Raw genomic sequence first — 54460 nt, 5'->3', positions numbered from 1 at the left:
TACTTGTTGTTTTTTATATGCGTGAATAAAGTTAAAGTAGTATGGAATAGCAATGATAAATCCACCAACAATATTCCCGATAGTAGCAATGAATAAATTCCATCCAATACCACCAAACGTAATATCAGCACCTAAAACTTTTCCCATTCCTAAAACAAACATATTAGCAATACAGTGTTCTACACCCATTAAAGCAAAGACTGCAACAACGATAACATTTAATAAAACTTTTCCTGTTACATCTTTGGCTGCATAAGATACATATACACCACCGGCAATTAAGATATTACATAAAATTGCACGGAAGAAAACTTCTGATGTTGAAAGTGTATGAATTTTTACTTCAGCAATATGCATAATATTTTCTGCAACCGTTGGACTAACACCATTTGTAAATAAACGAGCCCCGTATAGTAATCCAATAGCACATAAAATACCTAATAGGTTACCGACCCAAACTAGTACTAAATTCTTAATATAAGCACTTACTTTAACTTCTTTTTTAAAGCATGCTTTAGCAATTAATGTATTTCCAGTAAATAAATCTGCTCCCGTTAATAAAATTAAAATTAAAGCAATTGGGAATAAGAATGAACCGACAACTTTACCTACATAAGGGTCTGACATTTGACCATAAACTAGTAAATAAACTGTATATCCTAAGCCGATAAATAATCCAGCTAGCATACCAGAAATTAAAACAACACTATTTTTTCTAGATACTTTGTATTTACTTACTTCAACGACTTCATTCGCAATTTCTTTTGCTGATAACATACGTGGTTGTTGCATATTGTGCCCTCCATAATATTTTTTGTTTTTAAAAGATATCAGATATAAAGTATTACTTTCCTATTTTACAAATTTAACTTCTCTTCGACAAGAAAAAAAATCTATTTTCTTTACTAATCACTCATTTTATTTACGTTTTCATATAATTTCTTACATAAAAATTTAGTTGATATATGAGGATGAATATTTATTATATATTAACTAGTATTTTAATTTGTAAAAGAGTTATACACAGAAGGAATTTATTATATAAAAAAAGAGAAACACTTTTTTGTGCTTCTCTTTTAAAAAATATGATTTTATTTAAATTAACTTATCTAAAATAAAATTATTTTTTCGCTTGTGGTTTTTTGAAAATTAAGTATTGAACAATCGTCATGATTTGTCCAGTTAAGAAGTATAATCCAAATGCAAATGGTGTTCCAATTGTGATTGAGAACATTGCAAATGGGAAGTAGTAAGTCATAACTTTCATCATCATATTGCTTGTTTGGTTTTGTTGAGCGCTAGAGGCCATGTTCTTATTCATCATACGTTGAGAAAGAATCGTTAATCCAGCTACAATGAATGCCAAAATATAGTTAGGCATTGTTCCAGTTGCTCCTAAGTTAATTCCGAAGAATTCCGCTGCAGCCGCATCTTTAATTAATGGATGACGAGAAATTGCTTGGTAGAATGCTAAGAAGACTGGCATTTGTAAGAATGGTAAAATACATCCCATCATTGGGTTATAGTTGTATTTTTTGTAAAGATCCATCATCTCAGTTTGCATTTTTGCTTGAGAAGCTTGATCTTTTTTGTTTTCATATTTCTTTTGAATTTTTTGCATCTCCGGTTGGATTTCTTGCATCACAGCCATTGATTTATTTGATTTTGAATATAATGGCATTAAGATTAAACGAATAATTGCAGTCGCCAGGATAATCGCAAATCCTAGGTTTTGGCTTAATATGTTATATAAAAATGTAATGAATGTTGCTAATGGTAATACGAAGACCTTGTCCCATAAACCAGATGCTGTTTCAGATGTAATTGGAACTTGCGAAATACTACATCCTGATAATAATCCAACAGCTAAAACCAATGTTAATGTTAGACCTAATTTCTTTTTCAAGTGAATACCTTCTTTCCCCTAGTAGTGTTTATTGATATATTGTTAAGTCAATTAATTATCAAAACCAAGTCAAAACCAACAATATTCTAAACTTTCCATAATTATATTAAATACTTACAATAATGAGTATTATAAGTGAATTTAAGGGCTAATTCAATAAAAATTGTGTAAAAAAACTTTTAAAAATGAAGGGTTATCATTATAAAAAATTCTTTTAATGAAAAAAACACATAAATTAGAAGCAATTTTATTTAGATATAAAATTATAATTATTAGAATTTTTAACGATTATTTTTTTTTCATTATTATTTTGATTATAAATGATTACTCATATTCTTTATTTTAAAAAAATATCTTAAAAATTTTCTAATTTAGGGATAAGAATGAGATAGATTGCTTTTGATGAGAGTTGAGGATAGTTTTATGAAGGAATCCTAGATAGATGGTAGCTTAATGTTAGAAAAATCAAATGATAAGCGATACCATGAATTTTTTAAATCAGAGGTTATGGATTCTCATAGCAATTAGAATGAATGGAGATAGAAGGACAAATTATTTATTTGATAAATTCTAGTTGTAGGTAAAAGTGGTAATTTAAAAAGCTTAGAAAAATGAAATGGATTTTAGCGTTCATGATGGTTTGGTATTCATAAATCTTAACTGAAGATATAGTCGATTTTACTTTTAAAGTGTTTAATAGAAAAAATGACGGTCATATCTTTATGAGTTGGAAAATATTTTTTATTAAATTGAAACAAGAGATATTATTCGACGAGGTTAGCTATTCTTTAATGCTATAGTATTTAAAAAGATTGATTCGAAGAGAGAATTTTTTAATCGGATATTTATCCAAATTGTTGCAAAGTTTTAGAAAGAGGGGAATTTTTTGAAAAAGAAGTTAAGTTTAGTTGTATCTTTAATCTTAGCGATAGGATTGATGACGGGGTGTTCTATTTCAACTAAATCTATTACTCCTGAGACGGCATCCGGTCTATGGGATAAGGTCTTTGTATTACCATTAGCAACATTCATTACATTTTTATATAACTTATTAAATCAAAATTTGGGACTTGCGATTATTTTAGCTACCGCTATTGTTCGGTTAGTTTTAATGCCATTATATTTGAAGTCAAATAAGACTTCAGCTATTATGCAAGAGATTCAGCCAGAGATGCAACGGATTCAAAAGAAATATGAAAATAAAACAGATCAAGCATCTCAAGTAAAAATGCAAACTGAGATGATGGATCTTTATAAAAAATATAATTTTAATCCGATGATGGGATGTATTTTGCCATTTTTACAAATGCCAGTCTTTTTAGCATTCTACCAGGCAATTTCTCGTCATCCATTAATTAAAGATGCAGCTGCATCTGAATTTTTAGGGGTTAATTTAGGTGCCACAGTACAACTGGCTAACTGGATTTTGGCCCTTATTGTAGCGGGGCTTTCAATTTATTCTCAGCGCTTGATGAATAAGAGTATGATGACTAATTCGTCTGCGCAACAAAATAAAACGAGTAATATGATGATGAAAGTAATGACTTATTATATGACATTTGCCATGTTTTCGATTACAATAGCGACTCCATTTGCGTTTGGACTCTATTTTTTAACAGGGTCCGTGATGCAAATTATTCAATTCTTTATTGTAAAAAGATCAACTTCTAACCAATAAACAATACATATAAACTGAGTGTTTAAGTGACTTAAGCTAGTTGAAGTCACTTTTTGTTTTTTTACCTCTGTAAAATTTAACATGATTCTTCGAGTAACGACATATTATTTACTAAGGATGATTAGTTTTAGTCGAGGAGAGGGTGAATTTAGATGGGAAATATCACGAATATTGAGCTACATCGTCTTTATGAAGCAGCTATTGCGTTTAGAGATTTAAAGCCGTGGACGTGGATGTATGCATCTCAGGTATTTATTATTCATGACGATGAAAGGGATATTGATGGATTTTGTAGTATTATGGGAATGATGGGCGAACATTTCTCATTATCTGTGTATTTAGGTCCAAGTGGTTATCAATCATATCGATATTTGTATGATAAAGCAAGTTTAGCTTATATGGATCATGTCTTTATGAAAAGTGAAGTGAAACGTAATTGTTTAACAGTTAGTTTCGAAAATTCGGAAAACATGACAGATGTCGATGATGAACAAGCAATATTACTTGGATATGATTTTAAGGGAAAAAATCAGTTTCCACGCTTCAGATATCATCATCCAGGCGTTTACTCTTGGTATTTAACTGATGGATGGCAATGCCGTTTTTTAACGAAGGCGATAGAACAAGCTATAGTGGTGTCTAAGCTTTGTTTTCAAAAGGTGTTAAAGGTTCCTGAAATTTATGATGCAAAGTATTATATGCGTTATCATACAGATGAAGGTTGGAAATCTAAGTTTGTGGATGCGAGTCTATACCGCAAAAGTGTCTCAACTAAAAAAACAATTTTTCAAAATGATTTACTCGCCTATCGCTTAAAAAAATTGCCTCAGTTACTCGTCACATTAGAAGCCATTCAATTTTACTTACCAACTCCGGTTGTATCAGAAAACTCAAAGCAACCTTTCTATATGTTGGTGACAGCCTTTGTGGATTCTGAAGAAGGCCAATTGTTTTTCCTAGATATTCAGGAAACGGCAGCCCTTTATTTAACGGATACGATTAATGAGTTTGGAAAACAATTACTTGAACTTAAACTCAGACCATGCGAAATTGTCGCTGAAGATGAAGATACTTATGCATTACTTGAAGATTTTTGTCACCAAATTGATGTTAAGCTAACATTAAATCCACACGTTTTAAGAGCTCACGAATTTGCAGAATATATTTTTGAAGAGTTACAAACATCAGCAAATGAACCTAAAGCGATTGAAAGTGAAGAAATGACAGATGAAGAAAAATTAGTTAGTTTTGTAGAACAAATTACAGATACATTACAGACGCAACAAGCTTTAGATGACCTATCGCCTTCACAGCAACAACACTATAAAGTGATAACTCAGACGTTTGTTTTAGCTATGTATACTATTAAGGATCAAATTCCAAATGAATGGACATCCGATGCAGTAAAAGATATTTGTTTACATGTTCTTCCCGAACAATTAGATCTTAATTTATTACTGGATGCAGCTGCTGTTTTAAATCATTTTATCAGTGTTTTAGGAGAAGATGAAATCATTCCAAAATATCGTTCTTTGTTATTAGTTATTAACAATTGTTTATAATAATAAAACGACAGGTACTGTCGTTTTATTATTTTTCCAAAAATTACTGTTTGAGAAGGTTAAAGCATGTTACAATCATCGTAGTTTATCATTTGATTAGTAGGGAGCGAAAATAATGAACGTGAATGAGAAAATTAATTTATTAAGAAATATGATGAAAAATCATGGATTATCCGCGTATGTGATTCCGAGTTCTGATGCACATCTAAGTGAATATGTGGCGACACATTGGCAAGGTCGTGCGTATATGTCGGGATTTACAGGTTCTGCGGGGACACTTGTGATTACATTAGATGAGAGTGGACTTTTCACAGATGGACGTTACTTCATTCAAGCTGAAAATGAGTTAAAAGGAAGTGAGGTTAAGCTGTTTAAGATGGCACAACCGGGCGTTCCAACTATTAATGAGTATTTAGTTAGTGTGTTGAATGAAGGAGATACAGTAGGATTTGATGGGAAAGTATTATCTGTTGCGACTGTTAAAGAGATGAAAAAGGCGTTTGAAGCTAAACATCTTAAACTTAAAGTCGATGAAGATTTACTTGATTCTGTTTGGGAAAATCGTCCGGCAATTCCATCAACAGATGTATTTGTTCATGAAACTCAGTATACAGGATATAGTTGTCATGAAAAGTTGAGCATTGTACGCGAGGAAATGAAAAAAATATCGGCCAATGGTTATGTTTTAACAGCACTTGGAAGTATTGCTTGGTTATTTAATGTTCGAGGTGATGATATTTTATTCAATCCGCTTGTCGTTTCTTATGGCTTAGTACTTGAAAATGAAGCTTACTTATTTGTAGATAATCATCGTTTAAGTGAAGATGTTAAAACGTATCTAACTGAAAATGGTGTGACATTGAAAGATTACGCTCAAATTGATGAGGTGTTAAATCAATTAAGTGGTTCTATTTTATGTCCTGTTGATTCAATGAACTATTATTTATACGATATTTTAACGAAGAAACAAGAGGTAACAGTGATTGATGGACATGATATCGTTAATGAATTGAAAGCTGTTAAAAATAAAGTTGAGATTGAAAATACACATAATGCTCAAGTAAAAGATAGCGTAGCGTTAGTTGGTGCGGTTTGCGAGATTTATGAAAAGCTAGACTCAGAAGCGGGATTAACTGAATTCGATGTGCGTGAAATTTTAGAAGTTCATAGAAGCCGTCAACCATTAAATTATGGTTCAAGTTTTGGGGCTATTGTTGCTTACGGTGCAAATGCAGCTATGATGCATTATAATCCAACGAAAGAGAATTGTACGAAACTTGATAAAAAAGGATTCCTGCTTATTGATTCAGGAGGGCAATATCTTGATGGAACGACGGATATTACAAGAACTTTTGTGCTTGGTGAGTTGACTGATGAAGAAAAATTACATTACACACTTGTTTTAAAAGGACATATTAATCTGTGTAAAGCAGTCTTCCAAAAAGGATGTACAGGTGGAAATCTTGATATTTTAGCTCGTCAACCAATTTGGGAGTATGGATTAGACTATCGTTGTGGAACAGGTCATGGGGTTTCTTATTTCGGTGGGGTTCATGAAGGTCCACAAGGGTTTAGATTAACGCAAACTGTTCCATTAAAACCGGGAATGATGATTACGAATGAACCAGGAATTTATGAGGAGGGTCGTCACGGAATTCGTATTGAAAATACGTTATTAGTTGTAGAACGTAATGCAACAGAATATGGTGAGTTTTATGAATTTGAAACTATTTCATACTTCCCGATTGATACGAGAGCGGTTGATGTAACATTAATGACAGAATCAGAATTAGCATGGTTAAATCAGTATCATCAAAAAGTGTTAGACGTTTTATCACCTAATTTAGAAGGACGCGAATTAGAGTGGTTAGTCGAACAAACAAAACCTTTAACAAAATAAATGAGGAAAAGACTAATTTCTCGGGAAATTAGTCTTTTTTTTAACTATAGTAGAAGGAGTAGATGGTTTTTATCGTTTTAGAGTGGGGCGTATTATTTAATAATTTATAATAAAAACAAAATTATCATTAAAATATTACCTATAATTATATAGTAGATGGATTAGTAAAAATTAGATAGTGAATAGTTGAGAATACTAAAAGATGAAATGTTATAATGAAAGACTAAAAGACAACTAAGAAAGTGCCGGTGAGTATGATGGAACAAGTTTTTGATCGTATCGTTGAATTTTTAGAAAGTGAGTTAGGCGTGGATTCGAGTGGACATAGTATTGATCATGCCCTTCGTGTTTCTAGAATCGCTAAACATATTTCTAAAAGAGAAGGAGGAAATGAACGTGTTATTTTAATTTCGGCATTAGTTCATGATGTGATTGATGCGAAATTATTTGAAGATGTTGTTGCTCAAAAAGCTAAGTTATTTTTGTTTTTACAAATGATTGGATGTACACAGTCTGAGTTAGAGCAAATTTTTTATATAATTGAAAATATTTCTTATAAAGGGGGGAATGGAGAAGCTGTTAAAACTTTAGAGGCCCAAATTGTTCAAGATGCTGATCGTTTAGATGCAATTGGAGCAATTGGGATCGGTCGTACGTTTATGTATGGTGGAGCAAAAGGTTCTAAAATGTTCGATGAAGATATTGAACCCGTAGATTTTTTAGATGAGGCTGCGTATCGTGCACATCAAGGAACAGTAATTAATCACTTTTATGAAAAATTATTTAAATTAAAGGATTTAATGAATACAGAGACGGCAAAAGAAATTGCCAACCATCGTCATCAAGTAATGGAGTCATTTGTTAAAGAATTTTTAAGTGAATGGTTTTTTGTATAAAAACGTTTTTCTGTCGAAACATGTATTTGTCGTTCAGGAATTGTTGACATTTTAAAAGAATTCTCCTATAATAACCAAGAAAGCTTTAATTCGGTCCCGTGAGGCTGAGAAGAACACGTTAATAGATAATAGATATTTTATATCTTCCTTTAATGGAACTCGTGTATCCTCTTTTGGCCTACCTATAAGCTAAAAGGGGATTTTTTTGTATAATAAAAGGCTTCATCGAGCATCTGCTCGTTGAAGGTGGATTGAAGATTAAGCCAATTCTTATACAGAAAAAATAAAGCTAAAAAAGAAAAGAAGGGTGATTATTATGGAAAAGAAGTTAGTTTTAGATGTCCATGAAAAACCAAAAGCATTACACTGGATTGCATTAAGTATTCAACACGTTTTAGCCATGTTTGGATCAACAGTTTTGGTCCCAATTTTAACAGGATTACCAGTAAGTTTAGCTTTAATTTCATCAGGAATTGGAACTTTATTTTATATTTTTGTAACAAAAGGAAAATCACCAGTCTATTTAGGATCATCATTTGCGTATATTGCTCCAATTACAGCAGCTTTAGCATTAAGTGCAACAGGAGTAGCAGACGGAGCTAATTATGGGGCCGTGATGGGCGGATTAATGATGGTTGGGTTAGTTTATATGTTTATTGCGGTCATCATTAAATTTGTCGGAACTGATTGGTTAAATAAAATTTTACCACCAGTTGTTATCGGACCAACAATTATGGTTATCGGATTAAGTTTAGCAGGAACTGCGGTAAATATGGCATCAGAACATATCGTAGTTGCATTAATCACATTGCTAACAGCCGTTATCGTGTCAACTTATACAAAAGGATTATTACAACTACTCCCAATCTTTAGTGGAATTGTAGCAGGATATATTTCAGCGGTGTGCTTTAACTTAGTTGATTTCACACCAGTTGCACAGGCGAACCTATTCGAACTTCCAAGCTTTGCTTTTTTACATTCAAAGCCAGTCTTTAGCTTAGAAGTAGCAGCGATTATGATTCCGGTTGCAATTGTAACCATTACAGAGCATATCGGAGATCACTTAGTTCTTGGCACAATCGTTGGACGAGACTTAACAAAAAATCCTGGATTACATCGAACATTAATTGGGGATGGGGTTGCAACATTTATGGCTGGATTCATTGGCGGACCAGCAAATACAACATACGGTGAAAATACTGGAGTTATTGGTTTAACAAAAGTAGCTTCTGTTTGGGTTATCGGTGGGGCAGCAATTGTCGCTTTCACGCTAGGATTCATCGGAAAATTTACAGCATTAGTTCAAACAGTACCAAGCGCGGTTATGGGTGGAGTTAGTATCTTACTATTTGGAGTTATTGCTTCATCAGGTGCACGTGTCTTAATCAATAATCAAATCGACTTTGGAAAACAACGTAACTTGATTATCGGTGCGGTTATTTTAATCACAGGAATCGGTGGATTAACAATTAACATTGGACAAATCACTTTATCAGGAATGGCATTGGCTGCGATTATCGGTGTTATCTTACACTTAATCTTACCTGAAAAAGAAGCTTCTTACGGGCCAAGTTCTAGAACAACTGAATGTGAATTAGAAGTAGCAGAAGAATCTGTATCTTCTACTGTTGTGAAGGCAAAACCAACTGTGACTAATTAGTCTTTTATAAAAGAGTCAGCTTTTGTGCTGATTTTTTTATAACCAAATTTCAAGAAAAATATAGAAAATAAGGAAAAATATTGTAGAAAAAGGTGATAAGAATGACTCAAGTGAAGCATTTAACACGATTATCTGATTTAACGATTGAAGAAATTATGACTATTTTAGAAACAGCAAATCAATATGCTGAAGGTGGGAATGTACCACAATTAACAGGCAAAGTAGTAGCAAATTTATTCTTTGAACCAAGTACAAGAACTCAGTATTCATTTGCGATGGCTGAACATAAAGTGGGGCTCCACACATTAGATTTTACGGCAGAAACTTCGAGCGTTCAAAAAGGAGAAACGCTTTATGACACAGTTAAAACATTTGAAGCCATCGGAGTAGATGGAGTTGTTATCCGTCACCCACAAAATAACTACTTTGATGAACTGATTCCAAATCTCAACATTCCAATATTCAATGGTGGAGATGGAAGTGGTAATCATCCGACGCAGTCATTACTTGATTTACTCACTATCCTTCAAGAGTATGGGGAATTTGAAGGATTAAAGATTGCAATTGTTGGAGATATTGCTCACTCACGCGTTGCACATACAAATATTGAAGTGATGAATCGATTAGGAATGGAAGTTCATGTGGTAGCACCGGAACAATTCCAGGAGGTTGGGTACCATTGGGAAACATTAGATGAAGTGATTGAGGAAATGGATATTATCATGCTACTTCGAGTTCAACACGAACGTCACGATAATGGGATGAGCTTAACAAAAGAAGAGTATCATCAGCAATATGGATTAACAGTAGAACGTGAAAAACGTATGAAAGATGGAGCGATTATTATGCATCCGGCACCATTTAACCGTGGAGTAGAGATTGCAAATGAAGTCGTCGAATGTGAACGAAGTCGAATCTTTAAACAGATGGAAAACGGAGTTTATGTTCGTATGTCAGTTTTAACTCATTTATTAGGATAAAAGTCATCGAGCGAATATGATTACAAATTTTGAGTAGGAAGTGATTGGAATGATACTTTTAAAAAATGGAAAACGTGTTAATGAACACGGTGAGTTCGAATCAGTTGAAATTTTAATCAACAAAGGGATGATAAAAAAAATAGCTGATCATATTGAGGAAACATCAGCAACCGTATATGACTTAAAAGGAAAATTAGTTGCACCTGGATTAATTGATGTACATGTTCATCTAAGAGAACCGGGATATGAAAGAAAAGAGACAATTGAAACAGGGACGGAAGCGGCAGCCCGTGGCGGATACACCACAATAGCAGCGATGGCTAATACCATCCCAGTCCCAGATACACTTGAAAATGTTTCATATATTGAAAATTTAATTAAACAAAGTGCAAAGGTACGTGTTTTACCTTACGGAGCGATTACGATTGGGGAGCGCGGTGAGGAAATCGTCGACGTTGAGGGATTATCAAATACAAGTATTTTAGGATTCTCAGATGATGGGAGAGGAATTCAAGAAGCTGGTGTAATGTATCAAGCTATGCAACGTGCGAAGGCAGTTAATAAACCAATCGTTGCTCACTGTGAGGATGATAGTTTATTATTTGGCGGTTATTTACACGAGGGAGAATATGCTAAGGCAAATGGACATCGTGGAATTTTATCAGTTAGTGAATCAGCACAAATTGCACGAGATATTATGTTAGCACAGGCGACAGGAGTTCATTATCATATCTGTCATATCAGTACAAAGGAAAGTGTTGAGTTAGTTCGTTTTGCAAAATCACAAGGTATTAATGTAACAGCTGAAGTTTCACCACATCACTTAATTTTATGTGATATGGATATTCAAAACGATGATCCAAACTTTAAAATGAATCCGCCACTACGCAGTGATGAAGATCGTGCGGCATGTATTGCAGGACTTCTCGATGGAACGATTGATGTCATTGCAACAGACCACGCACCACACCATGAAGATGAAAAAGCGTGGGGGCTTGAAACAGCGCCGTTTGGAATTGTTGGACTTGAAACAGCATTCCCGCTACTTTACACTCACTTCGTTAAGACGAATAAAATGAGTTTAAAACAATTACTTGACTGTATGAGTACTAAACCGGCTCAAATCTTTGACTTACCATATGGAACGTTGAATATAGGTGTAAGTGCAGATATTACAGTCATTGATTTAGATAAAGAGAGGGAGATTGATCCGAAAACATTTAAATCAAAAGGAAAAAATACACCATTTACTGGTTATAAAACAATGGGATGGCCAGTCATGACTTTAGTAGAAGGAAAAATTGTTTATATTGAGTCTGAGATGAACTAACAGGAGGGTTAAAAATGTATAATCGTAAGCTTGTATTAGAAGATGGAACAGTATTTTTAGGAACGGCATTTGGATGCACAGATTCAGTGATTGGAGAAGTCGTATTCAATACTGGAATGACAGGATATCAAGAAATTTTATCTGATCCATCATATTTTGGTCAGATGGTTACGATGACATATCCTCTTATTGGAAACTACGGAATTAATGATCATGACTTCGAATCATTCTCACCATCAGCATCTGCAATTATTGTAAAAGAATATTGTGAAGTGCCGTCTAACTGGCGTAAAACAAAAACATTAAGTCAATTTTTAGAAGCAAAGAAAGTTCCAGGACTTTGCAATGTTGATACGCGAGCATTAACTATCAAAATCCGAGAGCATGGGGCTATTCGCGGAATGATTGCTGACATTAACTTAAGTGATGAAGAAATTTTGGCCAAGTTAAAAGCAACACCTGTTTTAAATCGTCATGTTGAGCATGTTTCAACCAAAATGGTTTATACAGCACCAGGATCAGGGCACCGAGTTGTCTTAGTAGACTTCGGAGTAAAAAAAGGAATTGTGCGTGAATTAACAGCTAGAGGATGCGAAGTGGTTGTGGTTCCATTCGATACAACAGCTGAAGCAATTGAATTGTTAAATCCAGATGGAGTCGTATTAAGTAATGGTCCTGGAGACCCAAAAGATGTCGTTGAGGCCTTACCAATGATTCGCAAAATTCAAACGAAATACCCATTATTCGGAATCTGCTTAGGTCATCAATTATTTGCCTTAGCAAATGGAGCAGATACGAAGAAAATGAAGTTTGGACACCGTGGATGTAATCACCCAGTAAAAGATTTACTGACAAATAAAGTGCATATCACATCACAAAACCACGGATATGAGGTAGACCGTGATTCAGTTGAAGGGACAGATTTAGAGGTAACTCATGTTGCTTTAAATGATAATACTGTTGAAGGATTATCACATAAAACATATAAAGCATTCACAGTACAATACCATCCTGAAGCATCTCCAGGACCAGATGATGCAAGTTACTTATTTGATCGATTCATTTCAAATTTAAAATAATCCCTTTTTTGGATTAAGGATGAGAAGAATAATTTATTAGGAGGAATACACTATGCCAAAACGTACGGATATTAATCGCATTTTAGTTATTGGGTCAGGGCCAATTATTATCGGACAAGCAGCTGAGTTTGACTATGCGGGGACACAAGCTTGCCAATCTTTAAAAGAAGAAGGATATGAAGTGATTTTAGTTAACTCAAATCCTGCGACAATTATGACGGATACAGAAGTTGCCGATAAAGTTTATATGGAGCCTTTAACAAAAGAATTCCTAAGTAAAATTATTCGTAAAGAACGCCCAGATGCAGTGCTTCCATCGCTTGGAGGACAAACAGGGTTAAATTTAGTTGTTGAATTAGCTGAAGATGGAATTTTAAGAGAATGTAACGTTGAAATTTTAGGAACAGATTTATCAGCGATTAAAAAAGCAGAAGACCGCGATTTATTTCGTGAGTTAATGTTTGAATTAAAACAGCCGATTCCAGAATCAGAAATTGTTAATACAGTCGAAGAAGCCGTAGCTTTTGCTAATACAATCGGATATCCAATTATTGTTCGTCCTGCTTTTACACTTGGAGGAACAGGTGGGGGAATCGTTGCCGATGAAGCTGCACTACGTGTTACAGTTGAAAATGGATTAAATTTATCTCCAGTAACGCAATGTTTAATTGAAAAATCAATTGCAGGATATAAAGAGATTGAATATGAAGTTATGCGTGATGCAAATGATAATGCAATTGTGGTTTGTAATATGGAAAATTTTGATCCAGTTGGAATCCATACGGGAGATTCAATTGTCGTGGCGCCTTCTCAAACATTAGCAGATCGCGAATATCACATGTTACGCGAAGTGTCATTAACGATTATTCGCGCCTTAGGAATTGAAGGAGGATGTAATGTTCAGTTAGCTTTAGATCCTCATAGCTTCAATTATTATGTTATTGAGGTAAATCCACGTGTTTCTCGTTCCTCAGCACTAGCGTCAAAGGCAACAGGATATCCAATCGCTAAGATTGCAGCCAAAATTGCAGTGGGATTAACACTAGATGAAATTATCAATCCAGTAACTGGTGTTTCTTATGCTTGCTTTGAGCCTGCACTTGACTATGTGGTTGCAAAAATTCCACGTTGGCCATTCGATAAATTTAACTCAGCGAATCGTCGTTTAGGAACTCAGATGAAAGCGACTGGAGAGGTTATGGCGATTGGTCGTAACTTTGAAGAGGCATTATTAAAGGCAGTTCGTTCACTGGAGACAAAAGTGTATCATGTCGAATTGAAATCTTTAAAAGAAGAATCTGACGAAATTTTATGGAAACGTACGAAGGAAGCGGATGATGAGCGATTATTTGTCATCAGTGAATTAATTCGCCGTGGGGCGTCGATTAATGAGATTCATGAAGTGACGAAAATAGATTTATTCTTCTTAACAAAATTAAAAGGGATTATTGATTTTGAATCAGTGATTAAAGAAAATCCATGGAATTTAGATATCTTAGGACAAGCTAAACGTATGGGATTTGCTGATATTACGATTGCAAAGTACTGGGGAAGTACAGAGCTTGAAGTTTATAACTTCCGTAAAGAAAAATCAATAATGCCAGTTTATAAAATGGTTGATACATGTAGTGCGGAATTTGAATCAAAAACACCTTACTACTATGGAACTTATGAAACATTCAATGAGTCTAAGCGCACAGATAAACCAAGTGTTGTCGTGTTAGGATCAGGACCAATTCGTATCGGACAAGGGGTAGAGTTCGATTACGCAACTGTTCACTGTGTTATGGCTATTCAACAAGCAGGTTACGAAGCGATTATTATTAATAACAATCCGGAGACAGTATCTACGGACTTCTCAATTTCAGATAAATTATACTTTGAACCCTTAACAATCGAAGATGTCATGCATGTGATTGATTTAGAACAACCAGAGGGAGTTATCGTTCAGTTCGGTGGGCAAACAGCGATTAACTTAGCTTCTAAATTACAAGAGCGTGGCATTAAAATTTTAGGAACATCTTTAGAAAATATCGATCGTGCAGAAGATCGCGATCAATTTGAAAAATTATTACGCGAATTAGAAGTGCCACAACCATTAGGTTCAACTTGTCAATCAGTTGAAGGTGCTTTAGAAATTGCAAACCGAATCGGGTATCCAGTTTTATTACGTCCTTCATATGTACTCGGTGGACGTGCGATGGAAATTATTGATAACGATGCAGAAATCGAGCGTTACATGAAAGAAGCTTTAAAAGAGAATGGAGAAAATCCAATCTTAATCGATCGTTATTTAACTGGGAAAGAGGTAGAAGTTGATGCTATTTCAGATGGTGAGAATGTGTATATTCCAGGTATTATGGAACACATTGAACGTGCAGGGGTTCACTCAGGAGACTCGATGGCAGTTTATCCACCACAAACATTATCAGATAAAGTTATGGAATTATTAGTCGATTATACAACGCGTATTGCACGCGGATTAAAAATTGTTGGATTGTTAAATATCCAGTTCGTTGTGACAAAAGAAGAAGAAGTTTATGTTCTTGAAGTAAACCCACGTTCTTCTCGTACGGTGCCATTTTTAAGTAAAATTACAAATGTACCAATGGCAAATATTGCGACAAAAGCAATCCTTGGAAAATCATTAGTAGAACAAGGGTATGAGACAGGATATCATCCACATTCTGAAGGTGTTTATGTAAAAGCTCCAGTGTTCTCATTCTCGAAATTACGTAAAGTAGATATCTCTTTAGGCCCAGAGATGAAGTCAACAGGAGAAGCAATCGGAAAAGATAAAACATTAGAGAAAGCTTTATACAAAGCATTAGTTGCAGCGGGAATGAAAATGCCAATGCATGGACGTATTCTATTCACAATCGGTAACAGAGATAAAGAAGAAGCCGTTGAATTAGCTCGTAATTTTACAGAAATCGGATACGAATTAATCTCCACAGCAGGAACTTGTAAAATGTTACATGAACACGGAATCTATGCGACACCAATCGGTAAGATTGGAGAAGAGGGACGCACTGTTTTAGATGTGATTCGTGGGCAAAAAGTTCAATTCGTTATCAATACATTCTCAACAAGTAAAAAAGATAAAATTACAGATGGATTCTTAATTCGTCGTGAAGCGGTAGAAAACAACATTCCATGTTTAACATCACTTGATACTGCTAAAGCCGTATACAAAGTATTAGAATCAATGAGCTTCGCCATTGATGCATCTAAATAGCTCTAATCGAACGTCAGGGAGATTTAGACTATGTTGTCCAGCACTATTTGTCCCCATGAAAGAGAAATAGGAGTCGGGCTAAATAGCTCTAATTGAACTTTAGATAAACTTCATTGTTTATAAAACCGACATCACAAGATGTCGGTTTCAATAAGCAAGATTTCAATAAATCTGTTATATATAGAAAACGATAAATCTTTCATATTTCAGTCAGTCTTGGATGCACGTATTTGAGACGGATATTAAGACATTCTATAGAAGCGTTAAAAGTTTTTACGCTGTGAAAAACTTAACGCTTCTTATATATAAGGAGAGAAACTAAACCATGCGTAAAGTACAGAAGATGACGATTGTCAGTCAAAAAATGATTGCAAAAAATGTTTTTGAATTAGTATTAAGTGGTGACTTAGTTGAGTGCATGTTACAAGCTGGGCAGTTTGTTAATATTAAAATTAATGAGGTGGCTTATCCACTTTTAAGACGTCCAATCTCAATTTGTCATATTGATTATGAATTAAATCAGTTTACTGTCATCTACCGTGCTGAGGGTGAAGGAACAAAACTGTTATCTTTAAAAACTGCAGGTGAATTAGTTGATATTTTAGGTCCTCTTGGGACAGGATTTGAAATTGATGAAGTTCAAACTTCTGAGACAGTTGTGTTAGTCGGAGGTGGAATTGGGGTTCCGCCAATGTATGAAATGGCTAAGCGTCTAAATGCTAAAGGCGTTAAAGTAATCAGTGTGCTTGGATTTGCATCAAGTGCCGATGTTTTTTATGAAGAAGAATTTAAGAAGTTTGCAGAAGTATATATCGCAACAATGGACGGAAGCCATGGATTTAAAGGAAATGTTGTGGAGTTAATGAAGTCTGAAAATTTAGAATTTGATTGGATTTTTGGATGTGGACCAAAGGTGATGTTAAAAGCAATCGAAACAGAATACGGTCAAACGAAAAAAGGATATTTATCATTTGAAGAGCGTATGGCTTGTGGAATTGGAGCTTGCTACGCTTGTGTTTGCCAGTTAAATAACGGAAAAATGGCACGTGTCTGTAAAGAAGGACCAGTCTTTAAACTTGGGGAGGTAGCACTATAATGAATCGTTTAGCAGTTAATTTACCTGGATTAGAATTAAAAAATCCTGTTATTCCGGCATCTGGATGTTTTGGTTTTGGACGTGAGTTTGCAGAGTATTATGATTTGTCTCGTCTTGGATCAATTATGATTAAAGCAGCTACTGATGAAGCGCGTGTCGGGAATCCAACTCCACGAGTTGCTGAAACACCAGGTGGAATGTTAAATGCCATCGGATTACAAAATCCAGGTGTTGATGTAATTATTGAATGTGAATTACCATTTTTAGAGCAATATGATTTACCAATTATCGCAAACGTAGCAGGAAAAACGTTAGAAGAGTACGTAACAGTTGCTAAAAAAATCTGTCAGGCTCCAAATGTGGCAGCACTTGAAATTAATATTTCTTGTCCAAATGTTAAAGAGGGTGGGATTGCCTTTGGAACTGATGCTAAAGTCGCAGCAGAATTAACAAAAGCAATTAAAGAAGTTTCAACGGTACCAGTTTACATTAAATTATCTCCAAATGTAACAAATGTTGTTGAAATTGCAAAAGCAGTTGAAGCAGCAGGAGCTGATGGAATTACGATGATTAATACACTTCTTGGAATGCGATTCGATATGAAAACAGGAAAACCAATACTAGCAAATGGAACAGGTGGATTATCAGGACCAGCTATTAAACCAGTAGCTCTTCGTATGATTCACGATGTTTACAAAAATGTTAATATCCCAATCATCGGAATGGGTGGAATTGAAACAGCAGAAGATGTATTAGAATTCTTCTATGCAGGAGCAAGCGCAGTCGCTGTTGGAACAGCAAACTTCATTAACCCATATGTATGTGTGGATATTATTGAGCAATTACCAGCCGTACTTGATAAATACGGATTCGAAAAATTAAGTGACGCAACGGGATATGCTCATAAATAAGATCCTACTAATTTGCAATACGTCTTTTTAGTTTGCTAGGGTTAATTAAATATAGATAAAAGGAATAGCTCGTTTAGTGGGAAACGAACTATTCCTTTTTTGTTATAAGATGCCGAATTTAAATTAAGAGAATCGGTGCAGTGTATAATAAAGTTAAATGTGGGGGAGGGGATTACTATGCGTAAATATAGGTTGAGTTTATTATTAATCATATGTTTTATGATGATGGGATGTAGTCAGCAACCAGTTGAACAAGAAGTTATTGAAGAAACTGTGGATAATGAAAATCAGTTAGAGGTATTAGCCGAATTTATACCTGAGTTAAAGTTGGAAACTCTTAATTTACAAAATTTAGAACCTTATGAGGTGAGATATACTCCTTATGAAAGTGATTGTGGTATTTATACGGGAGTAAATAACATTGATTTACGTATTGAGGAGTATTATAACGAAAATACCAGGACGTATTCTTATGTATTAACGGTAGAGGAAAAGGAATTAGAAGAAGATTCGGAGTTTGTACCATACAAAATAATTAAGATTCAAGTTGGAACACTGCCAGATGAGGAAAAAGGAATTTATACGTTGAGTACAACAAGTCCACTTTATATAAATCTAGAGTATAGAGAAGCATTCGAAATGAATTTTTATGGACAAAATTATTTTTTGTTTAGTTCAAGTAATCGATTATTTGATGAAGAGTTTCGAGTGGAATTACTCATGGTTAATCAGGAGCCGCTTGATGATTATGAACCTTACTCACAGACGTTTCGCTTAATCAATACATCTAGTAGAGGGAATAATAGTTATACGATATTAACGGATTAGGAAATAACTTATTAAATTGAAGACTTCGAATGAAGTCTTTTTATTTTTAATCTAGTCTAAGCTAAGTCTGGTCTTCATCTTTTTTATGTTAAAATTTATTTAAAAATGAAGAATGTGGATTAGTTGTTTCGGATATATGGGTGACACGTGTTAAGGGAGGTATTTTTAGGTGGAGATTGAGCAAGTCATTGAGGAAGTGCTAAACAATTATAATGCTTATGAGAAAATCATTGATGTTTATTATACAGATATTTATCAGTATGTTTTGAAACAGATTGGGGATGTGGAAGTAACGAAGGAGCTTTGTCAGGATATCTTTTTTGAGACTTATCGCTCTTTGAAACGTTATGATAAGAAAAAGGCGAGTTTTAGAACATGGCTATACAAAATTGCGAATTATCGTTGCATTGATTATCTACGAAGTCGAGCCTATAAATATCAAGCTGATTCTTTCGATGAAGCGATCAAGACTATAGCTGATAACTCAAACGATGTGTTAACAACATTAATTCAGCAAGAAAAGACGCAGACAGTGAACGAACTGATGCGTCGTTGTTTAAAACCCAAGCATGAACGCATTATGAGATATTACTTTTATGCTGATTTATCAGTTGGGGAAATTTCTATTCTTGAAAAAATGCCAACTAAAACGATTTATACGATTATTAATAGAAGTTTAGAAAAGTTAAAACAAGAATTAGGAGGGGATTTTAATGAAAGATAAACTCATAGAAGAACAAAAGAAAATCATTATGAATCGGATTCAGAATTATGAGAATAAAAAACGTAAAAATTTTAAACCGATGATTTTAGTAGCCGCTATTTTATTAATTTTTATGATGCCACTGTTTTCAACTTCATCAAGCTCTTTTGGAATTACGCAAATTAATGCAAATGAATATACGCTAAATATTTTTGGGGATAAAGTTCATTTTAAATTTTATGCTTTGATGGAAAATCCAAATAAAATATTGATTAATGATGAGATGTCTTACTATGAAGGATTTCAAAAGTATTTTGATCTAACTTCAAAATTTAAATTAGAGCCGATTGAAATTGAAGGATACCTATTTTTGAAGATGATGAAAGGCAATGAAGTCATCAGTTATTTATATGTGGATAACTATGATGAGCATACTAGGTCTGTGCAAATGATAGATCGAAAGTTTTCTAATTTTGAAAGTGAGATACGTGAAATCATAGAAAATGTGAAGGTTTATCCATATGAGATAACGATTGAATCTGATGGTTGGTGCAGGGTCGAGGCAAATCAGGATGCATGGGAATTGAGTGAAAAAGAATTAGAGGATTATTTGTGGTTTAAAGAGATGCAATTACGTGTGTGGTCATCAGAGCCCATTGATGAGTATGAGGTTGTTATTTATTTAGATGAAGCGGGCAAGATGATAAACACGGGACATGTGATTGGACGATATAGTGAAGAGTTAGGTGTAGATTTTGCTGTTAATCCAACAGGTACGTTATCAGGTCATGACGAGGTAAATGGGCTGAAGATTGCATCGTATAAATATTTATTTGAAGAAATGGACGGAATACCTTGGGTAGCGGCGATGAAAATTGATTTTGGGCATTTAAATCCTGATGATTATGAGGTGAGATTGAACATTAATGATGAGATTGTTTCGTTGCAATGGTCTCTAAAAGATGAGGGAATCCTTTATTTAGCTTCTGAATTTATGCCATTAAATCAAAGGACAGAAAATATAGGGGGACAAAATGAATCAACTGTTCCGGTTGAAATGTATGTTGAATTATTAATTGTGGATAAATTAACAGGCGAAGTTTTAGTTAATTATAGTGACTATAATAGTATGGGTCCAACGATATATGAAGAACCTTAAAAGGGTCATCTCTATGCGAGATGACTTTTTTATTTGATCGGTGTATAGTTGATTTGTGATTCTTCATCGGTACGTATAATTTTGAAAATAACAGGACGAATCCCATCGTTGCACGAACAGATTGCGACTCCTTTTTTATCAATCCAATCTCCATAGTAGAAGGTTTCACTTTCATGGGATAAGGCAAAGACGTATTGATACATGGCTTTCCATGCCTCATCGCATAATCCTTCTGGTTTAGCATAGTCACCATAAAAGATATCCCCAACTTTATGCATTGGACATTTTCCCAGATCTTTGCATCCATATTCTTTTGCTAAATCTTCGTGAAATGTTGTTTTTAAAACTTCAATCTTACACTTTTTCAATCTTAGCACTCCTCACTTAGTTATCTTTGTGTTGCTACTAATATAATCCATGTTTTATACTTGAACAAGAATGCACTTTAAAGTAAGGTACTAACTGTTAGGAAAGTGGGGGAGAAATGATAATGAGTATGAGCGAGTTTAAAGATAAAGATTTAACAGATATTAAAGCGACACCATTTGGATATACACTTTCGATTATTGGTGGAAAGTGGAAGATGATTATTATGTTTTGGCTAGTTGAATATGAGATTTTACGCTATGGACAGTTGAAACGATTGGTTGGTCAAATTAGTGATAAGGTACTAAATACTCAGTTAAAAGAATTAGAACGAGACGGAATTATTACTCGAAAAGAATATCCACAGATTCCTCCAAGAGTTGAATATTCGTTGACACCACGTGGCTTATCATTAATGCCGATTTTAGAAGAAATATGTCACTGGGGAGAATCAAACCGAAAACAATAAATTACTTATTTTTCGATAGTTGACAAAAAACACCTTATCTTCTATAATGATTGAGATAGCTTTAATTCGGTCCCGTGAGGCTGAGAAGAACACGTTTAAAATAAAAAAATATTCCGATTATTTAATGGAATTCGTGTATCCTCTTTTAGCATACTTACAGGCTGAAAGGGGATTTTTTTATACAGACGCGGGTTAAAGCATAAAGTTAATTGGGAGGTATTTTATGAATAAAGCAGTTATCATCGCATTAGATTTTAAAAATTTTGAAGAAACAAAAGCATTCATCGATCAATTTGAAGAGTCTTTATACGTTAAAGTAGGGATGGAGCTGTTTTATGCTGAAGGTCCTCAAATCATTAAATACTTAAAAGAAAAAAATCATAAAATTTTCTTAGATTTAAAATTACATGACATTCCAAACACTGTGAAAAGCGCCATGAAAAACTTAGCGCGTCTAGGTGTGGATATGGTTAACGTTCATGCAGCAGGTACAATTCCGATGATGAAAGCTGCAATGGAAGGATTAATTGAAGGAACACCTGAAGGAATGAATCGTCCTTTATGTATTGCTGTTACCCAATTAACTTCAACAACTGAAGAAATTATGCAAGAACAAATTTTAATTAATGAAACTTTACCTAATACAGTTTTAAAATATGCAACAAATACAAAAGAAGCAGGGCTAGACGGGATTGTATGTTCGGCTTTAGAAACAAAGGAAATCCATGAAAAATTAGGATTAGACTTTGTAACATGTACGCCAGGAATTCGCCAAGCTAGTGACTCTGTAGATGATCAAAAACGCGTTGTAACGCCAGAAAAAGCACGTGAATTAGGATCAGACTATATTGTAGTCGGACGCTCAATTACCAAAGCAGAAAATCCAGTTGAAACATATCGCTTAATTAATAAACAATTTTTAGGATTATAAAATAAAAATATAAAATGATAACGATGAGGAGAGATTTCTTTATGAAACGTACAATTGCTAAACACTTATTAGATATTCATGCTGTATTATTACGCCCAGAAAATCCATTTACTTGGACTTCAGGAATCAAATCACCAATTTATTGTGACAATCGTTTAACATTATCTTACCCAGCTGTTCGTCGTGATATTGAAGCAGGATTATGCGAAATTATTAAAAATGAATATCCAGAATGTGAAATGTTAATGGGAACAGCGACAGCTGGGATTCCTCATGCCGCAATTATGGCTGGTATTTTAGACTTACCAATGGGATATGTTCGTTCATCAGCTAAAAAACACGGACGTGGAAACCAAGTTGAAGGATTAGTTAAAGAAGGGATGAAAGTAGTTGTTGTTGAAGATTTAATTTCAACAGGAAAATCTTCAATTGAAGCAGTAGAAGTATTACGCGAATTAGGATGCGATGTTTTAGGAATCGTTTCTATCTTCTCTTATGAGTTAGAATCAGGACTTAAAAATTTAGAGGCTGCATCTTGTAAAAATGTTTCTTTATGTAATTATCAAACGTTAGTTGAGGTAGCTGCTGAAGTTGGAGAAATTAGTGAAGATTCTATCGCTAAATTATCAGCATGGCGTCAAAACCCAGCAGATGAAAGTTGGTTAACAAAATAATTTTAAACATCGAGGATGCAAATGCATCCTTTTCTTGTATCTAATGATGCTTTAGATTATGATTAATACATTATAAGCAATCAACAGGAGGAAAGAATGATGAATGTTAAACGTTATTTTATCACAGGGGCATCAAGTGGAATTGGAGAAGATGTGACCAAAAAATTGATTGAATCGAATTATGAGGTCATAGGATGTGGATTAGAAGAAGAGACAGATTTTAAGCATCCTAATTTCTATTATTTCCAAGCTGATGTTACTGATTGGCAGTCGTTGACCTTAAAGTTAAAAGAAGTGATGACAGAGAATCAATTTGAAAAAATTGACGGAATTGTGACGAGTGCAGGTGTTTGTGGAGTTGCTGAAGATATTTATGGGACAACAGAAGAGCGTTTTGCTGAATTGTTCAATGTTAATGTGATGGGAACCTATAATTCAATTCGTGCAGCATTACCTTACTTACAAAATGGTGCAATTGTAACGTTGTCTTCAAGTCTTGGTACGAAACCTGTTAAAAATTGTATTGGATATTCTCCTGCTAAAGCGGCAATCTGTCAGTTAACTCAAAATTTAGCACTTGAATTAGCACCTAATATTCGTGTAAATACTGTGGCACCTTCTTATATTGATACTCCAATGACGAGAAGAGAACCAGAAAAAGATGCAATGCGTCAGGCACTAGTAGCCAATTATCCGCTGCAACGTATTGGATACATTGAAGACGTTACGCCAGCTATTTTATATTTATTAAGTGATCAAGCTTCATTTATTACAGGAGAGATTCTTCGCGTTAGTGGTGGTGGACACTTACGATAATCAAAATATTCGTTAAATTTTGATAAATTTCTCTCATTAAAATCCATTTTTATCCATATTAAAAGTTGACAAAAGAACTAATAGGAGGCATGATAAATATGTAGAAGTGTGTTCTGACATAGGCTACAACATAGTGAATAATCTTTCTGATTTAGAAAAGGGTGAAGTTATGGGAGAACGTGTTATTATTGCATCACAATCAGAGAAGTTAGTTTCAAGTATTAGATCACAAATTGTAAGCAATGGCTATGAAGTTGTGGGAGTTAGTACAGATGGGTATGAATTAATTCGTCGTGCTAAAGCTTTATCGCCAGAAGTTGTCATCATTGATGAAGACTTAGGAGGAGTGAGCATTGTATCACTTGTAGAAACACTCATTTTTGAGCGTCAAGCTGTTTTATTATTGGGGAAATCGTATCAGAAATTTTATTATCGTCAGGATCCTTATTTTGAATTTTGTGAGAAGCCAGTACAACCCATTGTTTTAGTAACGATGTTACGTGTATTGACGAAGTATGGTCAGACTGTCAGACAGTTAGAATCTAAAGTAAATCAATTAGAAGAAGCACAAAAAACGGAAAAAGCTATTCGGTTAGCGAAACGAGCTCTTCAACAAAATGAAAATATGACAGAGGACGAAGCACATCGTTATATTCAAAAGAGGAGTATGGAGCTTAGGATTAGTAAACTAGAACTTTCTGAAAGAATTTTAAAAAGTTATCAGAAAAAGAGTTGATTTTTCAAAGGGCATCTCATATAATGGAAATATAGACAAGGGCGTCTTTAAGTAGCAAATAAATAAACTAATAAATGGTGAACAATGGGGTTCATTAAGTGAAACACTTATATAGTGTTAGCTTAGTGACCCTTTTTTTGTTAGTTTAACTCATTTTACGAAGTAAAATGTAGTTAAACTATACACCTTGAGGTGTCTTCACTAGTGCTTTTAATGAGATGCGAATAAATCTTATAAAGATGACACTTTTAGGCATTCAACGGAGAATGGAAAATGTTCAGTATTTAATCAATCATTAGATAGTAAACAGAGAGTATTAAGAATTTATGAGGAGGAATTGTGTTATGGCAACTTTCACTAAAGAAGAAATTTTACGTCTTGCACATGAAGAAGGGGTAAACTTTATTCGTTTAATGTTTACAGATTTATTTGGGGTATTAAAAAATGTTGAGATTCCATTATCTCAATTAGAAAAAGCATTAAACAATCAAATGATGTTTGACGGATCATCAATTGAAGGATTCACTCGTATCCAAGAATCTGATATGTACTTATATCCAGATTATAGCACTTGGTTAGTATTCCCTTGGAATCCAGGTGAAGCTAAAATTGCTCGTTTAATCTGTGATGTTCACAACGTAGATGGAGAACCATTTGCTGGAGATCCACGTTCAAACTTACGTCGTGTCATTAAAGAAATGAACGATTTAGGATTTACTCGTTTTAACTTAGGACCAGAAGCTGAGTTCTTCTTATTCAAATTAGATGAAAATGGAATGCCAACTCGTGAATTAAATGATCACGGAGGATATTTCGATTTTGCGCCACTTGACTTAGCTGAAAACTGCCGTCGTGATATCGTAATTGAACTTGAAAAATTAGGATTCGAAATTGAAGCATCTCACCATGAGGTAGCTCCAGGACAACACGAAATCGACTTCAAATATGATGACGTATTAGCGGCATGTGACAAAATCCAAACATTCAAATTAGTAGTTAAATCAATTGCTCGTAAACATGGATTATATGCAACATTCATGCCAAAACCAATCGCTGGAATCAACGGTTCAGGAATGCACTGTAACGTATCATTGTTCAATGAAGATGGAACAAATGCATTCTATGATCCAAGTGGAGACTTACAATTAAGTGAAACAGCATATCACTTCTTAGCTGGTATCTTAACACATGTTCGTAACTTTACGGCTGTTTCAAATCCAACAGTTAACTCATATAAACGTTTAACTCCTGGATATGAAGCACCAGTATACGTAGCTTGGTCACCATCTAACCGTTCACCACTAGTACGTGTTCCTGCATCTCGTGGGATGGGAACTCGTTTGGAAGTTCGTTCAGTAGATCCATCTGCAAATCCATACTTAGCATTAGCAGCTATTTTATCAGCTGGACTTGATGGAATTAAAAACAAATTAACTCCTCCTGCATCAGTTGAAGAAAATATTTTTGAAATGAACCAAGAAGAGTTAGATGCTCATGGAATTACAGCTTTACCAGGAACTTTATTCGATGCTTTAACTTTATTAGAGCAAGATGAAGTGATTAAAGCTGCATTAGGATCACACATTTTTGAAAAATTTGTTGAAGCTAAACATCAAGAATACGATGAATATCGTTTAGCTGTTCATGATTGGGAATTAAAACGTTACATGAGCTTATTATAATAAAATCTTTTCGATTTTAGGGAGTATCAAATATAATCATTCTTTTTTGGGGGGAAACAAAAAAGAATAATCAAAGGGATACTGAATCAGTTGCAAATAGTAACTGATTCAGTATCCCTTTTCATCTATAAATAGGTGAGAAGGGATGTTATAATTTTAGTGAAATTTTTCAAATGGGTGATCAATAATGGGGATATTAGAGGAACTTAGTAATCCAACGTTCAAAGTAACAAAATCGGATAAAATTTTAATCGAATACATAAAAAACACACTGAATACGGTGGTTTATAAGCCAATATCTGAAATAGCTAAAGAATCAGGTATTGGAGAAGCGACGGTTACTCGATTTACAAAAAAATTAGGATATAGTGGTTTCCAAGAATTTAAAATTAATTTAACGAAAGAATTAACGCTTCAAGAAGAAAAAGTGATTATGAATCCTAATATAAGTTGTAATGAAGAAGTAACAGAAACAGCTATGAAATTGTTTCAGGCCACATCAGAGGTATTACATCAAACACTTGAAAAAATTAATCCACATATGATTGTACAGTGTGTGCAAATGTTAACAAAAGCACGAAAAATTTATATCATTGGAATAGGATACTCAGGGATTGTTGCGACAGATTTTAATTATAAATTAATGAGAATTGGAGCTAATAGTTTTCCCATCATAGATAGTCATACGATGTTAATGTTAGCCTCTATTATGCATCAAGATGATATTATTTTAGCAATCTCTCATTCAGGAAATACAGATGAAGTGATTGAAACCGTTCATCTGGCAAAACAGCAAGGAGCAAAAATTATCGCTTTAACTGAAAATTACAACAGTCCATTGCTTCAATTAGCCGATGTTTTTTTAACATATCAGTCAAATGAAACAACATTTGAAACAGGCTCAGTTACTTCAAAACTAGCTCAAATGTTTATGCTCGATCTCATTTACACGGAAATGATTAAAGAACAATTTGATGACGTATTAGAAAAGAAAGTTAAAACAACTGATGTTATTGTAGCGTATAAAAATAAACGCAAAAAAAATTAGATATCTAACATGTTATTTAGTCGAAAATATGTTAAGTTAGGAATAGAAGTAAAAAGTGGAATTTTAAAAGTGAACGTTGTTTCAGAAGAAGGGGCGTTAGATTTTAACATTACATCAACTGATGGAACTGATGATGAAGCTTTTAAAGATATTGTGGATAAGTGTGAAAAATATGAATGATCGGTTGAAGTGGAGGTGGAGTCAGGTGAGAGTTAAGACAGTCGATATTCATTCGATGACTGTGATGCAGGCCAAAAGTTTTTTACTTCAGACGTTCAATAAATTAGAGCCAGGGATCGAGGAAGTGATTGTTATTCATGGATTTAATCAAGGTACTTCTTTAAAAGAGTTAGTTTTACATGAATTTAAACATCCTAAAATTCAGTCAAAATATCCATCGCTGAATTCAGGTCGAACACGAATCTTTATTAAATCATAGTGTTTTTTTAGTAATCTGTTTTATAATAAGGATAGATATGAAAAAGGAGTGAAAGAGATGAAATTAATGTTTGCATCCGACATTCACGGTTCGGCGTATTGGGCTAAAAAAATTCTTGAACGCTTTGAATCAGAAGAAGCTGATTACTTAGTATTACTTGGAGATATTTTATATCATGGGCCACGTAATCCGTTGCCTCAAGATTATAATCCACAGGTTGTCATTAAATTATTAAATAGCGTTAAAGATAAAATTATTGCCGTACGTGGAAACTGCGATAGCGAAGTCGATCAAATGGTTTTAGAGTTTCCAATCATGGCAGACTATAATATCATACCATTTAAACATCGCAAGATAATGGCGAGCCATGGACATATTTATGATGAGAATAAACTTCCGATTTCACTTGCACAAGGTGATGTTTTCATTTTTGGACACATTCACGTTCCTGTTTTAAAACAACTAGAAGGAATTTATATCTTAAATCCTGGTTCAGCTACCCTTCCAAAAGAAAATCATCCCAACACTTACGCAACTTTAGTTGGGGATCATTTTAAAGTCAAAACATTTGATGGAGAAGTATATAAAGATTTACATCTAAAATAAAGAAAACTCGTCGATTAGACGAGTTTTTTCTTGTTTATTGGTTGTATGGTTCGATAAATTTTGTCATAAACTCTTCAAGCGTACCAATCTGATAATAATGCATCAGTCTTGCCACTCTTTTTCCTACAAAGGTGATATGCCAGGGTTCATACCTATATCCGGTTAAATGACTCAGTCCTTTTTGGTAACGAATAATAAATCCATACTCATGTGCATGATTATTAATCCAGTTTGATTCCTTTGTCCCTTCAAATTTATCTGATTCATGGTCTGTTTCACAAATATCAATAGCGTAGCCTGTTTGATGTTCACTGTGTCCTGCTCTTGCACTATAAGTATCCACAGCTTGCATGGAATCTTTTTTTAAGTAGTCGTGATAAAGATTTTCTTGATAATCAAATGTTCGATAGGCGGACACAACGGATAAATGACAACCTGCTACACGAGCATCTTCTTGTAGTTGTAAAAAAGCTTCTACTGTATTTTGACAGGCCTGATATGTCGAGTTAGGAAAATAAGTGAGAGTGGAAGGGATAAAGTGAGATGGCAATTTTTTATACTTATTAACGAGTAGCGGAAATACACTTGTATCTTTAATTTCTTCAATCCCTTCATAAAAGGGTCGATAAAGTCCAGCGTTGACTTGCCAGATCACATCAGATGTTTGAAGCTGTGGATTTTTAAGGGCATAATCATAATAATGTTGTAAATGTTCTTCCTTATAATAAGAATAAAATTCAAAGCGGTTCAAATCATCACCTCCCACTAGTTTATACTATAGAATATGAACCCCCTCATGCTAAACATGCATGAGGGGGTTCTGTTTTTTTGATACGCAATATTGAGTCATTTATAGATTTCTAAAACTAATATATATAATAATACGTGATGAGTGATTTTTTCAGAAAATTATATCTATTTTTTTGCCTAGCAGTTCAGGATTATTTTTTACGTAAAATGCTAGCGAACCTACATTTTAAGAATCAGTTTTAATTCATAGTAGACAGATTTATAAATTTAAATACGAGCTACATTTGTTTTTTTAGCTGTTTCTTTAACAGCCTCTGCGACTTTTTTAGCAACATCAGGATTGAATGGCGACGGAATAATGAAATCAGGTGCTAATTCATCGTCACTTACACAAGAGGCGATGGCGATTGCAGCTGCCATTTTCATTTCTTCATTGATTTTTTTAGCACGAGCGTCAAGTGCTCCACGGAAAATGCCTGGGAAGGCTAAGACGTTATTAATTTGGTTCGGGAAGTCTGAGCGTCCGGTACCAACGACTAGTGCGCCACCTTCTTTTGCTAAATCTGGCATGATTTCAGGATTTGGATTGGCCATTGCAAAGATAAAAGGATCTTTGTTCATTTTAGCAATCATTTCTTTTGTTACAATGTTAGCAACAGAGACACCGATAAATACATCGGCTCCAACTAAGGCACTTGCTAATGTATCATCCCCGATGAAATCTTCAGGATTTGTAATTTCAAGTAATTCCTTTGTTAAGAAGTCATAACGGTCTGCTTTACTTTTGTGGACAATTCCATCGATATTATATCCAATAATATTTTTAACGCCTAAAGCATGTAACATTTTAATAATAGAGCTTCCCGCTGCTCCTGTTCCACTGACGATAACTTTTAAAGATGATAGTTCTTTATTTGTTAATTTGCACGCATTAATCAATGCGGCACTCACAACAATGGCTGTTCCGTGTTGGTCATCATGAAAAACTGGAATATCCATTTCTTCGATTAAACGGCGTTCGATTTCAACGCAACGAGGTGCTGAAATATCTTCAAGGTTGATTCCACCTAAAGATGGGGCAAGTAGTTTACAAGTTTGAATGATAAGTTCTACATCTTGAGTATCGAGGCATAATGGGAAAGAATCAACATTTGCAAATTGTTTTAATAAAATTGATTTTCCCTCCATAACAGGTAGAGCTGCTTTAGGACCGATATTTCCAAGCCCTAAAACGGCTGAACCATCGGTAATAACGGCAACCATATTCCCTTTACTTGTGTATTTATAAATTTCATCTTCATTTTTAGCGATTTCACGACAAGGTTCGGCCACACCTGGCGAGTATGCTAAACTTAAATCTTCTTTTGTTTCTACCTTAACTTTTGAATTAATTTCTATTTTTCCACGAGCTGATTCGTGTAGTGCTAACGATTTTTCAAATACATTCATGATGTTTCCTCCAAATAGTAATGTTTTTTAGTTTTGAGTTGAATATAGACTATTACCGTAACAATCCGTTGCTACGATAACAGGGAAATCTTCTACATATAGGCGTCTAATGGCCTCTGTACCTAAATCATCAAATGCAATGACTTCGCATTCTTTAATTTGTTTTGCAAGTAATGCAGCGGCTCCACCTACTGCAGCAAAATAAATACCAGTATTTTGTTTCATTGATTCAATAACTAGTTCATTTCTTGGCCCTTTTCCAATCATTCCACTTAACCCAAGTTCTAGTAAAGTTGGAGAGTAGGCATCCATTCGATAACTGGTTGTTGGACCTGCAGAACCAATAACGGCTCCAGGTTTTTCAGGTGTTGGACCAACATAATAGATGATATTATCTTTTAAATCAAAAGGAAGAGGTTCATTATGTTCGATTAATTCAATTAAACGTTTATGAGCGGCATCACGTGCCGTATAAATAACACCTGTTATTTTAACCATATCTCCAGCTTTTAATGTTTTAACGATATCCTTTGTTAAAGGTGTTTGTAAATTTATCATGACGGCCCCCTAAAAAATTTCTGTTAAATGTCTAGAAGCGTGACATTGGATGTTTACGGCCACGGGAAGCGATGCGATGTGACATGGATAGGTGTTAACTTTAACGGCTAACGCTGTTGTAACCCCTCCAAATCCCATTGGACCAATATTTAATTCGTTAATTTCTTTTAATAGTTCAGTTTCTAATTTAGCGGCAATCTCATCTTGCGACTGGTCTTTTATTTCACGCATTAAAGCTTGTTTTGAAAGAAGGGCACATTTTTCAAAGTTACCACCGATTCCAATCCCAACAATAATCGGAGGACATGGATTTCCACCTGCTTTTAAGACAGTATCAATAACGAACCGTTTAACTCCTTCATATCCATCTGATGGTTTTAACATTGAAATTGCGCTGACGTTTTCACTTCCGGCACCTTTAGGAGCAATGGTAATTTTTAATTGATCCCCTTCTGTAAAATTATAGTGGATAATAGCGGGAGTATTATCCTTTGTATTAATACGGTGAAGCGGGTGAGCGACGACCGATTTTCTTAAATATCCTTTTTCGTATCCACGACGAATTCCTTCATGTATCGCAGCTTCAAGATTTCCAATGAGTTGAAGCTCGTGGCCAATTTCTACAAATACAACGACAATTCCTGTATCCTGGCACATTGGAACGTGATCTTTTGATGCAATTTCATCATTTTCTATAATTTGAGAAAGGATGGTTTTTCCTAGAGTAGAGGTTTCGACATCTTTTGCCATTCTTAATGTGTTAAATAATGAGTGACTGGCATAATAATTAGCTTCAATACACATTTGTTCAATTTTTGGAATAATACTTGAGACTTCAAGTTTTTTCATCTATAAAATCCCTCCTTATTACCTAATATTTTACAGTAATATAGAATATAATAAAAGGGAAACGACGAGCTTATAAATTTTGTTAGAGTGTCTTTCATTGATAGTAGAGATTTAATAAGAAATAATATTCCAAAATAACCACAAAATTATATTTTTGGTACAAAATTTCTTTTATTTTAGGGTGGAAAAATGTCTAATTTTGTAATTGATTACAATTATCATTAAATTTTGAAAAAAATAATAGAGAAGCACTATAAAAGGTAAAATATCTTTAACAACTTAGGCCAAAGTTTGATATAATACAATAGGTATTCGTGTAGAACAGAAAGGAAGAGCGTCAATGGAAGTGATTAAAATAGAAGGAGGACGTCCTTTAAGAGGAACAGTCCGAATTGACAGTGCTAAAAATAGTACAGTTGCTTTAATTCCTGCGGCCATTTTAGCGGATTCTTCAGTTATATTAGAAGGCGTTCCACAAATTGTTGACGTCGATCATCTAGGAATGATGATTGAACAATTAAATGGTACATATAAGTTAGAAAATGATGAATTAATTATAGATCCTACAAACTTAATAAATACACCGTTAATTGAGGGTGCAGTCAATAAATTACGAGCTTCATATTATTTCATGGGAGCTTTGCTTGGAAAATTTAAAGAAGCGGTAATTGGAATGCCAGGAGGTTGTTATCTTGGACCTCGTCCGATTGATTTACATTTAAAAGGATTTGAAGCGTTAGGGGCAACCATTACTCAAGAAGCAGGGGCTATCAAATTAAAAGCGGATGTTTTACGTGGGGCAAAAATCTATCTAGATTTCCCATCAGTAGGGGCGACAATTAACATTATGTTAGCAGCTGTAAAAGCTGAGGGAACAACCGTGATTGAAAATGCAGCAAAAGAACCTGAAATTGTTGATATTGCAAACTTATTAAATAGTATGGGAGCAAAAATCAAAGGAGCAGGAACAGGAGAAATCCGTATTCAAGGGGTTGAAAAACTTCATGGAACTCGTCATGCAATTATTCCAGACCGTATTGAAGCGGGAACTTATATTACATTAGCAGCTGTAGCGGGAGAAGAAGTGAAAATTGATAATATCATTCCTCATCACTTAGAAGCATTAATTGCTAAATTACGTGAAATGGGTGTTGATATCGATGTTTTCACCGATCATGTGATTGTACGTGGATTAAAATCAATGAAAGCTGTAGATTTTAAAACCAGCACATATCCAGGACTAGCAACAGATTTACAACAACCATTAGTGACTTTATTAACTCAATCAACAGGAGTTGGAATGGTGACAGATACAATCTACTCTGACCGTTTTAAAAACTGCTTTGAGTTAAATAAAATGGGAGCTAATATCAAGGTACAAGGCAATTCAGCTATCGTTCAAGGTCCTAGCAAATTATATGCAGCACGCGTTAAAGCAACGGACTTAAGAGCAGGAGCATCACTTGTTATCGCTGGATTAGTTGCACAAGGTGTAACTGAAATCTCAAACACATATCATATTGATCGAGGATACTCGAACATTGAACAAAAATTAAATAACATCGGTGCCAAAGTATGGCGTGAAGATGTAAATGAGTAATAAAAAAATCAATAGAACATAATTGAAAAGCTTTATAGGATATAGGTGAAAAAATTAGAAAATTGGGAATATTTTTATTGCCGGATTCGTAAAATTTATATTGCACCATAACTATAAATCTAGTATAATTCTATTGTTATATAGACTTTCTCTGATTTAAAAATTAATCAGGGCCGAAGGAGTGAAAGAAATGAAACAAGGAATCCATCCAGAATACAACCGTATTAACGTAGTATGTACTACATGTGGAAACGAATTCGAAAGCGGATCTGTTAAGAAAGAAATCCGTGTTGACACTTGCTCAAACTGTCACCCATTCTATACAGGACGTCAAAAATTCGCTCAAGCTGACGGACGTATCGAACGCTTCAACAAAAAATACGGAATCAATTCTAAATAGTTTTGATACTAAAACACCACCATTTGTGTGGTGTTTTTTTTATACTTATAAAAATGAATATCTTCTCTTTTACTCATTTTTATCTTATTTTTCGAATATTTTTTCATTTCGTTCTTTTGATAGGATATAATCTGGATTTTTGTTACCGTACTATTAAATAAAATCATAAAATTAAAAATGTATCTGATAATGAGACTGCTTTATCATTGATGTGTGAAAGCATAAAAAACAATACAGCATGAACAAGTCATCATTTTTTTTAGAATCAATAGAAGTAAAGTTGTAAGGTAAAATTTAGCAAATTATTTTAATTTGTGAAAATAGTAATAACGCTTTCTTTTGGTAAGGAACTGTGATAGAATCCAAATTGTACAAGAAAAGATTATAACGTTAAATTGCCAAGCGATAACAATCCGTTTATTCTTGTTAAAATGTTTTTTACCCTAATTGAAAAGAGGCTTCCGAATGAATCGGAAGTCTCTTTTTGATAAGAAAGACAATTTGTGAAAAAACGGATTAGGGGGAAGGAAAAAGGTTAATTTAATTATTAATCTTATAAAATGAAGGGGATGAATAAAATATGAAATGTGAAGTGATTGTAATCAAAAAATCTAATCAAACAAAATAAATTAGATTTAGCTATTCAGGAATTAATGGACTATGCGGATAAAACGGGGGCAAACAATATTGTAGTCAATCATTATTGGTCACAACAAAAATTACAACAATTAATTGAAGAACAATGCAAAGATGAATATATGCATTGGATTACCGTCTATGATTCAATTTCCCATATTGAAACTTTAAAAGCACCTTGGTTTTATCGTGATGAATTAGGAAACTTTTATAATATAAATGAAATGATACTTGAATTAACACTTAAAAAAATTGAGAATAATGTAAAATCAGCATAATTGGGGATAAGTCTGAAAAGTAGGGGAAAACAATGAGGGATGATCAGAAAAGTACACGAGAAAAACATTTGAAATTACTTGGTAAAAGTTTTCCAAGTATTGATAGTGCTGCTACAGAAATTATTAATTTAGAAGCAATATTGAACTTACCGAAAGGAACAGAACATTTTTTGACAGATATTCATGGGGAGTATGAACCTTTTATACATGTTTTAAAAAATGGTTCAGGAGTTGTAAAGGTTAAGATTGAAGAAGTTTTTCGAAATACCTTGCTAGATAGCGAGAAAAAGTCACTAGCTACGTTGGTCTATTATCCAGAACAAAAAATTGAGATGGTTGAAAAGCAATTTGACAAGATGGATGACTGGTACCGAGTTAATTTATATCGACTCATTGAACTTTGTCGAAATGCTTCAAGTAAGTACACGCGGTCTAAAGTTAGAAAAGCTTTACCAGAGGATTTTCGATATATCATTGAAGAATTGTTACATGAGCAAGAAAATGGCATTGATAAGCATGATTACTATGATGGAATCATTAATACGATTATTGAAGTCGGAAAGGCACGGGAGTTTATTATTGCCTTATCTAATCTTATTCAACGTCTTGTTATTGATCGCCTACACATTATCGGAGATATTTACGATCGTGGACCAAGGCCCGATATTATTATGGATACTCTTTTGAATTATCATAGCGTCGATATCCAATGGGGAAATCACGATATTGTGTGGATGGGCGCTGCATCTGGTCATCAGGCTTGTATCGCCAACGTTTTAAGAGTTTCAGCACGTTATAATAATTTAGATGTTATAGAAGATGCCTACGGTATCAACTTATTGCCACTTGCAACTTTTGCTATGCATGCCTATCAAGATGATCCATGTCATGCCTTTCAAATTTTAGATAATCGTAAGGAAGATTATGCGATGGGAGAATTTGAACTAATTTCCAAAATGCATAAAGCAATTACGATTATTCAATTAAAATTAGAGTATGATATCATCACGAAACATCCAGAATTTGAAATGACACATCGACTTTTATTACATAAAATCAATTATAAAGCAGGAACAATTGATTTAAACGGACAAACTTATCCACTGACTGATACCCATTTTCCAACGATTAATCCTCATCAGCCATATGAGCTAACAGATGAAGAGAGAAATGTTATTGAACGCCTAACGATTTCTTTTATTAACAGTGACAAATTACAAAAACATGTGCGTTTTTTGTTTAAGTGTGGCAGCATGTATTTAAAATATAATTCGAATCTCTTATTTCATGGATGCATTCCCATGAATGAGGATAAAACATTTCAAGAAATGACGATTCAAAATAAACGGTATAAAGGAAAAAAACTACTAGATCAATTTGAAGTTATGGCAAGAGAGGGTTATTTTAATCAAAATAATCTTGAAGATAAGCAGTATGGGATGGATATCATGTGGTATTTATGGTGTGGGGCAAAATCCTCTTTATTTGGAAAAGAATCAATGACAATGTTTGAACGCTATTTTTTAGAAGATAAAAAGCTCATGGTTGAGAAAAAGAATGCCTATTATAAGTTTCGTGATGATGAAGAAATGTGTAACTTGATTTTTGAAGAATTTGGACTTGATCAATGCGAGTCTCGTATTGTTAATGGACATGTTCCCGTTAAAAAAAAGGATGGTGAAAGTCCGATTAAAGCAAATGGAAAATTGCTTGTCATTGATGGTGGATTTTCGAGGACGTATCAACGGAAAACGGGGATTGCAGGCTATACGCTGATTTATAATTCATACGGGCTACAAATTGTCGCTCACGAACCTTTCGAATCAACAGAAAAAGCCATCGCTCTTGAATTGGATATTTTATCCACAAGAGTCGTTGTCGAAAAAATATTAGTAAGAAAGCGGGTAAGGGACACTGATGTTGGCCTTGAATTAATGGATCAGATTGATGATTTGAAATTACTTTTAAATTCCTATCGTCGAGGCTCTATGAAATTTTAAAAATCTTCTGTATAAAAGTTTGATCATTGGATAGTCTATGTCTATCGTAAAATTATTTTTTCAGTATTTCTATGTTTGAAGTGAGGTTTCCATGTCAGAGTGGAGACCTCTTTTTAATAAAGGAAATAGTTTGTGAAATTTTCAAAAGTAATGATAGATAAAACAAAAGATGATTCACGAAATTAAAACTTTACTTCATTAAAATAGATTATAGTGAGAAATATAGTTCAGATGAGAAAAACTAGCCCTAAACAATTTACAAGATTTTATTTACAATAGTCAAAAAAGTAGTTGACCTTTACGCAACGTTAACCTGTATGATAAAGATGAAAGGAGGAATTTGAAGATGGAATATACTATTTTAAAGTTAGCACATCTTGCAGGGATTAGTACGAGAACGTTACGTTATTATGATGAAATTGATTTGTTAAAGCCGGCTCGAATGAGTTCGTCAGGATATCGTATCTACTCACAAAAAGAAGTTGATCAACTTCAACAGATTTTATTTTATAAAGAATTAGGCATTGGACTTGATGAGATTAAACAGATAATCAACAATCCACAGTTTGATGATATGCAAGCTTTACAAGACCATTATCAAAAACTCCTTGAAAAAAGAAAACAGATTGATACTATGATTGAAACCGTACAATTAACGATTCAATCTCGTAAAGGAGAGATAAAAATGACAGATAAACAAAAATTTGAAGGATTAAAAAAACAATTAATTGAAGAAAACGAACAAAGATATGGACAGGAACTTCGTGAAAAATACGGAGAAGATGTCATTAATCATTCTAATAAACAATTCAAAAACTTATCAAAAGAACAATATGAAGCAATGAACCAATTATCATATGAAATTTTAGCATTACTTGAAGAGGCGATGGAGACTAATAATCCAGAAAGTGAACTCGCTCAAGTTTTAGCTAAAAAACATCATGAATGGTTAGGGTATACATGGCCATCATATAGTAAAGAAGCCCACGCAGGCTTGGCCCAAATGTATGTAGCGGACCCACGATTTACAGCTTACTATGATGAAAAAATAAAACCAGGAGCTGCACAATTTTTATGCGATGCTATCCTGGTATATACAAAATAATAAGAGAGGGACATTTCATTTGAGATGTCCCTTTTAAATATAAATATAAGAAATATTTTATGTTTTTTTGTTAAAATCTTAACAAGATATCATTTTTATATAGCCATCCTCATATGAAACAATTTATAATAGAGAATGGTTCAAAATTTTTGAAGAATTTTGACGATAATATAGTGAAAAAGTATCGATAAGCTCAAAGCTAGAAGAAGATATCACATATTTGAGGAGGGATATACGGATGGCTTTTAAAGATATTCAGCATTTTATGCGATTTTTAGAAGATAGAGGGGAATTAGTCCGCGTTAAAGCCGAAGTCGATGCCGATTTAGAAATTACAGAAATTACGGATCGAGTGTCTAAAAATTACGGTAAGGCTTTATTATTTGAAAATGTTAAAGGATCTGATTATCCTGTCTTAATTAATTCAATGGGAAGTGAAGAGCGAATGAGCTGGGCACTTGGCGTTGAAAAATTAGAAGATGTTGAGCGAGATATTGCAGATTTAATTAATATGCAAAATTATATGAAAATTCCAAGTCTGATTAAATCAGTGCCAAACTTAATGCGTTTGTTAGCTGTTTTACCTTGGAAATTACCTATTAAAGGAGCGTGTCAGGAAGTAATTGAGCATGATCCTGACTTATCCACACTTCCAGTTTTAAAGTGTTGGCCAGATGATGGAGGAAAATTCTTTACGTTACCTTTAGTTATGACAAAAGACCCAGATACAGGTGTTCAAAACACGGGGATGTACCGCATGCAGATCTTTGATAAGAACACGACAGGAATGCACTGGCATTGGCATAAAGATGGTCGAGAAATTTATGATAAGTATCGTAAATTAGGTGGTAAGATGCCAGTTTCAGTCGCGATTGGATGTGATCCAGCCTTAATTTTCTCAGCCATTTCACCATTACCAAAAATGATTGATGAAATGATGTTTGCAGGATATTTACGTAAGCGTCCAGTTAAGATGGTTAAATCGATTACAAACGATATTTACGTACCAGCAGATGCCGAATTTATATTAGAGGGATATGTGGATGTAAATGAAGCGTTACGTTTAGAAGGTCCATTTGGGGATCATACGGGGTACTATTCATTAGCAGATATGTATCCAGCCTTCCACGTGACATGCATAACTCATAAGAAAAATCCAGTTTATCCAGCGACGATTGTTGGACGTCCACCAATGGAAGATTGCTATATGAGTAAAGCAACAGAACGTGCATTTTTACCGTTATTAAAAATGATTTATCCAGAAATTGTGGATTACTCATTACCATTTGAAGGGGTATTCCATAACTGTGTCATCGTTTCAATCAAAAAACGATTCCCAGGTCATGGTAAAAAAGTGATGAACTCTTTATGGGGAATGGGGCAAATGATGTACGCTAAAATGATTATCGTCGTTGATGCTGACATTAATCCACATGATACTAAAGCTGTTGCTAAACAAGTCTTTGAAAGTTTGGACATGACAAAAGATTTAGTCTTCTCGCAAGGTCCGCTTGATGCCCTAGATCATGCCTCATCAACTGATCATTATGGTTATAGATTAGGAGTCGATGCGACTCGTAAATTTGACGTTGAAGGAACTGAATCGAAATGGGACATTAAAATCCAAGACGATATGACGGCATACTTATCAACTCATGAAAAAATATTAAATTTTGATTATCCAATGTCAGACGTTTTACAAGGATGCCTAGTTGTTTCAATCAAAAAAGAAAGCAAGGATGATGTGCGTCAGTTAATGGAAGAATTATGGTCACAAGATGCTATGAAATATAATAAATTCTTAATTGTTGTTGACGAGGATGTTGATTCAACAGATACATCAAAAGTTGCATGGAAAGTCTTTAATAATATTGATGCTATGCGTGATTTAGTCATTCGTGAGGTTCCATCTGAACAGTTTGGGCATCGTTTAGGAATCGATGCAACGAAAAAGTTAGCAATGGATGGTCATCAACGCGTTTGGCCAGATGATATTGTCATGTCAGATGATGTAAAAGAAAAAGTCACACGTAGATGGAGTGAGTATGGAATTGATTAAGAAAATAGGAAAAAAAATTAATGACTACGGAGTACTAGTCATGTTCTCACATACCATTTTCTCATTGTCATTTGCTTTAATTTCAATGTTACTTGCAGGAAATGGAAAGTTAAATTTTAGAGTTATCTTTTGGATTTTAGTTGCATTTATGTCAGCCCGAACAGGAGCGAATGCCTTAAATCGTGTCATTGATGCTGAAATTGATGCCAAAAATCCACGAACAGCAACACGTCAATTACCACAGGGATTAATGAATAAAAAAGAAATTTTAATTTTTGTTGTGATCTGTTTTGCTATTATGGTCTTTGCAGCATGGCAGTTAAATACCATTTGTTTTATCTTATCCCCAATCGCGTTATTCTTAATGACGATTTATTCATACACGAAACGTTTTACTTGGATGTGTCACTTAGTCCTTGGAATTACTTCGGCAGCAGCACCAGTTGGAGCATGGCTTGCCGTAACAGGAAAAATTTCATTAATTCCACTTGCGATGGGAGCTGCTAATACATTATGGGTAGCAGGGTTTGATATCATTTACGGTGCTCAAGATTATGATTTTGATACGAAAAATGGAATTCATTCCATTCCGGCTCGCTTTGGAGTGAAAAATGCCTTACATATTTCATCGGTATTTCATGTTTTAGCTGTCATTTTCTTACTTATGGTTGGCTTATTAGCTCCGCAATTGGGTATAATTTATTATGGCGGTTTATTAATAAATATGGTATTATTTGTAATTCAACACAGGTTAGTGAAGCCAGATAATTTAACAAATGTTAAAATCGCTTCTTATAGTATTAATCAAGTTATCAGTATTGTCTTTTTAGTGACAGGATTACTTGATTGTTTAATTTAGGAGATTAATCATGAAAAAAATTGTTGTTGGAATCACAGGAGCAAGTGGTAGTATTTATGCCAAACGATTGATTGAAGAACTTGCATCAAAGGGTTACTTGGTTCATGTTATTGCGACGGATAAAGGAAAGCAAGTCTTTAAATATGAGCTCTCTTTAGATTTAAAGCAATGGATCCAAGAACTAAATCAACCAACTGTTAAGTTAGAAGATAATCATAATTTATTTGCTGGAGTGGCAAGTGGTTCACATGGATTTGATGCTGTTATTGTGATGCCTTGTTCAATGGGGACTTTAGCAGAAATTAGCCATGGATTATCTAGAAATTTACTATGTCGTGCAGCAGATGTTGCACTAAAAGAAGGACGTAAATTAATTATTGTACCGAGAGAGACTCCGTTCAATACGATTCATCTTGAAAATATGTGTCATCTTTCAAAAGTAGGTGCTACTATTATTCCGGCGATGCCTGGATTTTACCACCATCCACAAACTTTAGAAGACTTAGTTAATTTCGTTGTAGGAAAGGTATTAAGCTATCTTAATATAAATCATAATTTATTTAAAAAATGGGAGGATACAAACTATGAAGATTAAGAAATTTTCACTAATGGCAGTAGCTTTGATGGCCACAACAATGTTAGCTGCATGTGGTGATCAAAAAGAGGAGCAAGTAACACCAACTCCTGAAGGATCAGAAACGACTGAGACAACAGAATTAACTAAATTAAGCTTTGGAGTCATGAGTTCGATTGATGTTGTTCCATTAATCATCGCACAAGATCAAGGTTATTTCACTGAAGAGGGGATTGATCTTGATTTACAAGTATTCGCAGCAGCAAAAGATCGCGATGCGGCTTTACAAGCAGGGGAATTAGACGGAGTTTTATGCGATGAAGTTGCGATTTCAATTTATCAAAATTCTGATATTAACATGCAAATCACAGGGACGACAAATGGTTCTTGGACATTAGTAGCAACACCTGAATCAGGAATTTCTACGCTAGCTGATTTAAAAGGAAAATCGATGGCGATTTCAGAAAATACAATGATTGATTATTTATCAGATTATTTAGCGATTAGTAACGGAATGACAGTAGCTGATATTGAAAAAATTGCAATTCCTGCTATGCCAGCTCGTTTAGAAGCATTACAAAACAACCAAGTGGATGCAGCTATTTTACCAACACCATTTAATGATACGGCTATTGCAAATGGAGCAAAAGAAGTAGATAAAATCTACAATGAAGATATCATGATTTCAGTGACAGCTTTCTTACAAGAAGTAATTGATGCAAATAAAGAAGCTGTTCAAGGATTCTACAAGGCGTATAATAAAGCAATCGATTATATTAACAACACAGATATCGCTGAATTTGAAGATGTAATCATCAATGCAGCAAATTATTCAGATGAAATGCGTGGAAATATCATTTTACCTGAGTACCTACACAACTACTTACCAGCTGAAGAAAATGTCCAAAAAGTATTAGACTGGTCAAAAGATAAGGGGTTATTAACTAAAGACATTAAAGCAGCTGATGTAATCAACAACATCGCGATGCAATAAGGAGGCTTTTATGATACAGGTAAATCACTTATCTGTTTCCTATAAAAGCAAAAATAAAGAGGTTAAGGCATTAGAAAATATTAATTTCACAGCAGATAGTCATGATATCTGTGCCATTATTGGACCATCTGGGTGTGGGAAGTCAACACTTCTAAATGTCTTATCTGGAATAATCAAAGAGTATGAGGGTCAAGTTCTTCTAAACGGGGAGGAGCTTAACCCTCATCTTCATAAGATAGGATTTATTCCTCAAAATTTTGGGCTTTTACCGTGGAAAACAGTCGAAGAAAATTGTTTATTATCTTTTAAAATTAAACGCGAAAAAGTAACAAATGAAACATTGAATAAAATGAATGAGACGATGAAGACATTAAATATTGATGCTCTTAACAAAAGATATCCAAGTGAACTCTCGGGGGGACAAAAGCAACGTGTCTCAATGGTACGCAGTTTCCTAATGCAGCCTGACTTACTCTTAATGGATGAAGCTTTTTCAGCACTAGATGCCATTATCAAAGAAGATGCACAGGAACTATTCTTAAAAATTTGGCAAGAAAATCAGATTAACACCTTCTTCGTCACACATAGTATCGATGAAGCATTATATATGGGAAAAAAAATTATCATCATGTCGAATACTCCAGGACAAATTACAGAAATAATTGAAAATCCACTTTTCAACAACAATCATTTCAGACAACACCCTGAATATTTAACATTATACGATCATATGAAAAAATTAATTAAAAAGGGGTGGGCGAATTGACTTCATTAGAAAAATTATGGAGCTTTATCAAAGGGTTCATCTTGTTAAATATTATTTGGATCATAGGATCGTTCTTGATGGATACTCGAAGCTTACCGATGCCAGGTAAAGTTTATTTGAATTTACCAACCCTTTTTGAAAATGGATTTTATGTTCATATCCTTGCGAGTCTGTATCGCATTTTTGTCGGACTCTTAATCTCTTTTACTATTGGCTCACTTGTTGGACTTTTGATGGGATATTCTAAGCGATGTAATAAATTATTAAACCCACTCGTCTATTTTGTTTATCCTGTCCCCAAAACGGCTTTATTGCCTGTGGTAATGACATTATATGGACTTGGGGATAACTCTAAAATCGTGATTATCGTGTTAATTACCGTATTTCAGGTCATCGTATCGGTACGCGACGCTGTTTTAAATGTAGAGGGTGAACTTTATAATCCACTCATCAGTCTTGGAGCGAATCGTTGGCAACTATTTTTACATGTTACATTCCCGGCTATTTTATCAGAGGTGTTAACGAATATTCGTCTATCAATTGGGACGGCTTTTTCTGTATTATTTTTTGCAGAAGCCTACGGAACAAAGCAAGGATTAGGTTACTTTATTCAAGATTCATGGTCGCGTATCAACTATATAGACATGTATTCAGGAATTGTTGTGTTAAGTTTAGTTGGTCTAATATTGTTCATCTTAATTGATTATTTAGAAAGTATTTGCTGTCGCTATAAACGAAATTAATTTGAGGTGAGTTAAGATGTTAGTTATTAGTGAAAAATTTAAAGAACACAACATTAAATGCCGAATCATTAAAATGGGGAACGATTTAAATATCACAATCGAAGGTGGAGATATTCCTCATATTGGAGCTGTAGCGTTAGGAATTCCTGTTGATATGCCACATGATATTTCTAAAAAGACAACCTCGGTTTCTTTACTAACAGTTCCGGGACACAAAGAAGATGATGTGGTATTAAAATGTGCGAAACGATTAGTAAAAGAGCTAGGTGTAACTGTTGTTGTAACTTGTGGAATTCATATTAAGGATATTACTTTTAATGAGATTAACGATTTACTGACACTTATTAATCAAATGATGACTCAAATCATTGAACAATTAAAATAGAGATAGGCTATTATCTATAATGGATAATAGCTTTTTTTGTGGATAAAATTATCGAGTTTTTATATAAGTTACACCTCTTTTTGATTATAATAATATTAATTGACAAAATTCGTTTAAGATTTGAGGGAAATATCATGAAACAAAGAGACATCCAGGTATTAATTATTAGTGCTAATCATGACATTGAAAAAATGTTAAAAAAAGTTTCATACGAATTTCTTCAACAATATGCTTTAAAATTTGAAACACATCGTGAGATTATAATAAAAGAATTTGATTTCATCATTATTGAGGATGATAAACATGGCCTATCACACTTAAAAGAGTTAAAGAATTGTTCATTATATGATAACAAACCTGTTTTAATTGTTGTTGAGAAAAAGAAAAATTTAGCATCATTTATTGAGATGGGAGTTCATGATTATCTTGTGAAACCTCTTCATATAGAAGAACTTAAGTTGAAAGTTAAAAGTTATTTGAGATATATATCTGTGCTTAGAGAATCTAAAAATAGTCAATTACAATTTGATGCTTTATTAAATAATACTCCTTATATGGCATGGTTCAAAAATACAGATAGTCAATATATTAAAGTGAATCGTGAGTTTAGAGAACATTCAGGTAAAGACGATGATGTTATTTTTGGGCGGGATGATTCCTTTGTATGGGATGGAAAAATTGGAGAGACATGTCGAGAATATGATTTGATTGTCATGAATGAAAGACGACAAATTGTTTTTGAGGAAGTGATTCCCGGGAAAAAAGGATATCGTGAATTTAATATTTACAAAGCCCCGGTCGTTGATGAATTGGATGAAGTCATTGGAACAATAGGGATTGCACGAGATGTCACAGAACTTAGAAACAAAGATGCCAAACTTCAAATGATTTTAGAAAATATTCCATTTGCCATATGTTTAAAAGAATTAGATGGAACAATCATTGATGTAAATTCTAAGTTTATGGAATATTACAACAAATCACGAGAATCAATCGTGGGATATAAAATTTCAGAATTAGATAAGTCATTTAATGCGGTCATTGCTTATGAAGATCAGACTGTCATCAAAGAAGGATGTAGTCAAAAATTTATCCGTCAGTTTGAGTTACGGGGTGAGGAACGAATTGCTGAAATTTATAAGGCACCTGTTTTTGATATTGCAAATAAAATGATTGGGATTGTCGCACTGATGCGTGAGGTGACGGAAGATATTAAAACACAAGAGCATATTAAACGATTAGCTTATACTGATTTTTTAACTGGGCTGCATAATAGACGTAGTTTATACAAATATATTGAATCAGAAAAAGCTCAATTAAATTTAACAGTTATGTTTATGGATTTAGACAACTTTAAAAAATTAAATGATAGTTTTGGACATCATTATGGAGATGAGGCCTTGTTGCTGATTTCTAAAAAACTAATTTCACTTTGTGAAGATGCTTTTGTTGCTCGTATTGGAGGCGATGAGTTTGTCGTTGTGTGGAAAAATCTAAATTCTGAAACTGATTTAATGAATAAGATTAATGAAATCTTATTAGAAATGAAAACAGAGTTTAGCAAAGGAGATAAGACAAATATCATCTCAGTTAGTATGGGGATTGTAAATAGCAAAGGGCGTGATATTGATGTGGATCACTTATTACTTCAAGGTGATTTAGCACTCTACCGAGCAAAAGAAAAAGGTAAAAATCAATTCGTCATTTACACTGATGATTTAGAGAAGGAGCGGTTATTTGCACTCGAACTCGAGATGGATTTACGAGATGCTATTAAAAATAATGAAATTACGTTATTTTATCAACCTCAATATACTTGTGATAAACAACTACAAGGATTTGAGGCGTTGTTTAGATGGGATAATCCAAAATATCAGCACGTATCCATTATTGATATTATTAAAATGATTGAAGAGTGTCGTATGATTGATGAAATTGGCGATTATATCATTGAACACTCATGTCGCTTTGCAAAAAAGGTAAATGAATATTCAACTAAACTATTGGTTGTTTCGATGAATATTTCTGCTTTGCAAATTATGAATCATAATTTTGTGGATAAGTTTAAATCATTGATTGAAAAAGTTGGTGTTTCACCAAGTCTCATTGGAATTGAGATTACTGAGACAGTTTTAATGGAAAATATGAAGGAAAATACGAAGAAACTTAAAGCGTTAAAAGCGTTAGGCGTAAAGATTTCACTCGATGATTTTGGGACAGGATATTCTTCATTAAATTATTTAGTTCATTTGCCATTATCTCAGGTTAAAATTGATCAAAGCTTTGTTAGAGGAATGAGTCAAGGTGAGGAATTTATTAGATTAGTCAAATTGATCGTTAATATAGCACATACTTTATCTTTACCAGTTGTAGCAGAGGGAGTAGAGTATGAAGAAGATTTAAAATTGTTACAGTCTTTGAAGATAGATTATATTCAAGGTTATTATTTTTCAAAACCAGTCTGTGAAGAAGAAGCATTAAAATTAATTTAAACTAAAGCTCATCCTATAGGATGGGCTTTTTTTATATTCATAAGATAAGCCCCTACTTACATATAATGAGATGTACTGTATTCAAACTAGGGGAGGCGCTTAAATGTGAAGCAAAAGGTGAAAGAAATGGTGGACGCCATTTATCCGACGTTAGTTGAAATTCGACGAGATTTTCATCGTCATCCTGAGTTAGGATTAGAGGAATATCGAACATCATCGAAAATTAAAAGTTATTTGAAAGAAACAGGAATTAAAATAGATCAGTTAATTGGAGAAACAGGAATTGTAGGATTGATTGAAGGTGCATCGGACGGGAAAACAATTGGGTTAAGAGCGGATATTGATGCACTTCCGATTCAAGAGGTCAATAAAACGGATTACATATCGTTAAATCCGGGGAAGATGCATGCTTGTGGACATGATGTTCATACGACTATTTTACTTGGAACAGCATTTGTTTTACAAAGTTTGAAAGATGAGTTTAAGGGAAATGTAAAACTCTTTTTCCAACCTGCTGAGGAAACAGTAGGTGGGGCTAAGACGATGATTGAAGCGGGATGTTTAGAAAATCCACATGTTGAACATTGTCTTGGATTACATGTACGCCCGACACTACAAGTTGGTGAAATTGGATTCCATTATGGAAAATGTCATGCGGCAAGTGATACGCTAACGATTAAGGTGCAAGGAAAACAAGCTCATGGGGCTTATCCACAAGATGGAATTGACGCCATTGTAATAGCTTCTAATATTATTTTAGCACTACAGACAATTGTAAGTCGTAACTTATCCCCATTTAATTCTGCGGTCATTAGCCTTGGAATGATTGAAGGTGGTAGTGCAGGAAATATTGTGTGTAATGACGTAACCATTAGAGGGACGCTAAGAACACTCGATCTTGAAACAAGAACTTTTATGAAAAAACGAATTGTGGAAGTCGTTGAAAGTACAGGTAAAGCTTATGGGGGGAATGCCTTCGTTGAAATTGAAGAAGGGTATGCGCCATTAATTAATGATAATTACATAGTTGATGAAGTAAAAGAAGTCGCCACTGATTTATTAGGTGAGACAAATATTGTTATCTTTGACCATCCAAGTCTTGGAGTGGAAGATTTCGCATATTTTTCACAGGCTGTTCCATCTTGTTTTTACAGTTTAGGAACTTCAAATAAGAAAAAAGGAATTGAGGCAACATTACACGAAAATACGTTTGATATTGATGAGGAAGCAATTAAAGTAGGGGTTTGCTTACAAGTTTTATCAACTCTTAAACTATTACAAAACTAAGAAAGAGAGATGGATGGGGATGATTCAACCAAAAGCCTTGTTACCAGGAGGAAAAATAGGAATTGTAGCATTAGCGGGGCCCCTAGAAGTAGAAACAGTTTTTAAGGGGGAAGCGACGTTAAAAGAATTGGGATTTGATGTAGTGGTTGCACCGAGTTGTTATGAAAGAAAAGGATACCTAGCTGGCATGTCAGATCGTCGACGAGCAGAGGATTTGATTATGATGTTTGCTGATGATGAGGTTGATGCGATTTTGTGCATGCGAGGTGGTTATGGCTGTAATCGAATCATCCCATATTTGAAGAATTTTAAATTTTCAAAATATCCAAAACCATTTGTAGGATATAGCGATATTACCTATCTACATATTTACTTAAATCAATGTCATAATCTAATTACTTATCATGGTCCGATGTTGAAAGACTTGATGTTAAAGGATGAGGTGACTCTACAAAGTGCTAAGCATGTGATAATAGAAGCTAAACCTGTAGAATTAACGGATATTTCTTACTATGATGATACCAAAGATTCAGTGGAGGGAATATTAGTTGGTGGAAATCTTACAATCATTTGCTCGACGCTTGGAACACCTTATGAGATTGATACGAAGGATAAGATTTTATTTATTGAGGAAGTGAATGAGCCGGTTTATGCAATTGATCGACTGTTAACTCAACTCAAATACAGTGGCAAACTTGAAGATGCAGCGGGAATCATGATTGGTGATTTTAATGTTTTTGATAAGAAGGCTTCAGCTAAATTATTAAAAAAAATGTTAAAAGGGCTTGGGAAGCCAGTTGCTTATGGGATTGAAAGCGGGCATTGTAGTCCCCTTTTAACACTTCCTATGGGAGCAAAAGTTTGTTTAAATCCGAATGAACATCGGGTAAAAATTGGATAAAATTAAAAAGAGGAAATTCCTCTTTTTTTGTTTTTACTGAAAAAAATTTCATTTTTGCATCTATCTTGAATCCTAAAATATATATCTGTTATAATTATCAGGTTGCTTTAGTTGGGTGTCAAAATTCAACTAAATTTGTTTGATTATGCAGAAGGATGAAAGGTGGTTTTTAGAATGTATGATTTCCGTCAAGAGGGTTGGGTTGAAGCTATTTGTGGGAGTATGTATGCAGGTAAAACAGAGGAATTAATTCGTCGTTTAAAACGATTAGATTTTGCTCGTCGTCCATATTGTTTATTTAAACCGGTTATTGATAATCGTTATAGTGAAGATGAAGTGGTATCACATAGTGGATTAAAAATGCCGTCTATTCCAATTGAACATCCGATTCAAATTTTAGACCACATCACAGATGAAACATATGCTGTGGCAATCGATGAAGTGCAATTTTTTGAAGAAAATGTAGTAGACGTAGTAGAATACCTAGCGGATCGTGGAATTCGAGTTATTGTAGCAGGATTAGATAAAGACTTCCGCGGGGAACCATTCGGAACAATGCCAATTCTACTAACAAAATCAGAATTCGTAACAAAACTAACATCAATTTGTAGCGTTTGTGGTGCACCAGCTACGCGTTCACAACGTCTAATTAATGGACAACCAGCTTCATACCATGATCCAATCATCCAAGTTGGGGCAAAAGAAGCATACGAACCACGTTGTCGTCACTGCCATGAAGTAAGAGATTTACCAGATCCACTAAATTTAAGAAATAAATAAAAAGGCTGAGACAAGCGCTTAGCTCATCGTAGAAATGAAGAGAAAGTGACAGGAGCGTTTTTTGCTCCAATCAAGTTTATCAAATTTCATAGAGGAGCTGCTCGATGAAGCTAGATTACACAAACCCTGTGACAAATGATTCTAATCCTCCTATTCTCGGATAGCATCATTAGTGACACAGGATAAGATACTCTAAAACTTCGCAAGCTCAGTTAGAGATATCTAAAAGGCTGAATCGAGTGGTTAAGCTCAGCGAAACTGAGTGAAACAAATCTTACGTCAAATGGTTCTATGCAAATAGAACCATTAAAGACGAAGGAAATTTTTATATGTATAATCTATGTGTTGTTTATAGATGAGGAATTAGATCATTTAGAAGTAAAAAAATAAAAAAATTATTAACTTTTGTTGACAATAGGTTTTGAGTCATGTATAATTAATTTTGTTGATACGGAGGAATACCCAAGTCCGGCTGAAGGGATCGGTCTTGAAAACCGACAGTACGTGAGAGCGTAGCGGGGGTTCGAATCCCTCTTCCTCCGCCATAAATTGACATAACGTCGCACAGGAATGTGCGGCTTTTTTTTATTTTTAAAACTCACAGTTATATAAAGTAAAAAGAAAAGAGAACTCAGGCTTCGTTTCGAGTTCTCTTTTTATATATTGTTAAAGCTATCAGATAGAATATACAGATAAAAGTTTGGGAGGTTATCGTGTTTTTATCTTTAGCTATTAACCAAATTTAGATTATTTAGAACATTTATTAATGGATTTACATCCTGAGCATCCACATCCACAACTACTTTCTTTATGATCACGGCGAATCTTACTGATAGCAAATCCCAGTGCTAGTAAAACGATTAGTGAAATGATAATAGTTGAAGGTGAGATGTTATGATTGATAATGATTGTTCCGACTTGATAGATTAGGAAGGCAACTACGTAAGCTAAACCAGTTTGGTAGCCAATCGCGATTAATGTCCACTTCCAAGATGCCATTTCACGTTTAATAGCTCCAATTGCTGCAAAACATGGCGCAGCAAGTAAAGTAAATGCCATAAATGCATAAGCACTTAATGGAGTGAATAATGAGTGGATTGTGCCAAGTAATTCAACTGACTCCTCATTCATCTCTTCACCTAATCCGAATAAGACACCGAATGTTGCAACCACATTTTCTTTTGCTAAGAATCCAGTCAATGTTGCAACAGCAGCTTGCCAATTTCCAAACCCTAATGGAGTGAAGATAGGAGCAATAATACGTCCGATTGAAGCTAAAATACTTTCACTGGCATCAACCATTTCAAGCGACCAGTTAAATGATTGTAAGAACCAAACTAAACCAGAGGCTACAAAGATAATAGTTCCGGCTTTATAGATAAATGCCTTAGCACGATCCCACATGTGGATAAATAAGCCTTTAATACTAGGGAAGTGATAAGCGGGTAACTCCATAATAAATGGAGCTGCATCTCCTGCAAATAAACGAGTACGTTTTAATAAGATACCTGAAATAATAACCATTGTAATTCCTAAGAAATACATTGAAGGTGCAACCCAAGACATGGTAGGGAAGAAAGCACCTGCCATTAGGGCGAACACGGGTAACTTAGCACCACAAGGAATAAATGGTGTTAACATAATCGTCATCTTACGATCTTTTTCATTTTCAATTGTACGACTCGCCATAACAGCAGGTACACTACAACCAGAACCAATTAACATTGGAATAAATGATTTTCCAGATAGACCAAATTTTCTAAAGACACGATCCATAATGAAGGCAACACGCGCCATATATCCACAATCTTCTAAAATCGCGATTAAGAAGAATAAAATCATGATTTGAGGAACAAATCCTAACACGGCCCCGACCCCACCAATAATTCCATCTACAATTAGGCCTGTTAACCAATCAGCCGTATTAATACTTTCTAGGAAAGTTGCTACATTTCCCTGAACAATCTCTCCAAAGAACGTGTCATTAATCCAATCCGTTGCAATCGAACCGACAGAGGTAATCGCAATATAGTAAATTCCCCACATAATCAATGCGAATATGGGAAGTGCCAGCCAACGATTTGTCAAAATTTGATCAATCTTATCTGATGGTGTTAAAGTAGAATGATTATTTTTTTTCACGCATTTACTCACAATATTCCCGATAAAATCATAACGCCCATTCGTAATAATACTTTCGCTATCATCATCAAGCAAATCTTCGCATGATACAAGCATTGATTCGATTTCCATTGTAATTGACTGAGTTAAATTTAAGGAATTCAAAACTTTTTGATCACGCTCAAATAACTTAATTGCATACCAACGTGATTGAAATGGTTTAACCTGAGCTTTAATTAAATTCGTAATATTATCGATAATTGCTTCAACATTATGGTTGAAAATCGGCTTTAAAGTAACCGTAGAATATTTTGATTCAATGACTGCCTTGACTAATTCTTTTAATCCTTTGTTTTTTAAAGCTGACATTTGTATAATAGGACAGTTTAGATGATTAGAAAGAGCTTTGATATTAATTTTTGTCCCATTTTTTTCAACAATGTCCATCATATTTAATGCAATAACTACTGGTATTCCACATTCGATTAATTGTGTGGTTAAGTAAAGATTACGTTCAATATTAGAAGCATCCACAATATTTAAAACAACATCTGGTTTTTCATGAATTAAAAATTCTCGTGTAATAATTTCTTCAGGAGAATAAGGTGATAAAGAATAGATTCCCGGTAAATCAACAATAGTAACATCTTTATGACCTTTTAAACGACCTTCTTTTTTCTCAACCGTAACTCCAGGCCAATTTCCAACATATTGATTACTTCCTGTTAAAGCATTAAATGTAGTTGTTTTCCCACAGTTTGGATTTCCTATAAGTGCAACAGTTAAACTCATCATTAGTCCTCCTATATTAGTTAGCCTAAGCTAACTGCGTTATAAAAAAATTAATCAATTAAAATATTTTCAGCATCAGATTTTCTAAGGGATAGCTCATACCCACGAACCGTTACCTCGATTGGATCACCAAGTGGGGCAACTTTACGAACATAAATAGACGTTCCTTTTGTAATTCCCATATCCATAAGACGACGCTTCGTTGCACCTTCACCATTAAACTTTAAAACTTTGACGGTTTCACCAATTGTAGCTGATTTTAATGTTCTCATTATTTCATCCCCCTTAAACAAAAATACGTTTAGCCATCGATTCATCGATTGCAACGCGTGTATCTTTTACATTAACAATGAAATTCCCACCAAACTTAGAGATAACCATAACCTGACTTCCTGTTACAAAACCTAAACTTTCTAAAAATCGCTTCGTATCATCACGACCATTAATCTTTTTAATCAATAATTGTGTTCCAATATCTGCCATCGTAAGTGGCATCATAAGTCCTCCTCTTTAAGTAAGTCTATGCTAACTCGCGTGAAAAAAACAAGTTAGCTTTTGATAACTGATAATAGTAATATGCCATGTTTTGATAATGATGTCAATTCAATTTTGAGAAAAAAGTATCAAAGTTGAATTAAATGACCTCAATATGTTAAGATTAACTATATTTATATCATGATTATAAAATGAAAAAGGGGATACCTATGAAGCTACAAGAGTCAGGAGAAAACTACTTAGAAACCATTTTAATTCTCGAACAAAGAAATGGGGTTGTACGCTCTATAGATATTGCGAATGAACTCAACTTTTCAAAAGCGAGTATTAGCCGTGCAATGGGAATTTTAAAAAATGCAGAGCTTATTACAATAGAGAAGAGTGGACAAATTAAACTCACACAATCTGGACATCAAAAAGCAACAGAAATTTTTGAACGCCATTGCTTAATAAAAGAATTTTTAATGATGACCTTAAATATCGATGAAGATCTGGCTGATAAAGATGCTTGTCGTATTGAACATGTTATCAGTCCTGAAACATTTGAACGCATTAAACAAATCACAAAAAAAGGAGTCGATTCAAAGTAGAATCAACTCCTTTTTTTATTTATTTAGGTAACTCTTAGCCTTTTAAATCTCTCTAACTGAGCTTGCGAATTTTTAGAGCATTTTATTCTAAATTATTAATATTTCTATTTGAATGAATGTGAGAATTAGAAATAATCAATGTAGGTTTGTGTAATCTAGCTTCAAGGGGCAACATCCTGGTAAATTTTCGATAGTCACTTGTGGCTACACCACAACGAACTCTCATCAAATTTCAGCGGATGTTAATCGCCTCTTTCAGCTTTTTGTGTAATCTAGCTTCAAGGGGCAACATCCTGGTAATTTT

Annotated in this window: 51 protein-coding genes and 1 tRNA gene; 42 read left to right on the top strand and 10 right to left on the bottom strand. The window is 34.1% G+C overall.

What is annotated here, in order from left to right:
- Both HMPREF9402_RS11815 and HMPREF9402_RS11810 read right to left on the bottom strand, forming a co-directional pair.
- Positions 1–792, bottom strand: a 792-nt coding sequence (locus HMPREF9402_RS11815) for a formate/nitrite transporter family protein (RefSeq protein ID WP_006785124.1), incomplete at its 3' end; no start/stop codon positions are given.
- A gap of 328 nt (positions 793–1120) precedes the next feature.
- Positions 1121–1906 carry a YidC/Oxa1 family membrane protein insertase gene (locus HMPREF9402_RS11810; RefSeq protein WP_006785123.1) on the bottom strand — a complete coding sequence of 262 codons (786 nt, stop codon included), beginning with the start codon at positions 1904–1906 and terminating at the stop codon, positions 1121–1123.
- Between the two features lie 886 nt (positions 1907–2792).
- On the opposite strand from HMPREF9402_RS11810, the gene HMPREF9402_RS11805 reads away from it, so the two are divergent.
- From HMPREF9402_RS11805 to HMPREF9402_RS11740, 14 genes are all read left to right on the top strand, one after another.
- On the top strand, positions 2793–3584 hold the full coding sequence (locus tag HMPREF9402_RS11805; protein ID WP_009607450.1) for a YidC/Oxa1 family membrane protein insertase: 792 nt from the start codon (positions 2793–2795) through the stop codon (positions 3582–3584).
- A 152-nt stretch (positions 3585–3736) separates the two neighbouring features.
- Positions 3737–5146, top strand: coding sequence for a DUF7309 domain-containing protein (locus HMPREF9402_RS11800; RefSeq protein WP_009607436.1), 1410 nt, complete (start codon positions 3737–3739; stop codon positions 5144–5146).
- Between the two features lie 115 nt (positions 5147–5261).
- Positions 5262–7046 (top strand): aminopeptidase P family protein, encoded by a 1785-nt coding sequence (locus tag HMPREF9402_RS11795; RefSeq protein ID WP_006785120.1) that lies wholly within the window; start codon positions 5262–5264, stop codon positions 7044–7046.
- A 257-nt stretch (positions 7047–7303) separates the two neighbouring features.
- The gene (locus HMPREF9402_RS11790) at positions 7304–7942 is read left to right on the top strand and encodes an HD domain-containing protein (RefSeq protein ID WP_006785119.1); all 639 of its coding nucleotides are present in this window, start codon (positions 7304–7306) and stop codon (positions 7940–7942) included.
- Positions 7943–8258: 316 nt separating this feature from the next.
- Positions 8259–9602, top strand: a complete 1344-nt coding sequence (locus HMPREF9402_RS11785) for a solute carrier family 23 protein (protein ID WP_006785118.1) — start codon at positions 8259–8261, stop codon at positions 9600–9602.
- Positions 9603–9703: 101 nt separating this feature from the next.
- Positions 9704–10582: an aspartate carbamoyltransferase catalytic subunit gene (locus tag HMPREF9402_RS11780; protein WP_006785117.1), complete on the top strand. Its 879-nt coding sequence runs from the start codon at positions 9704–9706 to the stop codon at positions 10580–10582.
- A 49-nt stretch (positions 10583–10631) separates the two neighbouring features.
- Entirely contained in the window at positions 10632–11912 is a 1281-nt protein-coding gene (locus tag HMPREF9402_RS11775) for a dihydroorotase (protein WP_009607444.1), read from the top strand.
- Between the two features lie 14 nt (positions 11913–11926).
- Positions 11927–12991, top strand: coding sequence for a carbamoyl phosphate synthase small subunit (locus HMPREF9402_RS11770; RefSeq protein WP_006785115.1), 1065 nt, complete (start codon positions 11927–11929; stop codon positions 12989–12991).
- A 52-nt stretch (positions 12992–13043) separates the two neighbouring features.
- Positions 13044–16229 carry a carbamoyl-phosphate synthase large subunit gene (carB, locus tag HMPREF9402_RS11765; protein ID WP_009607439.1) on the top strand — a complete coding sequence of 1062 codons (3186 nt, stop codon included), beginning with the start codon at positions 13044–13046 and terminating at the stop codon, positions 16227–16229.
- A 325-nt stretch (positions 16230–16554) separates the two neighbouring features.
- On the top strand, positions 16555–17325 hold the full coding sequence (locus HMPREF9402_RS11760; protein WP_006785322.1) for a dihydroorotate dehydrogenase electron transfer subunit: 771 nt from the start codon (positions 16555–16557) through the stop codon (positions 17323–17325).
- The gene (locus HMPREF9402_RS11755; protein WP_006785321.1) at positions 17325–18236 is read left to right on the top strand and encodes a dihydroorotate dehydrogenase; all 912 of its coding nucleotides are present in this window, start codon (positions 17325–17327) and stop codon (positions 18234–18236) included. Before HMPREF9402_RS11760 ends, HMPREF9402_RS11755 begins: the two co-directional genes overlap by 1 nt.
- Before the next feature lie 177 nt (positions 18237–18413).
- The gene (locus HMPREF9402_RS11750) at positions 18414–19064 is read left to right on the top strand and encodes a hypothetical protein (protein WP_006785320.1); all 651 of its coding nucleotides are present in this window, start codon (positions 18414–18416) and stop codon (positions 19062–19064) included.
- 169 nt (positions 19065–19233) lie between these two features.
- Positions 19234–19788, top strand: a complete 555-nt coding sequence (locus tag HMPREF9402_RS11745; protein ID WP_006785319.1) for an RNA polymerase sigma factor — start codon at positions 19234–19236, stop codon at positions 19786–19788.
- Entirely contained in the window at positions 19778–20926 is a 1149-nt protein-coding gene (locus HMPREF9402_RS11740; RefSeq protein WP_009607447.1) for a hypothetical protein, read from the top strand. Before HMPREF9402_RS11745 ends, HMPREF9402_RS11740 begins: the two co-directional genes overlap by 11 nt.
- Before the next feature lie 29 nt (positions 20927–20955).
- Here HMPREF9402_RS11740 and HMPREF9402_RS11735 read toward each other — a convergent pair whose 3' ends face one another.
- Complete coding sequence (locus HMPREF9402_RS11735) at positions 20956–21303, bottom strand: TIGR04076 family protein (protein ID WP_237701285.1); 348 nt, start codon at positions 21301–21303, stop codon at positions 20956–20958.
- Positions 21304–21416: 113 nt separating this feature from the next.
- On the opposite strand from HMPREF9402_RS11735, the gene HMPREF9402_RS11730 reads away from it, so the two are divergent.
- From HMPREF9402_RS11730 to yfcE, 10 genes are all read left to right on the top strand, one after another.
- A complete protein-coding gene (locus HMPREF9402_RS11730; protein ID WP_006785316.1) occupies positions 21417–21761 on the top strand; it encodes a winged helix-turn-helix transcriptional regulator in 345 nt (114 codons plus the stop codon).
- A 223-nt stretch (positions 21762–21984) separates the two neighbouring features.
- Positions 21985–22692, top strand: a complete 708-nt coding sequence (gene pyrF / locus HMPREF9402_RS11725; RefSeq protein ID WP_006785315.1) for an orotidine-5'-phosphate decarboxylase — start codon at positions 21985–21987, stop codon at positions 22690–22692.
- A gap of 41 nt (positions 22693–22733) precedes the next feature.
- Positions 22734–23366 carry an orotate phosphoribosyltransferase gene (gene pyrE, locus HMPREF9402_RS11720; RefSeq protein ID WP_006785314.1) on the top strand — a complete coding sequence of 211 codons (633 nt, stop codon included), beginning with the start codon at positions 22734–22736 and terminating at the stop codon, positions 23364–23366.
- Positions 23367–23465: 99 nt separating this feature from the next.
- Positions 23466–24182, top strand: a complete 717-nt coding sequence (locus HMPREF9402_RS11715; RefSeq protein ID WP_229040130.1) for an SDR family NAD(P)-dependent oxidoreductase — start codon at positions 23466–23468, stop codon at positions 24180–24182.
- A gap of 169 nt (positions 24183–24351) precedes the next feature.
- Positions 24352–24918 (top strand): ANTAR domain-containing response regulator, encoded by a 567-nt coding sequence (locus tag HMPREF9402_RS11710; RefSeq protein WP_006785312.1) that lies wholly within the window; start codon positions 24352–24354, stop codon positions 24916–24918.
- 344 nt (positions 24919–25262) lie between these two features.
- Positions 25263–26600, top strand: a complete 1338-nt coding sequence (gene glnA / locus HMPREF9402_RS11705) for a type I glutamate--ammonia ligase (RefSeq protein WP_006785311.1) — start codon at positions 25263–25265, stop codon at positions 26598–26600.
- A gap of 187 nt (positions 26601–26787) precedes the next feature.
- The gene (locus tag HMPREF9402_RS11700) at positions 26788–27648 is read left to right on the top strand and encodes a MurR/RpiR family transcriptional regulator (RefSeq protein WP_006785310.1); all 861 of its coding nucleotides are present in this window, start codon (positions 26788–26790) and stop codon (positions 27646–27648) included.
- Between the two features lie 9 nt (positions 27649–27657).
- Positions 27658–27828 carry a hypothetical protein gene (locus tag HMPREF9402_RS14620; RefSeq protein WP_009607435.1) on the top strand — a complete coding sequence of 57 codons (171 nt, stop codon included), beginning with the start codon at positions 27658–27660 and terminating at the stop codon, positions 27826–27828.
- A 25-nt stretch (positions 27829–27853) separates the two neighbouring features.
- Positions 27854–28087, top strand: a complete 234-nt coding sequence (locus HMPREF9402_RS11695; RefSeq protein WP_006785309.1) for a hypothetical protein — start codon at positions 27854–27856, stop codon at positions 28085–28087.
- Between the two features lie 57 nt (positions 28088–28144).
- Positions 28145–28693 carry a phosphodiesterase gene (gene yfcE / locus HMPREF9402_RS11690; protein WP_006785308.1) on the top strand — a complete coding sequence of 183 codons (549 nt, stop codon included), beginning with the start codon at positions 28145–28147 and terminating at the stop codon, positions 28691–28693.
- A 34-nt stretch (positions 28694–28727) separates the two neighbouring features.
- Here yfcE and HMPREF9402_RS11685 read toward each other — a convergent pair whose 3' ends face one another.
- The 4 genes from HMPREF9402_RS11685 to HMPREF9402_RS11670 all read right to left on the bottom strand — a co-directional run bounded on the left by HMPREF9402_RS11685 (position 28728) and on the right by HMPREF9402_RS11670 (position 32299).
- On the bottom strand, positions 28728–29444 hold the full coding sequence (locus HMPREF9402_RS11685; protein ID WP_006785307.1) for a M15 family metallopeptidase: 717 nt from the start codon (positions 29442–29444) through the stop codon (positions 28728–28730).
- Positions 29445–29710: 266 nt separating this feature from the next.
- Positions 29711–30892, bottom strand: a complete 1182-nt coding sequence (locus HMPREF9402_RS11680; protein ID WP_006785306.1) for an NAD(P)-dependent malic enzyme — start codon at positions 30890–30892, stop codon at positions 29711–29713.
- Between the two features lie 27 nt (positions 30893–30919).
- Positions 30920–31450 carry a Fe-S-containing hydro-lyase gene (locus HMPREF9402_RS11675; protein ID WP_006785305.1) on the bottom strand — a complete coding sequence of 177 codons (531 nt, stop codon included), beginning with the start codon at positions 31448–31450 and terminating at the stop codon, positions 30920–30922.
- A gap of 9 nt (positions 31451–31459) precedes the next feature.
- Positions 31460–32299 (bottom strand): fumarate hydratase, encoded by an 840-nt coding sequence (locus HMPREF9402_RS11670; protein ID WP_006785304.1) that lies wholly within the window; start codon positions 32297–32299, stop codon positions 31460–31462.
- Positions 32300–32639: 340 nt separating this feature from the next.
- Between HMPREF9402_RS11670 and HMPREF9402_RS11665 the strand changes: the two genes are divergently transcribed.
- The 17 genes from HMPREF9402_RS11665 (at position 32640) to HMPREF9402_RS11585 (ending at position 50703) form a co-directional block, all read left to right on the top strand.
- Positions 32640–33899 carry a UDP-N-acetylglucosamine 1-carboxyvinyltransferase gene (locus HMPREF9402_RS11665; protein WP_006785303.1) on the top strand — a complete coding sequence of 420 codons (1260 nt, stop codon included), beginning with the start codon at positions 32640–32642 and terminating at the stop codon, positions 33897–33899.
- A 190-nt stretch (positions 33900–34089) separates the two neighbouring features.
- Positions 34090–34299 (top strand): 50S ribosomal protein L31, encoded by a 210-nt coding sequence (gene rpmE / locus HMPREF9402_RS11660; protein ID WP_006785302.1) that lies wholly within the window; start codon positions 34090–34092, stop codon positions 34297–34299.
- 653 nt (positions 34300–34952) lie between these two features.
- A complete protein-coding gene (locus HMPREF9402_RS11655; RefSeq protein ID WP_009607448.1) occupies positions 34953–35213 on the top strand; it encodes a hypothetical protein in 261 nt (86 codons plus the stop codon).
- A gap of 32 nt (positions 35214–35245) precedes the next feature.
- A complete protein-coding gene (locus tag HMPREF9402_RS11650; protein ID WP_009607449.1) occupies positions 35246–37213 on the top strand; it encodes a fructose-bisphosphatase class III in 1968 nt (655 codons plus the stop codon).
- 346 nt (positions 37214–37559) lie between these two features.
- Entirely contained in the window at positions 37560–38318 is a 759-nt protein-coding gene (locus tag HMPREF9402_RS11645) for a MerR family transcriptional regulator (RefSeq protein WP_009607442.1), read from the top strand.
- A gap of 238 nt (positions 38319–38556) precedes the next feature.
- Positions 38557–40377, top strand: coding sequence for a menaquinone biosynthesis decarboxylase (locus tag HMPREF9402_RS11640; protein ID WP_006785063.1), 1821 nt, complete (start codon positions 38557–38559; stop codon positions 40375–40377).
- On the top strand, positions 40364–41236 hold the full coding sequence (locus HMPREF9402_RS11635) for a UbiA-like polyprenyltransferase (RefSeq protein ID WP_006785064.1): 873 nt from the start codon (positions 40364–40366) through the stop codon (positions 41234–41236). Before HMPREF9402_RS11640 ends, HMPREF9402_RS11635 begins: the two co-directional genes overlap by 14 nt.
- A gap of 10 nt (positions 41237–41246) precedes the next feature.
- Positions 41247–41831: a UbiX family flavin prenyltransferase gene (locus HMPREF9402_RS11630; protein ID WP_009607434.1), complete on the top strand. Its 585-nt coding sequence runs from the start codon at positions 41247–41249 to the stop codon at positions 41829–41831.
- Positions 41821–42804, top strand: coding sequence for an ABC transporter substrate-binding protein (locus tag HMPREF9402_RS11625; RefSeq protein WP_009607446.1), 984 nt, complete (start codon positions 41821–41823; stop codon positions 42802–42804). Before HMPREF9402_RS11630 ends, HMPREF9402_RS11625 begins: the two co-directional genes overlap by 11 nt.
- A gap of 10 nt (positions 42805–42814) precedes the next feature.
- The gene (locus tag HMPREF9402_RS11620) at positions 42815–43570 is read left to right on the top strand and encodes an ABC transporter ATP-binding protein (protein ID WP_009607441.1); all 756 of its coding nucleotides are present in this window, start codon (positions 42815–42817) and stop codon (positions 43568–43570) included.
- Positions 43571–43647: 77 nt separating this feature from the next.
- Positions 43648–44313 (top strand): ABC transporter permease, encoded by a 666-nt coding sequence (locus HMPREF9402_RS11615; RefSeq protein ID WP_229040132.1) that lies wholly within the window; start codon positions 43648–43650, stop codon positions 44311–44313.
- A 16-nt stretch (positions 44314–44329) separates the two neighbouring features.
- A complete protein-coding gene (locus HMPREF9402_RS11610; RefSeq protein ID WP_009607445.1) occupies positions 44330–44698 on the top strand; it encodes a proteasome assembly chaperone 4 family protein in 369 nt (122 codons plus the stop codon).
- A gap of 134 nt (positions 44699–44832) precedes the next feature.
- Complete coding sequence (locus HMPREF9402_RS11605) at positions 44833–47190, top strand: EAL domain-containing protein (protein WP_009607443.1); 2358 nt, start codon at positions 44833–44835, stop codon at positions 47188–47190.
- Positions 47191–47295: 105 nt separating this feature from the next.
- Positions 47296–48477, top strand: a complete 1182-nt coding sequence (locus tag HMPREF9402_RS11600; RefSeq protein ID WP_006785072.1) for a M20 metallopeptidase family protein — start codon at positions 47296–47298, stop codon at positions 48475–48477.
- 19 nt (positions 48478–48496) lie between these two features.
- On the top strand, positions 48497–49378 hold the full coding sequence (locus tag HMPREF9402_RS11595) for a S66 peptidase family protein (RefSeq protein ID WP_229040133.1): 882 nt from the start codon (positions 48497–48499) through the stop codon (positions 49376–49378).
- Between the two features lie 174 nt (positions 49379–49552).
- Complete coding sequence (locus HMPREF9402_RS11590) at positions 49553–50158, top strand: thymidine kinase (protein WP_009607437.1); 606 nt, start codon at positions 49553–49555, stop codon at positions 50156–50158.
- Positions 50159–50610: 452 nt separating this feature from the next.
- Positions 50611–50703 (top strand) — tRNA-Ser (locus HMPREF9402_RS11585).
- A 202-nt stretch (positions 50704–50905) separates the two neighbouring features.
- On the opposite strand, the gene feoB is transcribed toward HMPREF9402_RS11585, so the two are convergent.
- From feoB to HMPREF9402_RS11570, 3 genes are read right to left on the bottom strand one after another with little or no spacing between them, the layout of a single operon-like run.
- A complete protein-coding gene (gene feoB, locus HMPREF9402_RS11580; protein ID WP_006785075.1) occupies positions 50906–53074 on the bottom strand; it encodes a ferrous iron transport protein B in 2169 nt (722 codons plus the stop codon).
- A gap of 47 nt (positions 53075–53121) precedes the next feature.
- Positions 53122–53343, bottom strand: a complete 222-nt coding sequence (locus HMPREF9402_RS11575; RefSeq protein WP_006785076.1) for a FeoA family protein — start codon at positions 53341–53343, stop codon at positions 53122–53124.
- 13 nt (positions 53344–53356) lie between these two features.
- Positions 53357–53566 (bottom strand): FeoA family protein, encoded by a 210-nt coding sequence (locus tag HMPREF9402_RS11570; protein ID WP_039931031.1) that lies wholly within the window; start codon positions 53564–53566, stop codon positions 53357–53359.
- Positions 53567–53775: 209 nt separating this feature from the next.
- Between HMPREF9402_RS11570 and HMPREF9402_RS11565 the strand changes: the two genes are divergently transcribed.
- Complete coding sequence (locus tag HMPREF9402_RS11565; RefSeq protein WP_006785078.1) at positions 53776–54156, top strand: metal-dependent transcriptional regulator; 381 nt, start codon at positions 53776–53778, stop codon at positions 54154–54156.
- The last annotated feature ends 304 nt before the right edge of the window (positions 54157–54460 follow it).

Source organism: Turicibacter sp. HGF1 (assembly GCF_000191865.1).
GTDB lineage: Bacteria > Bacillota_I > Bacilli_A > MOL361 > Turicibacteraceae > Turicibacter > Turicibacter sanguinis.
Note: the sequence above shows the minus strand (reverse complement) of the source record. Positions and strands in the feature narration are given on the sequence as shown.

What these genes read in the sequence shown, in the direction of transcription:
- HMPREF9402_RS11800 (WP_009607436.1), top strand. Translation starts at nt 3,737, where the DNA reads ATGGGAAATATCACGAATATTGAGCTACATCGTCTTTATGAAGCAGCT.
- HMPREF9402_RS11795 (WP_006785120.1), top strand. Translation starts at nt 5,262, where the DNA reads ATGAACGTGAATGAGAAAATTAATTTATTAAGAAATATGATGAAAAAT.
- HMPREF9402_RS11790 (WP_006785119.1), top strand. Translation starts at nt 7,304, where the DNA reads ATGGAACAAGTTTTTGATCGTATCGTTGAATTTTTAGAAAGTGAGTTA.
- HMPREF9402_RS11785 (WP_006785118.1), top strand. Translation starts at nt 8,259, where the DNA reads ATGGAAAAGAAGTTAGTTTTAGATGTCCATGAAAAACCAAAAGCATTA.
- HMPREF9402_RS11780 (WP_006785117.1), top strand. Translation starts at nt 9,704, where the DNA reads ATGACTCAAGTGAAGCATTTAACACGATTATCTGATTTAACGATTGAA.
- HMPREF9402_RS11775 (WP_009607444.1), top strand. Translation starts at nt 10,632, where the DNA reads ATGATACTTTTAAAAAATGGAAAACGTGTTAATGAACACGGTGAGTTC.
- HMPREF9402_RS11770 (WP_006785115.1), top strand. Translation starts at nt 11,927, where the DNA reads ATGTATAATCGTAAGCTTGTATTAGAAGATGGAACAGTATTTTTAGGA.
- carB (WP_009607439.1), top strand. Translation starts at nt 13,044, where the DNA reads ATGCCAAAACGTACGGATATTAATCGCATTTTAGTTATTGGGTCAGGG.
- HMPREF9402_RS11760 (WP_006785322.1), top strand. Translation starts at nt 16,555, where the DNA reads ATGCGTAAAGTACAGAAGATGACGATTGTCAGTCAAAAAATGATTGCA.
- HMPREF9402_RS11755 (WP_006785321.1), top strand. Translation starts at nt 17,325, where the DNA reads ATGAATCGTTTAGCAGTTAATTTACCTGGATTAGAATTAAAAAATCCT.
- HMPREF9402_RS11750 (WP_006785320.1), top strand. Translation starts at nt 18,414, where the DNA reads ATGCGTAAATATAGGTTGAGTTTATTATTAATCATATGTTTTATGATG.
- HMPREF9402_RS11740 (WP_009607447.1), top strand. Translation starts at nt 19,778, where the DNA reads ATGAAAGATAAACTCATAGAAGAACAAAAGAAAATCATTATGAATCGG.
- HMPREF9402_RS11730 (WP_006785316.1), top strand. Translation starts at nt 21,417, where the DNA reads ATGAGTATGAGCGAGTTTAAAGATAAAGATTTAACAGATATTAAAGCG.
- pyrF (WP_006785315.1), top strand. Translation starts at nt 21,985, where the DNA reads ATGAATAAAGCAGTTATCATCGCATTAGATTTTAAAAATTTTGAAGAA.
- pyrE (WP_006785314.1), top strand. Translation starts at nt 22,734, where the DNA reads ATGAAACGTACAATTGCTAAACACTTATTAGATATTCATGCTGTATTA.
- HMPREF9402_RS11715 (WP_229040130.1), top strand. Translation starts at nt 23,466, where the DNA reads ATGAATGTTAAACGTTATTTTATCACAGGGGCATCAAGTGGAATTGGA.
- HMPREF9402_RS11710 (WP_006785312.1), top strand. Translation starts at nt 24,352, where the DNA reads ATGGGAGAACGTGTTATTATTGCATCACAATCAGAGAAGTTAGTTTCA.
- glnA (WP_006785311.1), top strand. Translation starts at nt 25,263, where the DNA reads ATGGCAACTTTCACTAAAGAAGAAATTTTACGTCTTGCACATGAAGAA.
- HMPREF9402_RS11700 (WP_006785310.1), top strand. Translation starts at nt 26,788, where the DNA reads ATGGGGATATTAGAGGAACTTAGTAATCCAACGTTCAAAGTAACAAAA.
- HMPREF9402_RS14620 (WP_009607435.1), top strand. Translation starts at nt 27,658, where the DNA reads ATGTTATTTAGTCGAAAATATGTTAAGTTAGGAATAGAAGTAAAAAGT.
- yfcE (WP_006785308.1), top strand. Translation starts at nt 28,145, where the DNA reads ATGAAATTAATGTTTGCATCCGACATTCACGGTTCGGCGTATTGGGCT.
- HMPREF9402_RS11680 (WP_006785306.1), bottom strand. Translation starts at nt 30,892, where the DNA reads ATGAATGTATTTGAAAAATCGTTAGCACTACACGAATCAGCTCGTGGA.
- HMPREF9402_RS11675 (WP_006785305.1), bottom strand. Translation starts at nt 31,450, where the DNA reads ATGATAAATTTACAAACACCTTTAACAAAGGATATCGTTAAAACATTA.
- HMPREF9402_RS11670 (WP_006785304.1), bottom strand. Translation starts at nt 32,299, where the DNA reads ATGAAAAAACTTGAAGTCTCAAGTATTATTCCAAAAATTGAACAAATG.
- HMPREF9402_RS11665 (WP_006785303.1), top strand. Translation starts at nt 32,640, where the DNA reads ATGGAAGTGATTAAAATAGAAGGAGGACGTCCTTTAAGAGGAACAGTC.
- rpmE (WP_006785302.1), top strand. Translation starts at nt 34,090, where the DNA reads ATGAAACAAGGAATCCATCCAGAATACAACCGTATTAACGTAGTATGT.
- HMPREF9402_RS11655 (WP_009607448.1), top strand. Translation starts at nt 34,953, where the DNA reads ATGGACTATGCGGATAAAACGGGGGCAAACAATATTGTAGTCAATCAT.
- HMPREF9402_RS11650 (WP_009607449.1), top strand. Translation starts at nt 35,246, where the DNA reads ATGAGGGATGATCAGAAAAGTACACGAGAAAAACATTTGAAATTACTT.
- HMPREF9402_RS11645 (WP_009607442.1), top strand. Translation starts at nt 37,560, where the DNA reads ATGGAATATACTATTTTAAAGTTAGCACATCTTGCAGGGATTAGTACG.
- HMPREF9402_RS11640 (WP_006785063.1), top strand. Translation starts at nt 38,557, where the DNA reads ATGGCTTTTAAAGATATTCAGCATTTTATGCGATTTTTAGAAGATAGA.
- HMPREF9402_RS11635 (WP_006785064.1), top strand. Translation starts at nt 40,364, where the DNA reads ATGGAATTGATTAAGAAAATAGGAAAAAAAATTAATGACTACGGAGTA.
- HMPREF9402_RS11630 (WP_009607434.1), top strand. Translation starts at nt 41,247, where the DNA reads ATGAAAAAAATTGTTGTTGGAATCACAGGAGCAAGTGGTAGTATTTAT.
- HMPREF9402_RS11625 (WP_009607446.1), top strand. Translation starts at nt 41,821, where the DNA reads ATGAAGATTAAGAAATTTTCACTAATGGCAGTAGCTTTGATGGCCACA.
- HMPREF9402_RS11620 (WP_009607441.1), top strand. Translation starts at nt 42,815, where the DNA reads ATGATACAGGTAAATCACTTATCTGTTTCCTATAAAAGCAAAAATAAA.
- HMPREF9402_RS11615 (WP_229040132.1), top strand. Translation starts at nt 43,648, where the DNA reads ATGGATACTCGAAGCTTACCGATGCCAGGTAAAGTTTATTTGAATTTA.
- HMPREF9402_RS11610 (WP_009607445.1), top strand. Translation starts at nt 44,330, where the DNA reads ATGTTAGTTATTAGTGAAAAATTTAAAGAACACAACATTAAATGCCGA.
- HMPREF9402_RS11605 (WP_009607443.1), top strand. Translation starts at nt 44,833, where the DNA reads ATGAAACAAAGAGACATCCAGGTATTAATTATTAGTGCTAATCATGAC.
- HMPREF9402_RS11595 (WP_229040133.1), top strand. Translation starts at nt 48,497, where the DNA reads ATGATTCAACCAAAAGCCTTGTTACCAGGAGGAAAAATAGGAATTGTA.
- HMPREF9402_RS11590 (WP_009607437.1), top strand. Translation starts at nt 49,553, where the DNA reads ATGTATGATTTCCGTCAAGAGGGTTGGGTTGAAGCTATTTGTGGGAGT.
- feoB (WP_006785075.1), bottom strand. Translation starts at nt 53,074, where the DNA reads ATGATGAGTTTAACTGTTGCACTTATAGGAAATCCAAACTGTGGGAAA.
- HMPREF9402_RS11575 (WP_006785076.1), bottom strand. Translation starts at nt 53,343, where the DNA reads ATGAGAACATTAAAATCAGCTACAATTGGTGAAACCGTCAAAGTTTTA.
- HMPREF9402_RS11570 (WP_039931031.1), bottom strand. Translation starts at nt 53,566, where the DNA reads ATGCCACTTACGATGGCAGATATTGGAACACAATTATTGATTAAAAAG.
- HMPREF9402_RS11565 (WP_006785078.1), top strand. Translation starts at nt 53,776, where the DNA reads ATGAAGCTACAAGAGTCAGGAGAAAACTACTTAGAAACCATTTTAATT.